This window comes from Alloalcanivorax sp. C16-2 (assembly GCF_046507615.1).
Taxonomy (GTDB): Bacteria; Pseudomonadota; Gammaproteobacteria; order Pseudomonadales; family Alcanivoracaceae; genus Alloalcanivorax; species Alloalcanivorax marinus_A.
On the sequence record NZ_JBKFTL010000004.1, the window covers coordinates 283,731 to 340,850 of the forward strand.

Genomic DNA, 57,120 nt, shown 5'->3' on the forward strand with positions numbered 1-57,120 from the left:
CCGCCTCGCTGAGCCCCAGGTAACGGACCTTGCCCTCGCGCACCAGGTCGGCCATGGCGCCCACCGTGTCCTCGATGGGTACCGCCGGATCGATGCGGTGCTGGTAGTACAGATCGATGTGGTCCACGCCCAGGCGGCGCAGACTGCCTTCCACCGCCCGTCGCACGTACTCCGGGCGGCCATCCACGCCCCGGGCGTGGGGGTCCGAGGGATCCAGCACCACGCCGAACTTGGTGGCCAGGAAGACCCGGTCGCGGCGATCGGCGATGGCCCGGCCCACCAGCTCCTCGTTGGTGTGCGGGCCGTACATATCGGCGGTGTCGATCAGATTGACGCCGGCGTCCAGGGCGGCGTGCAGGGTGGCGATGGACTCCCGGTCGTCGCGGTGGCCATAAAAGGCGCTCATGCCCATGCAGCCCAGGCCCAGGGCGGAAACCAGAGGGCCATCCTGTCCCAGTTGACGTTGTTGCATCTCGGTTCTCCGTTCGCCGTGAAAGAAGGGAACAGTCTCGCCGTTCGTATTCCCCCGATAAACCGGTGATGATCGGTTACTCTATTCATGAATCTGAACAATCGAGCCCGCCATGGACCGTTTTAAAGCCATGCTGGTATTCACCCGGGTGGTGGAAGCCGGCAGTTTCACCCGCGCCGCCGACACCCTGGAGATGCCCCGCGCCACGGTCACCACGGCGGTGCAACAACTGGAGGCCCACCTGGGTACCCGGCTGCTGCACCGCACGACCCGGCGAGTGTCTCCAACCCTGGACGGTGGCGCCTATTATGAGCGCTGCCTGCACGTGCTGGAGGCCCTGACCGATGCCGAGGCACCGCTCACCGAACAGCAGCGCCCTAGCGGCCGGGTGCGGGTGAACCTGCCCGGCCACCCGGCGCGGCGGCTGATCATCCCGTCCCTGCCCGCCTTCCAGGAACGTTACCCGGACATCGAACTGGAGATCGGTATCAGCGACCGCCCGGTGGACCTGATCGAGGAACGGGTGGACTGCGCCCTGCGGGTAGGCCCGCTGCCTGACTCCGGGCTGGTGGCGCGCCGCGTCGGCGAAGTGGAGGAAGTGAACTGCGCCTCGCCGGCCTACCTGGAACGCCACGGCGTGCCGCGCGTGCCGGAAGATCTGGCCCACCACCGGGTGGTGCGCTATCACGCCGCCCGCACCGGCCGGCCACTGCGCTGGGAATATTGCGACGTGGAAGGCCGGGCCCATTACCTGGACCCGCCCGGCTCGATCACCGTGGACAACACCGAAGCCTATGTAGCTGCCGCCCTGGCCGGCCTGGGCCTGGTGCAGATTCCGCTGCACGGCTGCCACGGCTACCTGGCCGGCGGCGAGCTGGTGGAAGTGATGCCCGAGTACCGGCCCCACCCCTCGCTGGTGTCCGTGGTTTACCCCCACAATCGCCATCTCTCCGCCAAGGTGAAGGTGTTCGTTGACTGGCTCATCGAGCTGCTGCGCACCCAGCCCGGCGTGCACGCCTGAGCGCCGTCGAACTGGACGCGCCCCCTCCGGGTACCCTAGGGTTTTGAACGTCGACAGGAACGAGCAGGGAGACCGTCATGCGCTACGAACTGTTCTACTGGCCGGGCATTCAGGGGCGCGGCGAATACATCCGGCTGGCCCTTGAGGACGCTGGCGCCGACTACCTGGACGTGGGCCGCGGCGCCCCGGACCAGGAGCTGGGCGTGCCGGCCCTGGACACCTACCTGAGCGGCGACGCCACCCCGCGCCCGCCGTTCGCGCCGCCGTTTCTCAAGGCCGGCGACCTGGTACTTTCTCACACCGCCAATATTCTGCGGTTCCTGGCCCCGCGCCTGGATCTGGTCCCGGAGGAGGAGAATCAGCGCGACTGGGCCCACGGGCTGCAGCTGACGCTGATGGATTTCGTCGCCGAGATCCATGATACCCACCATCCGCTGTCGTCGGCGCTGTACTACGAGGAACAGCGCGACGAAGCGCTAAGGCGCGCCGCCCTGTTCCGGGAACACCGGCTGCCGCGCTTCCTGGAATATTTCGAGCAGGTGCTGGAGCAGAACCCGGTCGGCGACGACGTGCTGGTGGGCGACCGGCACGGCTACGTGGATCTGTCCCTGTTCCAGACCATCAGCGGCCTGCGCTACGCGCTGCCCAGGGCCATGCGCCAAGCGGAGGACGACCTGCCCAGGATCGGCGCTCTGGTTGAGCGGGTGGCGGCGCGGCCACGGCTGCGCGACTATCTGGACTCGAACCGCCGCCTGCCGTTCAATGAAAACGGCATCTTCCGCCATTACCCGGAACTGGACGGCGAACTTTAAGGAGAGCCTTGATGGCCCATATCGACTGGGACGACCCGGGCGCGCAAAGCGTCACCGCCTATTACCGGAACGACCCCAACATCGACCCGGAGCCCCACGCCGGCAGCGTGCTGTCGGCCCGCTATCGGGGCCGGGTGGTGCGCGTCACCGTGGATGCCTACGACCGCAAGGCGGGCATCAGCCATGGCAAGGTAGCGGCGATCATGGACACGGAAAGCGGCAAACGCCTGGACCAGCACGCCGGCCTGTCGGTGGGCGACCCGGTGGCGCTGCCCGACGACAAGCGCGCGTTCGAGCCTTCGGTGAAGGACGACGACGAAGACGCACCAGACAACCGTTAGCGGGCCAGGGCAAAAAAGCATCGTGGCGGCACGATCCAGGGCGGGAAGGCCCGGGAAGGAGAGAACAGCCAACCGTCCGCCACGATGAAGGAAAGACGAGGCCGCGGGAGTGGCGGCCTCGCTGGCACCTTGCGTGGAGAGCCCCGCGGCTCAGAACTTCAGGTTCACGCCCACCGCGTAGTTGGAGGGGGTTTCGTCATACTGGCCGGTTTCCAGGAAGAGGTAGGCCTGGGAGCCGAAGTGACGACGCACCTGAGCGATCACGGCCTTGTTGTCCAGGTCGTCCTGCTCGTGGTCCTTATCGGCGTACGTGAGCGCCGTGGACCAGTTATCATTGAATTGATAGCGGCCGCCCACCGCGTAGGTGGTGAAATCATTGACGCTACCATCGGGCACGTCATTCTGCTCCACGATGGCGGACAGACTCAGGTCCTTCCAGCTATAGCCGATGTTGGCGGCGTTACGTTCCTCGTCCTCTCCGCTGGCGGACTGATCGTCGGAGATGAATACCTGACCGATTCCGAACTTAAAACCACCATTGCTGTACAGCGCCCGATAGCTCGTGGCGTCGATGTCGCGATCGTTGTACTTGTTGAAGGTAAAGGAGCCAACAATCAACTTCCAGCCGGCGAAGGTCGGCGTGGCATAAGCAAGCAGGTTGTTGGTGATATCACCCTGAGTGAACATCTTGTTGATGCCAGTGCGCGCGTGCAGCTCGTTATATTCAAAGTCCGTGGCCGCCCCATACAGGTCGGCGTATTGGCCACTCGACGAACGGGGAGCGATCACGAAGGCACCGTACCGGGTGGGCATCACTATCTTGGCGTCACGAATGTAGATGGTGTCATCATCGCCGCCGCGGGTGTAAACCAGAGGATCGATGTTGTTGACCGGCCCGGTGAAATCAGCCCGGAACGTATAAGCGATCTTCAACCCCTGAGCCTGATACAGCCCCTTGAAACCGGCGGTCAGGTCAAACGCCCAGGCATCCAGATCGCGGCCTTCCACCTTGAGCCCGCCCATGCCCATCTCACCATAAAAACGGGGCATGCCATTGCCGGTCTCGGCGAACGCACCGGAACAGGAAAGCAGTGCGGAACACAGCAGGGTTGTTTTCAATGTTGTTTTTTTCATGGTTCTCACCTTTTGAGTTATCGGTTTGGTTTTCTCCGGGCAAAGGGCGCCCGTGGAAGGCATGCCTTCCGTTTTGGAATTCGCGGTTAGCCGCTCGGCGCCGGGATGGCCGTCCCCGTTTCGGTGGGCCCGGCGCGGCTCAGATCATCGCCCCAGGGCTTCGGCGGTCTCGCCGGCGATTCCCCAGTGCGATTTCGGTACCTCCTGCAACACCACGCGCACCGCTTCGCGGCGCGCGTCAATGCTGGAACAGATAGCGTCCGTGACTTCCTTGATCAGGCGTTCCTTGGCCGCTTTGTCACGGCCCTCCATGATTTGAATGGTGGCGATGGGCATGTGCTGACTCCGATCAGATGAAACGGGTGGAAAAGGAACCCAGGCCCTGGGCCCGCAAGGAAACGTTGTCGCCCTTGTCCACCGACACGGCGGCGGTAATCGCTCCCGACAAAAGCAGGCTGCCGGCGGGAATCTCCTCGCCCCGTTCGCCGAGCATATTCGCGAGCATGGCGATACTGACCGCCGGATGGCCCAGCACCGCCGCGCCCGCGCCGGTGGCCACGACTTCGCCGTTCTTCTCCAGCACTACCCCAAGGTTGCGCAGATCCAGACCGTCCACCGCGCGGGCCTGGCCGCCGGTGACGAAACGGGAGGAGGAGGCGTTATCGGCGATCACGCTGGGCAGATCGAATTTGAAGTCACGGTAGCGGGAATCGATGATCTCCACCGCCGGCAGCACGAAATCGGTGGCTGCCAGAACCGCGCCCACATGGCAGCCCGGGCCGCGCAGCGGTGCCTTGGTGAAGAACGCCAGTTCCGCTTCCACCTTGGGGTGGATCAGCCGGTCCACCTCGATGGCAGCGGATTCAGGCGATTCGAAGTAGTCGGCCAGAAAACCGTATATCGGTGTGTCCACGCCCATTTGTTCCATCTTGGAACGGGAAGTAAGGCCCATCTTCATACCGATGACACGGACGCCTCGCTTGATCTTGCGGCGCCGAATCTCCCACTGCACGTCGTAAGCGGAGGCGATATCCAGATTCGGGTAATCGTCGGTCACCTTGGTCACGTCATGGGCGTTGAGCTCCGCGTTTTCCAGGTGCTCGGCGAGTTTCGCGATGCTGTCTTTGCTCAGGCTCATCAAACGGGTTCCTTCTTCAACATATCCAGGGCAACGTCGACGATCATGTCTTCCTGGCCGCCAACCATGCGGCGGCGGCCGAGTTCAACCAGGATGTCGACGGTTTTCAGTCCATATTTTTCAGCGGCGTTCTCCGCGTGACGGAGAAAACTGGAATAGACGCCGGCATAGCCCAGGGCCAGGGTTTCCCTGTCCACGCGCACCGGCCTGTCCTGGAGAGGCCGCACGATGTCATCGGCGGCGTCCATCAGGGTGTACAGGTCGGTGCCGTGATCCCATCCCAGACGATCGGCGGCGGCGATGAACACCTCCAACGGCGCGTTGCCCGCACCGGCGCCCATGCCCGCCAGGCTGGCGTCAATGCGGTCACAGCCCTCCTCCACCGCGACGATGGAGTTGGCCACGCCCAGGCCCAGGTTGTGATGGGCGTGCATGCCGGTGCCAGTGTCCGGCTTGAGCACATCCTTGAAGGCACGAAAACGCTCGCGGATGTCATTCATGTTGAGCGCGCCACCGGAGTCCACCACATACACCGTGGTGGCACCGTAGCTCTCCATCAGTTTCGCCTGCCCGGCCAGCTCCTTCGGGCTGGTCATGTGGCTCATCATCAGAAAACCCACCGTGTCCATCCCCAACTCCCGGGCCAACTCGATGTGCTGTCTGGACACATCCGCTTCGGTGCAGTGGGTCGCTACCCGCACCACCGAGGCCCCGGCGGCGTGGGCGTCGCGCAGATCCCTGACCGTGCCGATACCGGGCAGCAAAAGCGTCGCCACCTTGGCGTGACTGACCGTCTCCGCCACCGCCTCGATCCATTCCAGGTCGGTATGCGCGCCGAAGCCGTAGTTGAAGGACGAGCCTTGCAAGCCGTCGCCATGGGCCACCTCGATGGAATCCACCTTCGCTTTATCCAGAGCGGCCGCGATCCGCTTCACGTTATCCACGCTGTACTGGTGGCGGATGGCATGAGAGCCATCGCGCAGCGTGACGTCGGAGATATAGAGTTTCTTTTCCAGAGTGTTCATGGTCCGCTCCTTACTGGGTGGCCGCCGGAACCAGCAGCCCTTCGGCCAGCTTTTCGGCGGTGGCCGCGGCGGCCGAGGTCATGATGTCCAGATTGCCGGCATAGGCGGGCAAGTAGTGGGCGGCGCCCTCCACCTCCAGGAACACCGAGGTTTTCAGGCCGCTGAAGCGCCCCAGCCCGGTGATGTGCAACGGGTTATCCTGGTCGTAATGATCAAACTGGACGCGCTGTTTGAGCCGATAGCCGGGCACATAGGCGTTGACGCGCTCGACCATGGCATTGATGGCGCCTTCGACCCTCGCCTCGTCGGCGTCTTCGGAAAACACGTAGACGGTGTCGCGCATAAGCAGCGGCGGCTCCGCCGGGTTCAGCACGATGATGGCCTTGCCTTTCTTCGCGCCACCGACCTGTTCCAGGGCCAGGGACGTGGTCTCGGTGAATTCATCGATATTGGCCCGGGTACCGGGGCCCGCGGACTTGCTGGCAATGGAAGCGATGATCTCGGCGTAGTGCACCGGTGCCACGGACGACACCGCCGCCACGATGGGAATGGTGGCCTGGCCTCCGCAGGTCACCATGTTCACGTTGGGGGCCTTCAGGTTGGCCTCCAGGTTGACCACCGGCACGCAATAGGGGCCGAGGGCCGCCGGGGTCAGATCCACCAGCCGGATATCCGGCCGTGCCGCGCGCAACACCTTTTCGTTATGGTGGTGTGCCCCGGCGGAGGTAGCGTCAAAGACGATACCGATGTCCTGGAACGCCGGTAGCTTGAGCAGGCCTTCCACGCCTTCGTGGGTCGTCGCCACGCCCAGCCGCTTGGCACGGGCCAGGCCATCGGATTGCGGATCGATACCCACCATGGCGACGACCTCCACGTGCTCGCCATGACGTAACAGCTTGATCATCAGATCGGTTCCGATATTGCCCGAGCCGATGATCGCGGCCTTGATCTTCATACTCTTCTCCCGTTATGTCGCCGCGCTCATCCGAAACGCAGCGAGCAGCTTCCCAGATTGCCCACGGTGACCTGGATATGATCACCTGGCGCCACCGGCACCAGCGGTACCAGGGAACCGGACAGAATTACTTCCCCGGCTTTGAGCGGCACGCCCAACCGTCCCAGGGTGTTGGCCAGCCAGGCCACGCAATTCAGCGGAGAACCCAGGGCGGCGGCACCGGCGCCGCTAGCGACGATTTCGCCGTTCTTTTCCATCACCATCCCGCAGGTGGAGAGGTCCAGATCCGATGGCCGCAGGCCGGTATCGCCGAGCGCGAAAACGCCGCAGGACGCGTTGTCGGCCACCGTGTCCTGGATACGTATGCGCCAGTCCTCGATCCGCGAATCGACGATCTCGAAACACGGAAAGACATAATCAGTGGCCGCCAGGACCTCCGCGCTGGTCACGCCCGGGCCCTGCAAATCACGCTTGAGCACGAAAGCGATCTCACCTTCCGCCCGTGGTGCGATCAGGTTGCCTTTCACCGGGATGGTGTCGCCGTCCGCGTGCACCATGCGGTCCGTGAGATAGCCGAAGTCCGGCTGATGCACGTTGAGCATGTCCTGCACCGCCTTGCTGGTAACACCGATTTTCTTGCCGATGACGTGCTCGCCGTCATCCAGGCGGCGTTGCAGAAAATGCAGGGATATCCGGTAGGCGGCATTGATACTCAGATCCTCATGCTGTTCAGTCAGCGGTGGCACCGTGGTGTTGCCGCGCAGCGCTTCGAACAAGGCGTCGCCGTGGCGTTGAATGATTTCGGAATTCATGGATCCGGCCCTCACAGCTTGATGCAGACGTTGGACAGTTCGGCGTAGAACTCCAGCCCGTGCACGCCACCCTCACGGCCGATTCCGCTCTTCTTGCTGCCGCCGAACGGCGTGCGCAGATCGCGCAGGAACCAGCTGTTCACCCAGCACAAGCCCACCTCCATTCGCGGCGCCACGCGGTGAGCCTGGGTCAGATTCTCGGTCCACAGCGACGTTGCCAGCCCATAGGGCGTATCGTTGGCCAGCGCGATGGCTTCATCCTCATCTTCGAAGGGCCGGATATGACAGCAGGGGCCGAATATCTCTTCGCGGATCACCGCGGAATGCTCCGCCAGACCGGTCCAGATGGTCGGTTGAATCCAGTTACCGTCGCGCAGTGTTTCCGGCATATCCGGCACGCCGCCACCGGTAATGATCTCGGCGCCCTCGGCACGGGCCTTGTCGTAATAGGAAAGCACCTTGTCCTGATGCACACGGCTGATCAGCGGACCAAAGCTGACAGCGTCGTCCTGCCACCAGCCCATGGTCAGTTGCTCCGCGCCCTTCTTGAGCCGATCGACGAATTCCTCGAAACGGGAGCGATGCACGTACATCCGCTCGGTACCCAGACAGACCTGGCCACAATTGGCGAATGCCGATCGCAAAGTACCTTCGATGGCCTTGTCCATGTCCGCCTCGGCGAACACGATGCCGGCGTTTTTGCCGCCCATCTCGAAAGACAGCGGCGTCAAACCATGGGACGCGGCCTTCATGATCTGGCTGCCGGTGGCGGTTTCCCCGGTAAACGTAATGCCATCCACGCCCTCGTGGCGGGTCAGCATCTCGCCCACGGAATCACCACCGAAGCCATGTACCACGTTGTAGACCCCCCGGGGGATGCCCACTTCGTTCATGACTTCGCCAAGCAGCGCGGCGGTATGCGGGGTCTCTTCGGAAGGTTTGACCACCACCGTGTTCCCGCAGGCAAGCGCCGGGCCGACCTTCCAGGTCATCAACAACAGCGGCAGGTTCCAGGGCGCGATCACCGCGATCACCCCACGCGGTTTGCGCACCGCGTAGTTGACCGCGCCGGCGCCATCCGGCGTATCCATATGGAAGGATTCGGTGGGTACGTTACGTACCAGGTCGGCGAACACCTTGAAGTTGGCGGCGCCGCGCGGGATATCGATGTGCGATGCCATCGACTTGGGTTTGCCGGTATCCAGGCACTCCGCTTCCAGGAAATCATCGAATCGTTCGTTGATGCGATCCGCCACCCGGTGCAACAACGCCATGCGACGCTCCACCGGCATGCTGGCCCACTCACCGCGCAGTGCCGCGTTAGCCGCCGCGACGGCGTCGTCCACCTCCTGACGGCCGCCTTCGCAGACCATGGCGATCAACTCTCCATTGGCCGGGTTGCGATCCTCGAAAGTCCTGCCGCTGGCGGACGTGACGTACTCGCCGTTGATGAAATGCTTGATCTGTTTCATAAGTTCCTCAATCTCACTTAGGGGCGCGCCTGAGCGCTTCCCTGATACAAAGTCCGCCCCTCAGCGGCGTATAGCCTGTGTATCCATTGAACAAAGCGAATATCTGGATAATGCGAACAAATATCGATTTTTTATTTTTGGACAAAAAAAAGGCTCGCGGCGCACCCGGGTACGCCGCCTGGTCCGCCGGATCATTTGAATTCCTTGATGTTGGGTTTGGCTCCCCACATGCAAAAGCCCAACGGTTCAGCCGGAAACTGACGCGGTCGGTAATCCTCATCCTCGATGCTGCGCACGCCGCTGGAGTATTCGTAGACCATTCCTTCCGGGCCTTCGAAATAGAGGAACATGGCGCTTGAAGTCGGGTGCCTTCCAGGTCCGAAAGTGATGGGAATATCTCTCTCGGAAAGGAAGTACCAACTGCGCATGATGTCATCGACGCTTTCCACCTGATGGTTTATGTGTTGAACCCCGGGCCGGTCGGACGGGAATAGCGCGATTTTGTGATGAATCTCATCGATACGCAGTAACGGCGAGTCACCAATCCAGTCCGATACCCTGGCCCCCATGATGCGGGTCCAGAATTTTTCATCACGGGCCGGGTCCCGGGAGCGCAGACCGATGTGAGAGAAACCGGAGATGCCGGCATCCCGCGAAGGGAAATAGCGCCAACCGGAATGAAAGGGACGGTGCACGAGTTCGATACGATTACCGGACGGATCGTGGAACACCAGCAAATCACGAACAAACCGGGCTTCGCACTCGGAATCACTTCCCCAATACGTCGACACTCCGGCTTCTTCCAAATCGCGCTTGGCCTGTTCCATCTCCTCCATGCTGCTGATTTCGAAGCCGGTGGCATGGTCATTCGGATCGCCATCAAAATAAACCAGGGTGTGATCGCGATCGTCGGACCGGAAATAGACAGCCCCATCGAGGGCACGCACCTTCTGCAAGCCCAGAATATCAACACAGTAACGGGTTGCCTGATCCAGGTCGGCGGTGCCCAATCTTACGTAACGAATATCGTGCAGGTTGATCATGATGCTCTCCTCGTTGTTCTATTTTTCCGAGGGCAGGAATTTCTCGGCGAAGATCCGGTTCTCTGGCAGTCCCAGCTCGACCAACGCATGGCGTGCCGCTTCGATCATCGGCGGCGGGCCACACAGATAGGCATCCGCCAGGGAAGGGTCGTCGAGGTTCTGTTGCGCGATCAGATCAGTGACAAAGCCGACTTTGCCAAGCCAGTCGCCATCGCCCGCCACCACCGCGGTCTCCACCGCGACCCAATCACCGTAGTCGGCCAACCGGCGCAGCGCGAACAGCTCGCCCGGATGGTTTGCTCCATACAGAACACGCACCTTAGGTGGTCGAGCCTGGTCGGCGCGCAGCTTCTCCAGCATGCTCAGGATCGGAGCGAGGCCGGTACCGCCGGCCACCATAAGCAGCTCTCCACCGCGCGGCGAGCGGAGGAAGAACTGTCCGTAAGGACCTTCCACCCGTACGCTGTCACCAACCCGGGCCTGGTGCCGTAACCAGTCGCTCATCGAGCCGCTGTCCAACAGGCGCACGAAGAACTCCATGGCCCCCGGCTTCAATGGCGAGTTGGCGAAGGAATAGCTGCGTGACGCCACTTTCCCCGGCACGGACAGATTGACGTACTGACCGGGCAGAAACGGGAGCGGTTCTCCATCGCCCTCCAACACCAACCGCATGACGTTGTCGGCCACCGCTTCCAGAGCCGTCACACTCGCCGTCAAACAGGCCATTTCCTTATTCAGCAGCGACATCGGGTAGCCGAATTGGAGCACCAGGTCGCCGCGCGGTCGCGCCTGGCAGGACAAGACATAGCCCTGTTCCTCTTCATCCTCGCTAAGCGCCTCGTCGCTGAAATCACCGAGATCGCATTCGCCATCGCTGAGGTAGGCCTTGCACACACCGCAAGCACCTTCACGACAGTCGGTTTCCAGGGTCAGGCCACTGCGCAAGGCGGCCTGGTACACGGTTTCGAACGACGACGAAGTGAATCGCGAGGTGCCGCCGTCCTCGAACACGCAAGTGATATGGTGTTTGCTCGACATACCATGGCTCCTTATGTATCCATCGCCAGCAACGGTTTCACCGCCTGCCCCCGCAGCACCAGGTCAAAGGCACTGGCGCCGTCCTTGAGCGGCACCACATGCGAAACCAGTGGCGCCAGATCGACACGGCCATCGAGCACCAGATCACCGGCCTGCTGCCAGCTACGCCAGATACGACGACCATGGATGTTGTGAATGGTGGGGCCGGTGCGCAGCCAGGTGGTCAGATCAATGGCCACCGGATTCGCCGGCGCGCCGATCAGCCGGTAATCCCCTCCCCTGCGCAGGGCATCCAGCGAAGCGAACAACCCCGCTTCGGCGCCGGTCAGTTCGATCGCCACGTCGACGCCCTCATTACGAGTCACCGCCCGCGTGGTTTGCACCAGATCCCGCTCAGCCGGATTCACGCAGAGATCCGCTCCCAACGCTTCGGCGGTGGCCAGCCGCAACGGATTAAGATCCGCGGCGATCACCTGACGGGCGCCCAGCGCCTTGGCCACCGCCACCGCCATCAGACCAATCGGGCCACAGCCATTGACCAGCACCCGTTGACCGGCCACCCCGGTGCCTTCGTTACAGGCATGCACGGCGATACCAAAGGGTTCCATCATCGCCGACAGACGCGGGGAAAAATCCGGCGGGTTGACCCACACAATGCTCGCGGGCACCACCAACCATTCGGCGAAACCACCATCCACATCAATGCCCGGGTAACGGGTGTGCGCGCACAGATGTTTTTGATCCATCAGGCACTGCCGGCACTGGCCACAATAGATATGGCTTTCCAGGCTGACCTGGTCGCCGGGGCGCATTCCCTGAACCCCTTCCCCCAGAGTCTCCACCACCGCGCATACCTCGTGCCCGAGCACTCTTGGCAGGACCATGCGCCGGGCCATCCTCGGCGCCCAGTGATAGATATGCATATCCGTGCCACACAGACCCGCGTAGCGTACCCGCAGCAGCACTTCACCGGGCCCGGGTTCGGGCACGTCCATTTCCCGTAGTTCGATGCCGTTCACCGTTGCCTCGGTCTTACACAGCGCAAGCATGCTTCTCTCCAAACCCTCAAGGGTCACACGTTGTAGACATCCACGGTGCCGTCGATGACCGTTTCCAACAGCGTCGCCGTCTTCGCGGCAATCAGCAGTCGGCCGTCGCGTTCCAGCAAGCGATAGTCGTACCAGACACCGCGCGTCGTAACGCCGGTACGCGGGTCCATGGTCACGACGGTCGCCTTGGCGAGCACTCTTAGCTCGCTCCCCTGGTCCTCGACGACGCGCACGCTGCCGACCGTGTGGCAGGTGGTAGGCAACGGGGTGGAGGCATAGGAATCGCCGGAGCTGAACCGGAACACACGGTCTTCAATGCCACGTTGCGGCAAGTAGATCAGACTGATCTCGCGTTTCGGGTCCTGGGTGGTTTCATCCTCGTTGCGCCAGGCCGGTACCCAGAACACGGAGTCCTCGGTGTACATATCCACCCATTCCCGCCAACGGCGGCGGTCAATGTGATCGGCCTCTTCGGCGAGCAGTGCATTGACCTGGAGAAACCGTTGATACTGCTGTTCGATGGTCGCGGTCATCAGTGCTTCTCCTCGTCGTTCATACGCTCCAGCCATTTGCGATAGAAACTGTAATAGAGCGTCTCGAAATCCCAATCCTGATTACTGGTGACCGGATTCAGACCGATCTTCCTGGCCCCCTCGTCCGGCCCGTGCTGCATCGTCTCGATCCCGCGAGTGACCTCGGTCCAGGGCGACAATTCGCCGTGCGCGCCTTTCTGGCAATCTTCCAGAGCGGCAAGGTCATCGGGTGTGGCCATGCCGGTAACCATGTAGAAATCCTCGAATTTTCGGATTCTCGCTTCCCGGGCTTCGTCACTTTCGCCACGTGGCGCGATGCAATACACGGTCACCAGGGTGCGATCCACCGACAACGGGCGGAACACGCGAATCTGGGTGGACGGCTGGTCCATCAACAGCACGTTGGGGAACAGCAGCAAGTTACGGCCGCGGCCGATCATCCAGTTGACATTTTCTTCCGGCAGGCGGCTGAGCAGTTCCTCACGGGCCTCCCAAAGTGGCCCGACTTCGGGCGTGGCGCGCTCCGCCCAAATCAACATGTGGCCATTGTCCAGGTCGTAGCATCCGGTTGGCACCACACCCGCGATACGCCCCGCTTCGGTCTTCGCCATTCCCTCTCGGCCCTGGCGCTCCTCGCGCTGTGCCACGGTGGAGGCGAACACCCGATGCACGGTGCTCACGTGGTAGCCGTCCACGCCATTTTCGGCTTGCATCTTCCAGTTGCCGCGAATCACATAATCAGAGGCACCACCAATCACCTCGATACCCTGGGGCGACTGGTCGGCCAGCATGTCGATGAACACCTTCGCCTCGCCCAGATGATCTTCCAATTCAGGAACCTCGGCCTCCAGGCTACCGAATACGAAGCCACGATAGGCGGCGATACGCCCGATCTTCTTGAGACTGGCACGGGTCTTGTCGAAACCTTCCGGCCATCCGGTCTTCTCGTTCTTGACCCGGGTGCAACGGCCTTCGGTGTTGTAGCACCAGCCATGAAAGCGGCAACGCAGGGTTCGGGCATTGCCCTGGCGGCGATCAGTAAGAAGCGCGCCACGATGAGCACAGGCATTGATGAAGCCGTTCACCGAACCATCCTTGTCACGAATCACCAGCACCGGCTGGCGGCCGATGTGGGTGGAAAAGTAATCACCATGGTTCTCGATCTGGCTTTCATGGCACAGGAACACCCAGTCCTTTTCGAAAACATTTTCGATCTCTTTTTCGAAAAGTCCTTGATCGGTGTAGAAGCGGCGATCAACACGATAGACACCTTCCTCCACGCGATTGTCGATCATCGCATTGGGGTCCAGGATTTCGTTTTCCGGGCCATTGTCCTGCCGGACTTCCAGCTTATGAACTTTGGAATTCATGACATTCACTCTCTTTTTTTCTAATCGGTTATGACCACCGTTCGCGATGCCTGTCCGCGCGAACGGCTCCAACAAAACACCACCAGAATGGCGGCCAGTACCAATCCAATAGTATCGGTGGGCACCTGCTGGAAAATCTTCAGGGCACCGTCCTCGGGTACGATGAGCATCAAACCGGCGAGCCCGGAAAGCACTCTTATCTGCCACCGGATTGCACGGAACAGGTAACCTTCGATGGCCGCGGCGATCATCAGAAAACCGAGCATGGCGGTAATAAAGGCAACACCCGCCGTTACCCATTCCGCACCGCTCATGTTTCCATGCAGCAGCAAGGGCGGGCACGCCACGAACACGAACGGCACCAGAAAGGCAGTCGCGCCGAAACGTATCGATTGCCAGCCGGAACGCATGAACGGCGCGCCGGCCATGGAGGCGGCGGCGAATGACGCCAGACAGACCGGCGGCGTGATCATCGACAACACACCGAAATAGAGCACGAACAAATGGCTGGCGAGGGGATCGAAGCCGGCGGCGGCCAGTGAAGGCGCGATCAGCGTCGCCATCAACACGTATACCGCGGTGGTTGGCATGCCCATGCCAAAGAGAATGGCGGTGATCGCCGCCACCAGCAGCAGAACGATCGGTAGCGGTCCGGCGAGGTCGGCTATGCTCAAGCCCAGGGAAAAACTCAGACCGGTGATCGAGAGGACACCGACGATGATGCCCGCGGCCGCGGTAATCGCGATGATCTCCAGCAGACTTTTCCCGGCAGCCTCGAAAATGCCGACGATGACGCCTGGAGTGACTTTATGCTCGCCGACCATGGCGGCGGCCACGAACGTGACCACCAGGCTCGCGAAAGCGGCTTTTTCCGGTGTCCAGCGCAGCGCGAACAGGATCACCATGAGCAAAGCAATGGGCAGAAGAAAGGGCCAATAGCGGCGGAGAGTACGCTTCGCGTCAGGTCGTTCCTCGGCCGTCATCGGCCGAATCCCGGAGCGGGCGGCATGCAGGTGCACCTGCACCAGCAATGCCATGTAAAACAGAATCGCGGGAATCAGGGCCGCCAGGGCCACATCCACGTAGGAGATACCCAGGAACTCAGCCATGATGAAGGCGGCGGCGCCCATGATCGGCGGTAACAACTGCCCGCCGGTGGAACTCACCGCCTCGACCGCGGCGGCCTGGTCCGCGCGATAGCCGCACCTCTTCATCAGCGGAATGGTGACAATGCCGGTGGTGGCCACGTTCGCCACCGCACTGCCGGAGATCGAGCCGAACAGCGACGACGCCAGCACCGACGCCTTGGCCGGCCCGCCCCGAAATCGGCCCATGGCCGCCAGCGGCAGATCCAGGAACAGCTGCCCGCCACCGAGCCGGAACAACGCATTACCCAACAGCACGTAGGCAATCACCGTGGACACCACCACCGACAGCGGTGTACCAAGAATCCCGGCCGAGTCCAGCTGCAGATAACCGACCAGGAAGTCGAGGTCCGGGGTCTGCCCGTTGAAGGCACCGGGCATGCTTCCGGCGAACACCGCGTACAAAAGGCTTACCAGCACAAGGATCACCATCGCCCAGCCAGTGAGACGGCGCAGGGCTTCCAGTACCAGCAACAGCGTCAGAGCGGCCACCGCGATGTTGATGTAATAATCCGTGCCGCTCCCGAGAAAGCCGATCGATACCAGCCACTCATAGCGCACCGCCGTCCACAGACACAGCAATAACGACAACGCCATGCACAGGATGTCGTACCAGGCCGGGCGGGTACGCCCCGCGAATCGGGCCAGTAGCGGCTTAAGCAGGAAGGTCGCGCCCAGCCCCAGCCCCAGCACCGCCAGGGCCGCCTGCTCGCCCCATAAGGCGTAACCGAAATACGAGGGTACGCTGAAGGCATACAGCAACCCCGCCAGCGGGATCGCCGCCAGTAGCCAGCGCGCCAGACCGGCCCAGAAGCCCTGGAGCCCGGACATGGACTCCCCGGTATCTTCCGCGATGCGCTGCTCGATATCGCTTTCTGTTTTCACGTCATCGTCCTCCAGCGTGCCTGTCGGCGATCAGCGGGCGTCGCGCAGCAGCTTCTGGTCGGCGGCTTCGACGCCGTCGTTCCACAAACCCGCTTCCTGGTAGAACCGCTTGGCGCCTTCATGGACCGGCAAGGTGATATCGACACCGATCATCTTTTCCGGCACCCAGCGATTGAACACGCCACTGATGCCTCGCAGGTCCTGAACGTGCTCGCTGATGGTCTTGACCACGGTGTAGACCTCGTCGTCCGGCACGTCCTTGTTGACGGCGAGATAAAACGGGTAGCTCCAGATGTAGGCGTCGTCGATCAACCCCACGCTGTCACCGGCCTTGTAGCCCCGGATCTCACCCGCGGGGAATTTCGCGCGTGTGCGCGCCACCGCTTGCGGATCATTATTGAGACTGATGAAGCGCACCGGAGTCTGGGCATTGATTTCCTGCACGATGGCCTGCCCCAGAGGGACGCACAGCGCCGCGTCCACGCGACCGTCACCCAAGGCCTGAACGGCGGTACGCGAGTGAGTCACGGGCACCACGGTAACGTCGTCCCAGGACACGTCGAAGTTGGCCATCTGCGCGGAGGCCAGTTGCTCGCAGGTCTTGTGAGCGGAAAAGACACCGGAGACACGCTTGCCCTTCAGATCCTTGCCGGTCTTGATGTCGGAATCCGCCGGTACGATCACGCCAAGCTCGTTGGTGAAACCGACCGCCGCCAACCGCAGGTTCTTGTAAGCCTGACGATAGCCGGCCCCGCCACTGAAAGCCTCGTGGGCATCGGCGGCGTTGAGCAGGGCAAATTCAGCACGACCGCCGTCCAGTTGTGGCACATAGATCTGGGGGCCGGACATGGGCGCGGCGAGCATGGTGTAGTCGGTGTTCTTGGAAACCACGCTGGAGATGGCTGAGCCCGTGGTGTGCACGATGGAGCCGGTGGGGGCGGTGAGGATACGAATATTGCCGTCGGCCAGGGCGGCGCCACAGGTAAGACCGAGGAAGGTGGCGATGGCGGCGGCCACCAGCCGTTTCAGGTGTCGCATTACAGTTCTCCGCTTTTCTTCTAGGTATTTTCAGTAGCCCGCCAACGGACGGGCGAAATCGAACCATGAGTTCACTATAGCAGCGGAAAACGATATTTCAATAAAAATATATATTACAAGAAATATAGATAAACAGGTAAATATATATAGAATTTTTGTCTACGCGGGGCCATCCAAGGCGATAACGGCATCCTTGTCGTCACAGGGGATAGGTTGCGTGCGCGGCGGATGCCGCGCTGGTCAGTCGGCGGTGGAGGTTGGGGTTTCTTCCGCCTTGCGGAACACATCCAGGGTTACTTCCATGGTACGCATCACGTGTACCCGGGTAGCTTCACAAGCCCGTTGCGCGTCACGTTCCAGGGCGGCGTCGTAGATCGCCCGGTGCTCTTCATGAACATCCCTTGGTACCGCCGGGTTCATCAACGAGATATTGCGGTAGCGTTTGTGCTGATCATACAAAGTATGGTGCAAGCGGCGCAGCAACGGTGAGGTACAACCGGCAAGCAAGGCGTCGTGAAACGCTTCGTTCGCGCGCTCGCGCTGTTCGTAGTCCTGCTCTTCCTGGGCTTCGAGCTTGGAGAGGCGGTAATAGGCCGCCACCAGCCTCGCCTCCCAGGCATCATCACCATTCTCGATGCTATCACGCAGCGCTTCGGTCTCGATCAGGATACGTACCCGGGTGATGTCCTGCAGATCATCATAACTTATGGGAACCACCCGGAAGCCCCGTTGCCCCTCGGAGATCACGAAGCCATCGGCGCTGAGCCGGCTGAGCGCTTCCCGTAACGGCGTGGCGCCTATGTCGTAATCGGCGCGCAGCTGTTCCACTCGCAACTTGGTACCGGGCTTGAGGCGGCCAGCGATGATATCGCCACGCAACAACGCATAAGCATGGTCGGTGCGAGTCCTTGGCTTGGGGGCCGATCCCGCGACGGGCCTTCCCGATAAATTCATACATTCCCTCAATTCGGTCCGTTGGTTGGTGAGCTCAGCAGCCCAAGGGAACATGATAGAGAATTTACCGCCCGCAAAACATCGAGAATTTCCTAAAGTGTGGAGATTATGGCCCTTTGCGGAAGGACGTCATGTTGAGGTCTCACCACCCGCGTCCTTGTCCTTCACCTGGCCCATTGCTTCGCGGAATACCTTGGGCTTGAGCACGAAAGCGCCGCGCGCCCGCTTTTCGCAATCGTTGACCAGCGCGGATTCACGGCGACCGATCAACTGGCGGGCGTGGCCGAAGGGCTCCTTGTCATCGGTCTTCTTCCTGGCCTGGCGCAGGAATTCGTCGAGCACATGCAAATCGTGCAGGTCCCCCAGCTTCTTGCCCAGTTTTCTTAATTCCTTGAGGGGGATGTCGCTGTTCTCCAGCGGCCCGGCGATCGGTTCCAGTTGATAGAGCAGGTATTTCACCCACTTGCGGAAGCCGTGCCAGGTCTCCGGCTGATCCTCGGCGATGGCCTCGAAGCCCAGCCGGCGGGTGTGCGCATAGACACGGCCGACACCCTTCTTGATCAGGGTGCCGTCATCGCCCTCCACCTTAAGGTCGGTCCAGCGATCGCGGTCTTCCAGGAAGGTCTTCTCCAGGTCGGCGGGCTTCTCCGGCGTCACCGCCGGGTCACCCCCCGCGGGCAGGGCCAGCTCGCGGACCCGGTCCAGGGCCTCTTTTTCGTAATCACGGCGGGAGGTGGCGCGCAGGGCGGCGAGGGTTTCGCCCATGACCTGCAGATCGCGGGCGCCGGACAGGCTGGCGGCGGCGGCACGCAGCCGCTTGTCCTGTTTATCGGCCAGCTTGCGCGGACCCTGGGTGCCCATCAGACGCCACAGGGCGCGCAGCCGCTTCACGGTGACACGGAGGTCATGAACCCGGTCCGGGTCGAGGGTGGCCCGGTCCTTTAGCAGGGCCAGCGCGGCCTCGTCGTGAGCACGCGCGGCTTCAATGAGACGCGCCATCAACGGCGATTCGTCGCCCGGTCTATGGCTCATGCAGGACTCCCCCGGAGCAGAAAAATGGGAGCCCGATTATGAGACCTTCACGGAAAAATTACCGTGACAACTAAATGACAGGCGCGGCGTTTAGCCTCTCAGCAGGGCGGCCACGCCACGGCGCTTACGGCTCTCGTCCTTGACGAATTCCAGGCTGCCATCGTCTATGCGCCCGTAGCGCAGGCGCGGCAAATCATAGAAGTAGTTGCTGAGCACCTTCCAGGGCGCCTTGCTGCCCTGACGAGGCAGGGTATGGGCGGCGCGCTGCACATAGCCGGACTGCAGCTCCAGGAAGGAATCGTCGGTGTCGCAGCCCTCCGGGTCCCGGGGCGTCACCTGGCGCAGGCCCTTGCGGGACATGTGGTTGAGCAGCCGGCCCACATACTCCGCCACCAGATCCGCCTTCAGGGTCCAGGAGGAGTTGGTGTAGCCGAACACCATCGCCATGTTGGGCACATCGCGCAGCATCAGGCCCTTGTAGACCAGCATGTCGTTGGGCTCGCGGGTCTCGCCGTCCACGGTCAGGTCGGCGCCGCCCAGCAACTGCACGTTGAGACCGGTGGCGGAAACGATGATGTCCGCCTCCAGTTCCTCGCCGGACTTCAGGCGGATGCCGCTCTCGGTGAAGGTGTCGATGTGGTCGGTGACGATGGACGCCTCGCCTTTCTTCAGCACCTTGAACAGATCGCCGTTGGGCACCGCGCACAGGCGCTCGTCCCAGGGGTTGTAGCTGGGTTTGAAGTGCTTCATATCGACCTGGTCGCCGAGCTGGCGACGGGCCGCGGCGAGCAGGGCCCGTCGTACCAGACCCGGGCGCTGCTTGGAAAGCTTGAAGATGAAACGCTGCAGGCTGATGTTGCGCGCCCGCGCCATACGGTAGACCACCATCTCCGGCAGGAAGCGGCGCAGGCCCACGGAAATTTCGTCGCGTTCGGGCACCGTGGCGATGTAGGTGGGCGAGCGCTGTAGCATGGTCACGTGGGCGGCTTCGCCGGCCATGGCCGGCACCAGAGTGACGGCGGTGGCGCCACTGCCGATCACCACCACCTTCTTGCCCTTGTAGTCCAGATCCTCCGGCCAGTGCTGGGGATGGATCACCTGGCCCTTGAAATCGTCCTCGCCGGGGAAGGTGGGCTTATAGCCCTGGTCGTAGTTGTAGTAGCCGGTGCAGCAGAGCAGGAACTGGCAGGTGTAGGTTTCCCGCTCGCCGGTTTCCTCACGCTCCACCCGCACGGTCCAAAGACTGGTCTCGGTGGAGAAATCAGCACCGATCATGCGCAGGCCATAATGGATCTTGTCCTCGATCCTGTACTGGCGGGCGGTGTCGACGATGTACTGGCGGATGGACGGGCCGTCGGCCAGCACCTTGGGGTCGGTCCAGGGACGGAAATTGTAGCCCAGGGTGTACATGTCCGAGTCGGAGCGGATGCCCGGATAGCGGAACAGATCCCAGGTGCCGCCCATGCGCTGGCGACGCTCGATCAGGGCCACGCTGCGGTCGGGGCAGTCCCGGCTAAGGTGACAGGCGGCGCCCACGCCGGACAGGCCGGCGCCGATGATCAGTACGTCGAAATGATTCCCGGCCATGCTTTACCTCCAGCCCGGGCGCCGATTGGCGCCGAGGCTTACATTACTCAATGTAAACTTCAAAGGCCGCCATGATGCCCCCGGCCCGACGCCGGGGAAAGGGCAAAACGGGCCGTTCCGACGGCGCTACGGCCAATCCGCTGGCCCCTTCGCCAGCCCTTGATGTGGGTCAACGGCGGCCCGGCCCGGGCGCCCTACCCTGGCCGGATCATGCCACCGTCTTGCCGATGATCCGGAGTCGCCATGGATTTCAGTTTTTCCGAGTACGCCGTTCAGGTCCAGGACCTGATGCGCCGCTTCATGGACAAGGAGGTACTGCCCCGCAACGCCGACTGGCACCGCGTGGCGGGCGAGGGCCGCTACCCCCTGGCGGTGCTGGAACCGCTCAAGGCCCGCGCCCGGGAGCTGGGCCTGTGGAACCTGTTCCTGCCGGAGCTGCGCGAGAACGAACCGGGCACCGCCATGAGCAACCTGGACTACGCGCCCCTGGCGGAAATCATGGGCCGGCTGCCCTGGGCCTCCGAGGTGTTCAACTGCAGCGCCCCGGACACCGGCAACATGGAATTGCTGCACCGCTTCGCCGACGAGCACCAGTACCGCCAGTGGTTGGCGCCACAGTTGGATGGCGAGATCCGTTCCTGCTTCGCCATGAGCGAGCCGGACGTGGCCTCCTCCGACGCCACCAACATCGGCACCACCTTCCGCCGCGACGGCGACCACTACGTGATCGACGGCCGCAAATGGTTCATCACCGGCGCCAACCACCCGCACTGCGCCTTCGCCGTGGTGCTGGGCCGCTGCGACGACGCCCCCGGCGGTGAATCGCACCGCCAGCATTCCATGCTGATCGTGCCCATGGACGCCCCCGGCCTCACCGTGGAACGCAACATCCCGATCTTTCAGCACCACTCCCCGGAAGGACACTGCGAGTTGGTGTTCCGTGGCGTGCGGGTGCCGGTGAGCCACCGCCTGGGCGCCCCCGGCGAAGGCTTCGCCATGGCCCAGGCGCGGCTCGGCCCGGGCCGAGTGCACCACTGCATGCGCACCATCGGCCAGTGCGAGCTGGCCCTGGAAATGATGTGCGAACGGGCCCTGGAACGGCGCGTGTTCGGCAAGAGCCTGAGCGAGCATGAGAACGTGAGGGACTGGATCGCCGAATCCCGGCTGGAGATCGATCAGGCGCGCCTGCTGGTGCTGCACGCCGCCTGGCTCATGGACCGCCACGGCAACGCCGCCGCCCGCACCCAGGTGTCCGCCATCAAACTGGTGGCGGCGCGCCTGCAGACCCGCGTGGTGGACCGGGCGATCCAGGTGTTCGGCGCCATGGGCCTGTCCCCGGACACGCCGCTGGCCTACCTCTACACCTGGGGCCGGGCGCTGCGCTTCATGGACGGCCCGGACGAGGTGCACCTGCGCACCGTGGCCCGCGCCGAACTCAAAAAAGCCCGCGAACACCGAGGCGACACCGCCGCCTATTTCACCCTCCAGGCTCCCCGCCTTTGATGAAATCGATGAACGCCCGCAACGGCGCCGGCACCAGCCGGTGCCCGGGGTAGTACAAATAGAGGCCGGAGAAACTCTGCCACCAGGGCTCCAGCACCGGCTCCAGCGCGCCGCTTTCCAGATACGGACGCAGCCATTCCTCGAACAGCGTGATCACCCCGAGGCCGGCCACCGCCGCTTGCACCGACAATTCCACCGCGCCACCAATACTGACGGTCAAGGGACCGGTCGGCTCGATCTTGATAACCTGCCCGTCCCGCTCGAATTCCCAGACCGCCGGGCGGCCTCCGGCATAGCGCCCTCCGAGACAGGGAAAATCCAGCAAGTCGCCAGGGTGGCGTGGCTGGCCCAGACGCTCGAGCAGTGCCGGAGCCGCGGCGGTGGCGAAGCGCTGGATGCGCGGCCCGATGGGCACCGCGATCATGTCCTGCTCCAGCCGTTCCTCATAGCGAATACCGGCATCGCAACCGGCTTCGATCACATCGACCACGTTGCTTTCCGCGACAATCTCCAAGGCAATGTCCGGATAGGTCGCCAGGAACGCCGGCACGATCGAGGGCAGCACCAGTTGCGCCGCGCTCACCGGCACATTCAGTCGCAGCGTCCCCGCCGGCGTGTCGCGGAACCGGTTGAGTGAATCCAGGGCCGTTTCGATCTCCTTCAAGGCCGGATTCAGGCGAGCCAGAAGCAACTTCCCCGCCTCCGTGGGGACCACGCTTCGCGTGGTACGGTGAAACAGACGCACGCCCAGGGACGCCTCCATACGCCGCACCGCCTCACTCAGCCGCGACGCGCTACAACCGAGAGTACGCGCCGCTTCCCGAAAGCCCCCGGCGCGCGCCACGGCGGCCACCGCGTTCAGGTCACTCAGCTCCATTGTTCATAATTCCGTACAGCTTGTTCCAATTAATCCGTATTGTCGCACAAGCGCCGTCTCTCTACATTGGAACCTCCTTGAACAGGAGAGCGAACCATGACCACCAGGACATTCAAACTCGGCGACCGCGAGGTGAACCGGCTCGGTTACGGGGCCATGCAACTGGCCGGCCCGGGCGTGTTCGGCCCGCCCCGGGACGAGGCGGCGGCGCGAGCGGTGCTGCGCGAGGTGATCGACAGCGGCATCAATCACATCGATACCTCCGACTTTTACGGCCCCCATGTCACCAACCGTCTGATCCGCGACACCTTGTCGCCGTACCACCAGGATCTCACTCTGGTCACCAAGGTCGGGGCACGCCGCGACGACCAGGGCGCCTGGCTGCCCGCCTTTTCCAGGGACGAGTTGATCCGCGCGGTCCACGACAACCTGGACAACCTGGGACTGGAGAGACTGGAAGTGGTCAACCTGCGCGCCATGTTCTCAGCGCACGAGCCCGCCGAAGGCTCCCTGGAGGGCCCGTTCACGGTGTTGGCGGAATTACGGGAGCAGGGCCTGATACGGCACCTGGGGCTGAGCAATGTCACCGCCGGGCAGGTGGAAGAAGCGCGCCGCATCGCCCCCGTGGCGTGCGTGCAGAATCAATACAATCTGGCCCACCGCGACGACGACGCCCTGATCGATCAGTTGGCGGCGGATGGCATCGCCTATGTCCCCTTCTTCCCGCTTGGCGGGTTCTCGCCGCTGCAATCGACCACCCTGGATCAGGTGGCCGCCGACCTCGGCGCCCATCCCATGCAGGTGGCGCTGGCCTGGCTGTTGCAACGCGCGCCGAACATCCTGCTGATTCCCGGCACCTCATCCGTGGCCCATCTTCACGAGAACCTGACCGCGGCGACACTGAATCTGCCCGATCACGCCCTGGCGGCGCTGGAACGGATCGCCGGGGTCCAGCCGTAAACCGGCCGCCCGGGAGCCGCCGTCAGCGGGGCTCGCTGTCGTAGTCCCCGTCCTCGAAGGTGGCCATTTGCGCCCGATACTGGGTGGCGAAGCCGGGGAACATGGTGGCGTTGAAACCGTCCTCGGTGAGGTACCAGCTCTTGCAGCCGGAATTCCAGTTGGTCCGCGCCAGGCGCTTCTGAAGCTGTTTATTGTGTCGCGCCTGCACCGTCGGCTTCACGTCGAGCAGTTTGAGGTTGTCGTCCAGCAGCCGGTGCACGCCGCGCAGGGCGTAATCGAGCTGGGCTTCCATGTAGACCAGGGCGGAGTTGTGGCCCGGCCCGCTGTTGGGCCCGAACAGGAAGAACAGGTTCGGGTAACCGGCCACGTTGATGCTTTTGTAGGCCTGGGCGCCACGCGCCCACTCCTCGCCCAGCTCGCGGCCGGCACGGCCGCGCACCGGAAACGGCGTGCCGCTTTTGGGCACGTCGAAACCGGTGGCGAACACCACGCAATCCAGTTCGTGCTCCACGCCATCGGCGGTGCGAATGCCGTTCTCCGAGAGCTTGGCGATGGGCCAGGTAATCAGTTGGGTGTTGTCCTTCCGCAGCGCTGGATAATAGTCATTGGACACCAGCACCCGCTTGCAGCCGATGCGGAAGTCCGGCGTCAGTTGCCGGCGCATCCAGTCGTCCGTCACCTGGCGGCGCAGGTGACGGCGGGCCAGGCGCTCCGCCAGCCGGGTCAGCGGCGAGTTCCAGATCACCGCCATGGCCATGGTTTCGTGGGTCCAGTAAAGCGCTTCGCGCACCGCCCTCTGGCTGGCGGGCAAAGCCCGGAACAGGGTCTTGTTCCAGTCCGGGGTACGGAAATCCGGACGTGGAATCACCCAGGCCGGGGTGCGCTGGAACACCTTGAGGCTACGCACCTTTTCCACCAGCTCTGGAATGATCTGCACGGCGCTGGCGCCGGTGCCGATCACCGCCACGCGCTTGCCGGTGAAGTCGTAGTCATGGTCCCAGCGGGCACTGTGGATCTTCTTGCCCTGGTAATCCTCGACACCGTCGATGTCCGGGAAGCTGGCATTGGACAGCGGCCCCTGGGCCATCACGGCGGCGCGGGCACGCAGGGGTTCGCGGCCTTCCAGCTCGGCGGTCCACAGGCCCCGGCGGGCATCGAAGTCCAGCGCCGTTACGTTGTGCTGGAAGCGAATATGCTCTCGCAGCCCGAAGGCGGACACCAGGTAGTGGATGTAGTCGAGAATCTCGGCGCCACCGGAATAGCTGTGCGACCAGTTCGGGTTGGGCGCGAAGGAAAACGAATACAGGTTGGACGGAATATCGCAGGCGGCGCCGGGATAGGTATTGTCCCGCCAGGTACCGCCGACGTCGTCGCCGCGTTCCAGGATCACGAAATCCTCTATGCCTGCCTTCTTGAGGCGGATGGCCATGCCCAGGCCGGCGAAACCGGCGCCGACGATCAGCACCGAGGCCGGTTTGGCGGCTGGTTTTCGGGTAGCGGCCTTACGCGGGGCTTTTTTGCTCGCGGTTTTTTTACTGGCGGCTTTCTTCGCGGCCGTCTTTTTCGGCGCCGCCTTTTTCACCGCTCGCTTTCCTGGCGCCGCCTTCCTGGCGGCGGCCTTGGGCGGAGTGGCGGCGGGGGCTTCGTTCGTTGTGATCCGGGATTCGTCGGTTTCGCTCATGTTATTTTCCGCTTTGCTCGGGGATCGCGGCTAAAGCGGTATGCCGCCCAGCCGCGCCTACGGGTGGTTACACGACGGGTTTGTAGGTGATGCCCTTGACCCAGGTCGGCACCCGGGAAGGCATGACCCGGTCCGGGATCAGGTCGGTGAGACGCACCATGGCGTCCACCGGCCCATGGTAAAACCGCTGACGCCGGTTGACGACGATGCGCCCATGGCGGCTGATGATCTGATACCAGGGGTTGCGACGACCGTCGGCGGTACGTCCACCAATGCGTTCGAATTTTTTCATCGCCGCGTACAGCCGCTCCTCGCCCAGCCCCATGGCGATCACGTTGTCGCGCATGCGATTGAGCAGCGGCGCGTAGGAAGCGATACCCAGGATCAGGCGCGGGTCCAGAATCGTGCCCAGGGTCTTGAGCACCTTCATATAAAGATCGCCGTGACCCTGCATTTCCAGTACGTGGAACCCCACACCCAGGTGCCGGGATTCATCGTCATTGATGCGCGCGAACGCCTGGTGGCATACCGGGTCGTCCACGGTATCAAGCAGGAAAGTACACAGCGCCCCGTCCAGCGCGATCTCCAGCATCGGGATCACCGAACCCAGCACTTCCAGAGGCATGTCGTCGCTGTAGCGATCCAGCCACTGGATCACCAGGCGCAGGTTCTTGTTGGGCTCCGGTACCCGGTCGCCATCCAGCATGCCCCAGCGCTTCATCAGCGCCATCTCGGCATTGGCGTGACGCTGCTCCTCGGCGTGGAAGTAGGTGTAGATTTCCTTGAGGGTGTCGTTGGGAGCCTTCCTGGCCATGGCCGCGAAGCCCCGGGCACCGACGTGCTCGATCCACATCAGATCGGCCATGAACGCCTTGAGCTTGGGCCACTGCTCCTCGGTGACCAGCTCGGCGCCCGGCGCGTCCCAGTCGATGTCCGCCAGCGCCCACTGGCTGGCCTTGACCTTGGCGAGCATTTTTTCGAGATCGATGGAAGCCATGTTGTTCTCCCTTTTTTGAAGGATTCAGGAAGCCAGGGTGAAGCGGCTGAGCAGACCGGCGCCACGCGCGTACAGCGCTGGCACGTAACGCTTGGCGCGCCAGATCAGTCGCGCGTCGATCTGCGGAAGGACATAGAGCCGGCCCTTGTCCAGGGCCTTGAGCGTGGTGCGGACGACGCCCTCGGCGGAAACGCCGGTGAGCGACACCCAGCGGTTCATCAGCGGCGTTACCGAGTCGTCGATGCGACCACTGGTGAAAATGTTGGTTTTCACCACCGTCGGGCACAGGGCGGTGACTTTGAGACCGCTGCCCGCGCTTTCCGCCGCCAGCGTCTCGGACACCGCCAGCACCGCCGCCTTGCTGGCGTTGTAGGGGCCCATGCTCGGTGCCGCCGCGAAGCTGGCGGTGGAACAAACGTTGATGATGCCGGCACGGGACAGGCCACGCAGACGAGGCGCGAACACATGGCAGCCATGGATCACGCCCCACATATTGACGCCCATCACCCAGTGCCAGTCTTCCATGGGGATATCGCCGATGCGCTTGCCGCCGGCACCCACGCCGGCATTGTTGATGACCAGATCCGGCTCCTCGCCGAACCACTCGGCGGCGCGCTCCGCCAGGGCCTCCACCTGCTCCAGGCGGGACACGTCGCAGGCCACCATCAGCGCCTCGCCGCCCTGATCACGGATGGCGGCGGCGGTGGCCTCAGCGGCGTCGGCATCAAGATCGGCGCACACTACCCGACCACCACGGCGCGCCAGTTGCAGAGCGAAAGCGCGGCCGATGCCGCTACCGGCGCCGGTGACCACGGCGCGGGCGTTGCGTGAAATGCTGTCCGTCATGTTCAGAGTCCTCGCCAGCACGATGTCAAATTGACCGTGACATTCATCAATGGCAAGGTAGTCCGATCATTTGTTCGGATTCAACTCGGATATGCGGACTTCATCGCGTCAACGCCGGCCCACCCAGAAACGGGCCAAAGCCACCGTCAACGCCATCGTCGAGGCCGGTTTTATTTCCCTGTCCCGCCATGGCCTGGAAGGCACCACTACCCGCCACATCGCCGAAATCGCCGGCGTCGGCGTCGGCTCTCTCTATGAATACTTCGCCAACAAGGAAGAGGTGTTCGACGCCATGCACCAGCACGTGGTGAGGGAGGTGGTGGCCCTGGTGCAACCGCGCATTCCGGAACTGGTGCGCCTGGACATCCGCGAACTGGTCGCCGAATTGCTGTACCGCTATCGTGACCTGCTGGAACGGGACGATGGCCGCTACCTGCGCTACATGAGCTACGCTGCCTACTTCGCCCCGCGCAATCAGTTGGAACCGATCACCCAGTTACTGATGAATCTGTTGGTGCAATACGTCATGCACCATCCCCAACTGACCCGGCTGGGCAACCTGCCGGCCATGGGCTTCATCATGATCAATGGCGGGATATTCACGGTGATCCGCTATCTCACCGACCCCAATCCGGCGGTGGATTTCGACGACCTGGTGCGCGGCCTGGGCGACATGGTCGCCCACTTCGTGGATGGAGAACTGGGGAAATCAGTTAACCGTTAATAGCTTCAGCCGCGGCGGTCTTTTACTTGAGAAGGTCCTTGTGCAGGTGCGGCGCGTCGGCACCGACCCGCTGCCAGGTCTGGCTGCGACCGAGCAGGCTGACGCCGATGTAGCCGCGCGCTTCCAGGGTGTCCGGGTCGGCCAGAGTGGCCTTGGCGCTGTAGGTCTTGCCGTTGTCGGGAGAGTAGATGTTGCCGTCCTCCCATTTGTTGCCGCCGGCGTAGTGCAGGTCCTTGAGTACCTCCACGCCGAGCAGACGGCGGCCGCGCTTCTCCTCATCCGGGTTGTTCTCGTCGTAGCGGGCCTCGCCACTGCTTGAACCCACTACCCGGCCATTCCAGGTGTCCTCGTCCACCTGGTAAATCTGCACATAACCGCCACTGTCGGTTTCCCATACACCCTCGATGGCGTGGCTGTCGTCGGCGGCCCAGGCGGCGGCGCCGGCGGTAAGCAGCGGAGCGGCGACCAGGGCGGAAATCAGGGATCGGATCATGGTGGATTCCTCTTCGGTTGAAGGCAGTGAGCGACGTGAAGGGTATACAACTCCCGGGAAGTTGTCTGCCAATCCGTCGTCGCTTCGTTCCCCCTATTAGAAGGGCAATCCGGTGGATGGGTTTATAAAAAACCGTGAAAACGCGCCGGGCGCCGGTGGGCACCCGGCGGCGCGGTCAACCCAGAATGTGCTTCAGAGCGTTTTCCAGGGTCTCCACGGTACGCTCCACATGGTTGAGCTTATCAAGACCGAACAGCCCCACGCGGAAGGTCTTGAAGTCCGCCGGTTCGTCGCACATCAGCGGCACGCCACCGGCGGTCTGCAGGCCCTCGGCGATGAACTTGCTGGCATTGTGCAGGCCGTCATCGTCGGTGTAGCAGACCACCACTCCCGGGGCCTCGAAGCCCGGCGCCGCCACGCTGCGGATGCCATGGCGGGCGAACAGCGCACGCACCCGGCCACCCAGCTCTTCCTGCAGGGCCCGCACCACCGGGAAGCCCTGGGCACGGGTCTCCTCCATGAAGTCGCGGAAGCGCGCCAGACTGTCCGTGGGCAGCGTGGCATGGTAAGCGTGGCCGCCGTTTTCGTAGGCGCGCATGATGTCCAGCCAGCGCTTCAGATCGGCGGCGAAGCTGGTGCTGCGGGTCTCTTCAAGACGGGCCAGGGCGGTGTCGTTGAACATCACCAGGCCGGCGCAGGGCGACGAGCTCCAGCCCTTCTGCGGCGCGCTGATCAGCACGTCCACGCCGGTGTCCCGCATGTCCACCCAGATCGCCCCGGAGGCGATGCAGTCGAGCACGAACAGGCCGCCCACCTCGTGCACCGCCTCGGCCACCGCCTTGATGTAATCGTCCGGCAGGATCATGCCGGCGGCGGTTTCCACATGGGGCGCGAACACCATCTCCGGCTTTTCCCGGCGAATGGTGTCCAGCACCTGGTCCAGCGGCGCCGGCGCGAACGGCGCCGGCTCGCCCTCGCCGCTCACCGGCCGTGCCTTGAGCACGGTTTCATCGGCGGGGATGCCGCCCATCTCGAAGATCTGGCTCCAGCGGTAGCTGAACCAGCCGTTGCGGATCACCAGACAACGCTTGCCGGTAGCGAACTGGCGGGCCACCGCTTCCATGGCGAAAGTGCCGCCACCGGGCACCACCGCCACCGCTTCGGCGCCATAAGCCTGCTTCAAGGTGGTGGAGATATCCCGCATCACCTGCTGAAAGGCCTGGGACATATGATTCAGGGAGCGATCCGTGAACACCACGGAATATTCCAGCAGACCGTCCGGGTCCACCTCGGGCACCAGTTGAGACACAAGCATTCTCCCGCTTCAAAACCTTGAATAATGACAGGCTCCCGTTATAGAGACGCCGGCGGCGCGCTGCAAGCATGGCGGCCTTCCCGTCTCGTGAGGCCCACCGCGCGCTGTATCCTGTATCCTGCATCCTGTATCGCGGCCGCAAGGCCGCCTCGACCACCCGGGAGAACACCGTGACCACTCTCAACATCCGCACCCTTACCCTGCCCACCCAATGGCACCTGGACACCGTCAAGGACCAGGCTGGGGATCTGAGGTTGGGCGTCTGGGATCTGAAAGGCGCGCCCGAAGGGCTGAGCGAGGCGGAGGTGGAGGCGGTGGTGTTCCACCATCCGGCCGGCGAGGCGGGCAAACAGCGCCTGTCCACCCTGCCCAACCTGAAGCTGATCCAGACCCAGTCCACCGGTTACGACGGCTTTATCGAAGCGGGGCGCGGCGCCGCCGTGGCCAGCGCCTACGGGCTGCACGCCGGCCCCACCGCCGAGCTCACCCTGGGGCTGATTCTCACCGCCCAGCGTGGCCTGGACCATTTCGCCCGGGACCAGGCGGACCATGCCTGGCGACCGTTCACCACGCCGGGGCTACTGGACCGCAAGGTGCTGATGATCGGCACCGGCGGCGTGGGCGCCGCCATCGCCGAGCGACTGGCGCCGTTCGGCGTCGAGCTGACCCGGGTCGGCACCCGCGCCCGGGACGATGAGCACGGGCATGTGCATGGCGTGGACGAGTTACCGGCCCTGCTGCCGGCGGCGGAGATCGTGATTCTGATCACGCCGCTCAACGACGCCACCCGGGGCATGGTGGACGCGGACTTCCTGTCCCGCCTGCCAGACGGTGCCCTGGTGGTGAACGTGGCCCGTGGCCCGGTGGTGAACACCGACGCCCTGCTCGCCGAACTGCGAAGCGGCCGCCTGCGCGCCGCCCTGGACGTGGTGGACCCGGAGCCTCTGCCCGCCGACCATCCCCTGTGGGACGCGCCGGGACTTTGTCTGGTCCCCCATGTGGGTGGTCGCTCGGAAGCCCTCAAACCACGCCTGGCCACCTACCTGCGCGAACAGGTACGCCGCATTGCCAACGGGGAACCGCTTCAGAATCTGGTCCACGCGGGGAATCGCGGCTGAAGCCGCTCCTACGCGCCCGCCAGGCCGCCGCTCACCAAGTGTCGATCATCGGCCGGCGCTTCCCAGCAATGGGTTCCAGCCCGCCCGGCGGGGTGGCGCGCAGGCCGCGCAGAATCCAGGCGCGGGAATCCGCCGGGTCGATGACCGCGTCGATTTCCAGAGCGGCGGCCATGCTCAGCGCCTCGCCACGCTCATAGAGCTTGTCCACCAGTTGCTGAAACAGGGCCTGTCTTTTCTCCGGCGTTTCCTGGGCGTCCAGCTCCTTCTTGTAGGCCAGGTTCACGGCCCCTTCCAGGCCCATGCCGCCGAACTCACCACTGGGCCAGGACGCGCAGAACATGGGCGCGTGGAAAGAACCGCCGGTCATGCCCTGGGCCCCCAACCCATAGCCCTTGCGCGTCACCAGCGAGAGCAGCGGCACGGTGAGGCTGGCGGCGGTGACGAACATACGGCAGGTGCGGCGCACCATGGCGGTCTTCTCCTCGTCCGGCCCGACCATGAAACCGGGGGTGTCGCACAGGCTGACCATGGGAATGCCGAAGGCGTCGCACAGCTGCATGAAGCGCGCCGCCTTGTCGGCGCCGGCGGCGTCGATGGCGCCGCCCAGCACCTTGGGATCATTGGCGATCAGGCCCAGCGGCCGGCCCTCGATGCGTACGAAGGCGGTGATCATGCCCGGCGCGAAATCCCGACGCAGTTCCACCGTGGAGTCGGTGTCCACCAGCAGGCGGATCAACTCGCGCATGTCGTAGGCGTGCAGCCGGTTCTCCGGCACCGCCCGGCGCAGCCAGCGCTGGTCCTCGCAGTCCCAGCCGGTGACCGTGCCCTGGAAATAACCCATCAGTTTTTTCGCCAGGGCGGCGCCTTCCTGTTCGTCCTTCACCACGCAGTCAATCACGCCATTGGCGCGCTGCACGGCCACCGGCCCCACTTCCTCGGGCTTGAACACGCCCAGGCCACCGCCTTCGATCATGGCCGGCCCGGCCATGCCGATGCAGGCATTTTCGGTGGCGATGATCAGATCACTGGAGCCGGCGAACACCGCGTTGCCGGCGAAGCAGCGGCCGGACACCACGGCGATGCGCGGCACCAGGCCGCTGAGGCGCGCGTACTGCAGGAAACTGGGGCCGTCCAGGCCGGCCACCTTGGTGGCATTGTCGGTGTCGCCGGGGCGGCCGCCGCCACCTTCGGCGAAGAAGATCACCGGCAGCTTCTGCTGCTCGGCCACCTGCAGAATACGGTCGGTTTTCTTGTGGTTCATGGTGCCCTGGGTGCCGGCCAGCACGGTGTAGTCGTAGGCCAGCACCGCGCAACGGCTTTTGCTTTCGTCGAACAGCCCGCCGTTCACCGCGCCGATGCCGACCACCATGCCGTCCGCCGGGGTGTTGGTGATCAGGTCGTCCAGGTCGCGGCGAGCGCGCTGGGCGGCGAAGGTGAAGGCGCCGTATTCGATGAAACTGCCCTCATCGATGATCGCCGCCACGTTTTCCCGGACGGTACGCTGGCCAGTCTTGCGCCGCCGCGCCACCGCGTCCGGCCGGTTCTCATCGAGCAACAGGGCTTCCCGGGCCCGCAGTTTCGCCAGGTCCGGACGGATGCGGTCCAGATCGATCTCTTCTTCCTCCGCGTCGGCGTCGACGGCCACCTCGCCCGGTTCGATGAACAACAGTGGATCGCCGGCGGCCACCGCGTCACCCACCGCGAAGGCGAGCTGGCATACGGTGCCGCTGGTGGTCGCTTCCACCCGGTGCTGCATCTTCATGGCCTCGACGAAGGCCACTGGCTGGCCTTCGCGGACGCTGTCGCCCTCGGCAACCAGCAGCTCCACCACCACGCCCTGCATCGGCGTGGCCACGCCTGCGGTACCCGGCGGCGCCTGGATCGACGGGCCCTGTGATTCCACCTCGCCACCGGCCTCGCCGAAGTGCAGGGACGGGTGCTCACCGCCGTTCACCAGCTCGGCCATGTGGTCGTCCACGAAGCGGGTGTAAACGGTGTTGTCGGTGACTTCGTCGCGCCGCAGCAGGTTCTGCAGGAAGCCGACATTGGTGTCCACGCCCTCGATACGGAACTGGCACAACGCCCGGTAGGCGCGCCGCACGGCGGTGGCGAAGTCGCCGCGGCCGTGCACGATCAGCTTGGCCAGCAGGGAATCGTAGTGGGGGCTGGTGCGATAGCCGCGATAGCCGAAGGTGTCCACGCGGATGCCCGGGCCGGACGGCGGCTCGAAGGTGGCCAGGGTGCCGCCGGCGGGACGCGCCTCGCCGCTGGCGTCCATGGTTTCCATGTTGACCCGCAGTTGCACGGCGAACCCGGAAGGCGCCGGCACCGTGTCACGGCTCAGGCCCAGATCCGCCAGGGAAGCGCCGCCAGCGATTTTCAGCTGGGTCTGCACCAGGTCCACGCCGGTGACTTCCTCGGTGACGGTGTGCTCCACCTGCAGGCGCGGGTTGGCTTCGATAAAGGCGAAGCGGTTTTCATCCGCGTCCACCAGGAATTCAAAGGTGCCCAGGCCGCGATAGCCGACCCGGCCCGCCAGCCGCAAGGCGGCGTCCAGCAGCTTGTGCCGGGTCGCGTCGGAAAGCGTCGGCGCCGGCGCGATTTCCACCAGCTTCTGGTTACGGCGCTGCAGGCTGCATTCCCGTTCCCACAGGTGCACCGGCGCGTCGCCGCCGTCACCCACCACCTGCACCTCGATGTGCCGGGCGCGATCGATAAAACGCTCCACGTACAGGGCACCGTTGCCGAACGCGGCCTGCGCCTCCGCCTGGCAGCGCTTGAATGCCTCGGCCAGGTCGTCGCCGGGACGCACGATGCGCATGCCTCGCCCGCCGCCGCCGGCGATCGCCTTGACGATCACGGTGGCGTCGGCGCCCAGTCCGTCGCGGAACGCCCGCGCCTGCTCAAGGGTAGTGTCGGCACCGGTGCCGGGCACCACCGGTACCTCGCACTCCTCCGCCAGCACCCGGGCGCGGGCCTTGTCGCCCAACAGCGCCAGCACCTCCGGGGTCGGCCCCACGAAGGTGAGGCCGGCCCGCTGGCAGCGCTCGGCGAAGTCACGGCTTTCGCTGAGAAAGCCATAGCCGGGATGCACCGCGTCGCAGCCGGCCTCCACGGCCACCCGCACCAACTGTTCGGCGTCCAGGTAGGCGGCGGCGCCGCGCCCCTCCAGCCGCACCGACTGGTCGGCCACCCGGGTATGCAGCGACCGCTCATCGTCGGCGGGATGGACCGCCACAGTGGCGATGTTCAGGTCGGCGGCGGCGCGGGCGATGCGCACGGCGATTTCGCCACGGTTGGCGATCAGAAGCTTACGGGTCATGGCGGCAGTCCGGTTTTTTATCAGTCGATTCACAGATCGTTTGGCGGCAAGATAGCGAGATACTGACTTGCACGTCAATTAGTATTGACTCAGGTTTTATTTACTTGCAGATTAGTCAACACTCGCAGCGTTCCACCCAACCATGAGGAGGCCGGCGTGGCCCGACCGGAAAAAAAATCCCAGCTAGGCCAGCCACCCATGAAGGCCCAGATCAAGGCCGCCGCCCGGGCCCTGTTCATCGAGCGCGGGCTCAGCGACGTCAGCTACGGCGACATCGCCGAGGTGGTCAACACCACCCGCGCCAACCTGCATTACCACTTCGGTAACAAGGCGGCACTGATCGAGGCGGTGTTCCAGGAAACCTTCGATGACCTGGAGCAGCAGTTCCAGAATGTGTGGGCGCGTCCGGGGCTGACCCTGGCGGAACGCATCGGCCTGGTGGCCGCGGATTGCGAACGCCGTTTTTACGAATTCAACGACAGCGAAAAGGGCCGTAACCCCTGGAGCCTTTCGGCACGGGCGCGGTTCGAGCGACACCTGATTCCGGAGCGCATCCAGGAAGGCATCTCCGAGATGTCGCGACATTTCGAGGACTATGTGTCCCATGCCGTGAAGCTGGCCATTGGCAGCGGCGAATTGCGCCCCGACACACCGGTGCGCCAGGTGGTGATGCTGATTACCCCACTCTGGTATTTCGGCTCCCTGCTCACCCAACACAGCGGCCTGAACAAACTGCTCGACCATTATCAGGCGGTGATCGACACCGTCACCGCCGCTTACGGCAACCGATAACAACAATCCCCTTCGGCCTCGGAAGAGGCCGACCGTGGATGTGCCCGCACGGAGATAAACCATGGCACACGATGACCACACCGGGCAGCCCCTGCTGGCGGTGAACAATCTGAACATCGCATTCGCGAACGACGCCGGCGAGACCGCCATCACCCGCGATGTGTCGTTCACGGTGGGCCACGGCGAGCGAGTCGGCGTGGTGGGCGAAAGCGGCTGCGGCAAGACCGTCACCGGGCTGGCCTTGCTTGGCCTGCTGCCGGAGCGCACCGCCCGGGTGCGCGGCGAGATTCTGTTCCAGGGCCGCGACCTGCTGAACATGCCAGCCCGCGAGCTGCGCCGTCTTCGCGGCCGCGATATCAGCATGATTTTCCAGGAACCGATGAGTGCCCTGGACCCGGTCTTCACCATCGGTGAGCAGCTCACCGAAACCCTGCGCGCCCATGAAAAGGTGGGCCGCCGGGAAGCCCGCGAACGGGCCGTGGCCGCTCTTGAGGAGGTGGGCATCCCCTCGCCGCACCTGCGCCTCGACGACTACCCCTACCAGTTCTCCGGGGGCATGCGGCAACGGGTGATGATTGCCATGGCACTGATCTGCCGGCCCCGGCTGGTGATCGCCGACGAACCCACCACCGCCCTGGATGTGACCGTGCAGGCGCAGATCATCGATCTGCTACGTGAACTCAGCGACACCACCGGCACCGCCCTGTTGTTCATTACCCACGATTTGGGGGTGGTGGCGGAGACCTGCTCGCGGCTGCTCACCATGTACGCCGGCGAGGTGGTGGAAAGCGCGCCGGTGGACACCGTGCTGCGCCGTCCGGCGCATCCGTATTCCTCCGGGCTGCTGCGCTCGCTACCCGGGCTCAGCGAGCGGGGCGGCCGTCTGCCGTCGATCCCGGGACGCGTGCCCGCGCCCGGCCAGATGCCCGCCGGCTGCCGGTTCCAGGCACGCTGCCCGCATTCCGCCGACGGCTGTGAACAGGGCCAGCCCCTGCGCGAGCTCGATAACGGGCGGCTGGCGCGCTGCTGGCGTGGCGCCGAACTCACCCTGCCGGGAGCGGTGACATGAATGCCCGCCTGACACCCCGCCCTTCCACCCAGGCCGCCGGCGTGCGCGCCGACCGGGTGCGCGTGCACTTCCCCACCCGCGCCGGCACCGTCAAGGCGGTGGACGACGTGAGCTTCGATATCCGCCCCGGAGAAACCTTCGGCCTGATCGGCGAATCCGGCTCCGGGAAGACCACCCTGGGCCGGGCACTGGCCGGCCTGCAGCCGCTCAGCGACGGGCGCCTGTTCTACGACGGCCGCGAGCCGTCATCGCTGAACCGGGCCGAGCGCCGGCGACAACGGCGCGATCATCAGATTATCTTCCAGGACCCTCACGCCGCCCTGAACCCGCGCATGACCATCGCCCAGTCGGTGATGGAGCCACTCGACATTCTGCGCGACGGCGACCGTGCCCAGCGCCGCCGGGTGGCCGACGAGGCCCTGGAGCGGGTGGGCCTGGCACCGGAGGTCGGCCGCCGCTACCCCCATGAGTTGTCCGGCGGGCAGAAGCAGCGGGTCAATATCGCCCGGACCCTCACCCTGCGCCCGCGCTTCATTGTCTGCGACGAGGTGGTGGCGGCCCTGGACGTATCGATTCGCGGCGCCATTCTGAATCTGTTCGCCGATCTGCAGGACGAGTTCGGCATCACCTACGCCTTCATCACCCACGACATCTCCGTGGTCTCCCACGTCAGCGACCGGGTGGGCGTGCTCTATCTGGGCCGGCTCATGGAGCAAGGGCCGGCGGGCGCGGTCTGCGAACAGCCGCTGCATCCCTATACCCAGGCGCTGCTGTCGGCGGAGCCATTGCCGCTGCCCAGCGACCAGCGCGACCACCGGCGCCGCATCCGCTTGCAAGGCGAGATTCCCAGCCCGCTGAATCCACCCTCCGGCTGCCCGTTCCGCACCCGCTGCCCGCGCGCCGAAACACGCTGCGCGGAACAGGTGCCGGAATGGCGGGAGGTGGCACCGGACCATCGCGTGGCCTGCCATTTCGCCGGCCCTGCCTGAACAACCCGTTTTTCCGAACAAAACAACAAAATTCCAGGAGAGCCCCATGAACATGAAAGCGCCCCACCATCACGAACACCCGGACCATGACACCCTGGACGTGGGCGGCCACGCCGTCTCCCGCCGGGCCTTTCTCGGTTACCTGTCCGGCGCCCTGGCGGTCGGCACCCTGGGCGCGCCAGGCCGGCTCTGGGCCCAGGGCGGCGGCGCCGTATTGCGCGTGGGCGCCAACGCCAACCCGTCCAGTCTGGACCCGGCCACCGGCGGCTCCGGCTCCGACCATGTGTTCCTGTTCCCGATTTACGACACCCTGGTTACCTGGGACTTCGCCAGCCTCAAGGCGGAGCCGGGCCTGGCGGAACGCTGGGAATTCACCGACCCGAAAACCCTGGTACTGCATCTGCGCCAGGGCGTCACCTTCCACGATGGCACGCCATTCAACGCCGAGGCGGTGAAAACCAATCTGGATCGCAGCCGCGCGGCGGAATTTTCCAACATCCGCTCCGATCTCGGTTCGGTGGACCAGGTGACGGTGAACGCCGAGCACACCGTCACCCTGCACCTGAAGAATCCGGACACCGCCCTGCCGCTGATCCTCTCCGACCGGGCCGGGATGATGGTGTCGCCCAAGGCGCTCGAGGCCAACGGCAACCGGGTGGACCGCAAGCCGGTGGGCACCGGCTTCATGACATTCCAGAAATGGAACGACGGCAGCGAAATCACCCTCACCGCGTTCGACGGCTACCGTCGTGACGACAAACCGGCCCTGGCCGGCATCACTTTCTCGATCATCACCGACAGCGCCACCCGGCTGCGCGCGGTGATGTCCGGGCAGGCGGATCTCGCCTATCACCTGGACGGTCGCCAGAAGCCGCTGGTGGAAAAGATGCCCACCCTGAACGGTGTGGTCGGCTCCACGGTGTATTGCTTCCAGCTCTATCTGAACATGTCCCGGGACACCCTGGCGGACCGCCGGGTGCGCCAGGCGCTGAATTACGCGGTCGACCGGGATGCTTTTATTCGCGGCGCCATGGCCGGTTCCGGCGAGCCCGCCTATATGAACCTGCCGAAATCTCACTGGGCCTACGACGCGCCCACCGCCGAGCTCTATCCCCACGATCCCGACAAGGCCCGCGCCCTGCTCAAGGAAGCCGGCTACGCCGACGGCGTGACCCTGGACATGCGCGGCTACAACGACCAGTCCTCGGTGCAGATGCAGGAACTGCTGCTGGCGCAGTTCGCCCGCGCCAACATCAAGGGCCGCTTCCGCACCGGCACCATCGCCGATATGTCGGCGGAGTACTTCGCCAAGAAACAGGGCGACCTGCTGCTGTCCGCCTGGACCGGTCGGCCCGACCCCAGCCTCAGCTACTCGCTGATGTACAACCAGGATTCCTACTTCAACGCCGGCGACAAGGCTCCGCCGGAGGGCTTCACCGAGGCGCTGCTGGCATCGCGCGGTAGCGACGACCTGGCCATCCGCCGGGAGGCGCTGGCCAAGGTCCAGCGGCTGGTGATGGAAGACGCCCTGGTGGTGCCGCTGGCGTTCCGGGAGAGCATCGTCGCCGTCAACGGCAAGGTGAAGAACCTGCGCAACAACCTGCTTGGCAAGCCCAAGTTCAATGACGTAACCATCGAGGGCTGATCCCGTGGCCAACCGCGTCAAACAGCGCATGGTGGCTGCCCGGCTGCTGCAGGCATTGCCGATTCTGGTGCTGGCCACCTTCATCGTGTTCTGCCTGATGCAGCTTATTCCCGGTGACGTGGCCGTGACCCTGGCCGGCGAAAACGCCTCCATGGAACGCATCCAACAAATCCGCGAGGCCTACGGCCTGAACCAGCCGTTCCTGGTGCAGTACGGCCAGTGGCTGGCGCACGCCGCCCAGGGCGAGCTGGGCACCTCGCTACTGTCCGGTGAACCGGTGGCGCACACTATCGCGCGCACCTTCCCCAATACCCTGCTGATCGCCGTCTACGCGGTGCTGGTGTCGGTGCTGGTGGGAGTGCCGCTGGGTATTCTCGCCGCCACCCGCGCCGGCTCGCCGTTGGACAGCACCATCATGGGGGCCGCCTCCCTGGGCGTGGCGGTGCCGAATTTCTGGTTTGGCATGATCCTGGTGCTGTTCCTGGCCCTGGGGCTGCAGTGGTTTCCGGCCACCGGCTTCGTGTCGCCGCTGGAGGATTTCAGCGGCGCGCTCTGGTACGCCACCCTGCCGGCGCTGGCGCTGTGCACCAACGGCATCGCCGAGGTGGCCCGGCAGCTGCGCGGTTCGCTGGTGGAGATCCAGTCTTCCCAGCATGTGCGTACGCTGCACGCCAAGGGGCTGAGCCCGGCTCGTATTCTCTGGAAGCACGGCCTCAAGAACGTGAGCGTCAATCTGCTCACCGTGGTGGGGCTGCTGTTCAACAAGATTCTCGCCGCCACCGTGGTGGTGGAAGCGGTGTTCGCCATTCCCGGTATTGGCAGTTCCATCGTCAACGCGGTGCTGCAGGGCGACTTTCCGGTGGTGCAGGGCGCCGTGCTCGCCATGGTGGTGACGGTGATTCTGGTGAACCTGTGCACCGACCTGGCCTGCACCGTGCTCGACCCGAGGATTCACGCATGACCACCGCCTCCGTTTCTTCTTCGTCCAGCCACGCCGCCGACGAGCCGGGCCTGGCCCGGCGCGTGCTGAGCTGGCTGCGCGGCGATCCGCGCGCCGCTTTGAGTTTGCTGGTGCTGGTGCTGATTCTCGGCACCGCCTTGCTGGCGCCCTGGGTAGCGCCTTACGACCCGGCCCACCAGGATCTGGAGCATATGCTGGAGGGGCCGTCGGCGGCCCACTGGCTGGGCACCGACGATCTCGGCCGGGACGTGCTCAGCCGGCTGATCCACGGTGGCGCCAATTCCCTGTACGCGGCCCTGCTGGCGGTGTCGGTGGCGTTGCTGATCGGCATTCCCCTGGGCCTGATCGCCGGCTTCGTGGGTGGTTGGACCGATGTGGCCATCAGTCGCCTGATCGATACCTTTCTGTCGTTCCCGGCGATCATCCTGGCGGTGGCGGTGACCGGTGCCATGGGCATCGGCCTGACCAACGCCATGTTTTCCGTGGGGCTGGTATTCGCGCCGCAGATCGCCCGGCTGATTCGCGCCCGTACGCTGGTGGTGCGTCAGGAGCTGTACGTGGACGCGGCGCGTTGCTTCGGGGCGTCACCGTTGCGGCTGCTGGGGCGCCATGTGCTGCCTAACGCGATCCAGCCGGTGATCGTGCAGAGCACTCTGCTGCTGGCGGTGGCGTTGCTGGCCGAGGCCAGCCTCAGCTTCCTGGGTCTGGGGGTGCAGCCGCCGGACGTGAGCTGGGGCGCCATGATCGCTCGTGGCTATCTGTATATGTCGCTGGTGCCGGAGCAGATGTACGCGCCGGGGCTGATCATCATGATCACGGCCGTGGCCTTCAATGCGCTGGGGGAATCCCTGCGTACCGCTCTGGACCCGACGGCGCGGGGGCATGGGTGATTTCGGCTTCGTTGGTCGTTTGGACCCTCCAGCGGGGACGCGTCTCGGCGTGGCTTCGTGGATTGGATGGGGTTGTAGGAGCGGCTTCAGCCGCGATCAACGGCGGTGCCAACCGCATCGCGACTGAAGTCGCTCCTACGAGGCGGTGCACTTTCCGGTAGGAGCGACTGGGCGGCATTCCGCTTCAGTCGCGATGCCGCTGGCGCTACCGGTCATTCGGCGTTCGGCTTCCTGCGCGCGCCAAAGGTTTTTGAGAGTTTAAGGAGAACAAAGATGTCCACCGTTTCCGCAACCGGGTTCGAGCCGGTGCCGGTGCCCGGTTCCGTCTGGGCCGGCGACAGCGTGTCCTATCTTCGTGGTGAAAAGCCGCTGCACGATTATCTGTTCCAGCACGCCGAGGAGGTGCCGGAGCGGATCGCCTACATTTACTACGGTACCGAGATTACCTGGGCCGAGGCCGGGGACGCGGTGCGGCGGCTGGCGGCGCATTTGCGTGAGCACGGGGTGGGGCCCGGTGATCGGGTGGCGTTGTTCATGCAGAACTGCCCGCAGTACATTTTCGCCCATTACGCGGTGCAGGCGCTGGGCGCCATGGTCACGCCGGTGAATCCGCAGTACAAGGCCGCCGAGGTGGCCTATCAGTTGAGCAACGCGGAGACCAAGGCGTTGGTGGTGGCGCGGGATCTGTATCCGATCGTCGCCGAGGTGCGCGACCAGGTACCGACCCTGGCCACGGTGGTGAGCACCGCCTATGGTGATTATCTGCCGGCCACGCCCAGCCTCGCCGTGCCCAAGGAATTGCTCGGCGAACCGGAAAACTGCCCGGCGGGAACCGACGACCTGAGCACGATTCTGACCCACACCGCGCCGCTGCGACACTTCGAACCGGTGGACCTGTGGGAAGGCGTGGGGCTGATGACCTTCACCTCCGGCACCACCGGCCGTCCCAAGGGCGCCATGCTCAGTTACGGGTCCAGCCTGTTCAAGATGGCGGCCTCCTTCCGTGCCAACCGCATGGCCGAGGACACCATGAGCCTGGGCATCGCGCCGCTGTGCCATATCGCCGGCATGAACTTCGGCGTCTACCAGCCGGTGTACACCCGTCAGACCCTGGTGATCCTGGCGCGCTTCGATCCGGCCACCACCATCGATGCCATCGAGCACTATCGGGTAAACAACTGGTACAGCATCGCGCCGATGCTGCGCGCGATTCTGGATTTCCCCGGCGTGGAAAAGCGCGACCTGACGTCGCTGACCAATAACCCCTGCACCAGCTTTGGTATTCCCCTGACCGAGCCGCTGGCCGCTGAATGGAAGGCGCTCACCGGCTGCCAGACCCACGAGGCCGCCTACGGGTTGAGCGAGACCCACACCTCGGACACCTTCATGCCCAAGGACCGCATCAAGTGGGGCAGCTGCGGCGTGCCGATGGCGGAGAACGAGATCCGCATTGTCGATACCGCCACCGGCGCGGAGTGCGCGCCGAACCAGAGCGGCGAGATCGTGGTGCGCAACAAGGCGGTGTTCAAGGGCTACTGGAAGCGTGACGAGGCTACCGCGGAAACCCTGCGCGACGGCGCGGTGTACACCGGCGACGTGGGCTACTTCGATGAGGAGGGCTACCTGTTCTTCACCGGCCGCATCAAGGAAATGATCAAGTGCTCCGGCTACAGTGTGTTCCCGGAGGACGTGGAAGCCTTGATGCTGGATCATCCGGCCATTGCTCAGTCCGCCGCCATCGGCATACCCGACGATCAGCGTGGCGAAACGGTGAAACTGTTCGTGGTACTCAAGCCCGGGCACCAGGGCAAGGTCAGCGAGAGCGAGCTGATCGACTGGGCCAGGGAACATATGGCCGCGTATAAGTACCCGCGCCAGATTGCCTTTATCGACAAGCTGCCGGCCACGCCGGCGGGCAAGGTGTTGCGCCGGTTGCTGAAGGACGATTGAGGGGGCGCTGGACGCTGGACGCTGGACGCTGGACGCTGGACGCTGGACGCTGGACGCGAAAAAATCGGGGGCTCCGCCAGGCTTGTCAAGTTCGCAAAAGCGTTTCTGCGAACCCGCAAACACTGCCGTACCGGGTTTTGACTTGGCGTCTGGCGTCTGGCGTCTGGCGTCCGGCGCCTATTCGTCTTTCTTTTTCTTGCCTTTGTCGTAATGCCACTTGATGGCGAAGAACATGCCCGTGCCGAGCACGACGACCTTGAAGGTAATGAAAACTACCGGGATCCATTCCATTCCGACCCTTTCCAGGCGTGAAATATCAGCCCAAGTCTAGGTCAGGCAAACCGCCATTCACATTGGACATAATGTCCCGGAACTTTTCAGCCCCGCCGTTGGCGATCCGCCGTTCTTCAAAAAATCGTCATCCCCTTGTCATGGGTTTGCGGCCCACTACCCGGGTATCCGTGAACGAATAATGACGAGGTGTTTTCATGAAACCCTGGCTTGCCCTTGGCGCCGGCACCGTGCTGGCCACTACCCTTCTGGCCGGTTGCGGCGGCGACAGCGATCACGACGACGGCGCCAACCCGCCGGCGGCGGAGCCCACGCCCTCCAGCTTGAAGCTCAGCTTCCTGGGCCGTCACGGCAGTGGCCAGTTCGACCAATCAGCGGCGGAGATCCCCGCCTACCACGCCGCTTCCCAGCGTCTGTTCGTGGTCAACGCCAACAAGGGTGCCCTGGACATCATGAGCTTGGCGGACCCCGCCAACCCGACCCTGGAAGACACCCTGCTCACCGGCGACATCTCCGCCGGCTCGGAAGTGAACAGCGTGGCGGTGCAGGGTGACCTGGTGGCGATCGCCGTGCAGGCCGGCACCAAAACCGACACCGGTTTCCTGGCCCTGTACGACGCCAACACCCTGGAGCGTATCAGCTTCGTGCCGGTGGGGGCTTTGCCGGACATGGTGGCGTTCACCCCGGACGGCCACTATGTGCTCACCGCCAACGAAGGCGAGCCTAACGACGATTACAGTGTCGACCCGGAAGGCTCGATCAGCGTCATCGACATCAGCACCCCGGAGAAGCCGGTGGAAAACCGCGCCACCTTCACCGCCTTCGACGGCCAGGAAGCGGACCTGAAAGCCGCCGGCGTGCGCATCTACGGCCCCGGCGCCAGCGTCGCCGAGGACCTGGAACCGGAATACATCGCGGTGTCCGCCGACAGCGCCACCGCCTGGGTGACCCTGCAGGAAAACAATGCCCTGGCCAAACTGGACATCGCCAGCGCCACGGTCACCGACATCCTGCCCCTGGGCGAGAAGGATCTGGGCCAGGAAGGCAACGGCATCGACGCCAGCGATGAGGATGACGCCATCAATATCCGCGCCTACCCCGGCGTGGTCGGCCTGTATCAGCCGGACGCCATTTATGCCTACCAGGCCGGCGGCCGGACTTACCTGGTCACCGCCAACGAAGGCGACGCCCGTGCCTGGGGCGAGGACAACGACGCCTACTGGGGCACCGAGGGAGACGGCTGCGCCGGCGACGCCAGCCAGGGCTTCGTGGAGGAATTCCGCGTCAAGCACCTGGTCCACGCCAGCGGCTTCGACCGCCGCTGTGGCGACGACCTGCCACCGCAACTGCGTGCCCTGGGCGCCGGTGGCCTGCTCAACCCGGACACCTTCGCCTACTGTGGCGCCAGCGCCGGCGACCCGGGCGAGTGCCGCGATGACGAGGTGCTGGGCCGCCTGAACATCACCTGGACCGAGGGCTACCGCAAGCACGAAAACGGCGACCCGATGTTGTTCACCGCCGCCGGCGTCCAGGATGACGCCAACGGCGACCGGCTCATGTACGATCAACTGTACGCCTACGGTGGCCGCTCCTTCTCGATCTGGAGCGAGGACGGGGAGCTGGTGTTCGACTCCGGCGACGCCATCGAACGGTTCCTGGCCAGCGACGAGTGCAAGCTGGGCACCCAGCGCACCCTGGACTGCAAGGATTACTTCAACTCCGGCCACGACGAAGGCGACGCCTTCGACAGCCGCAGCGACGCCAAGGGCCCGGAGCCGGAGGGCCTGACCCTCGCCCATCTCGGCGACAAGACCTTCCTGTTCCTGGGGCTGGAGCGCATGGGTGGCGTGCTGGTCTACGATATCACCGACCCCGCCGCGCCGGTGCGCGTGGACTACCTGAACACCCGCGACGATTGGGCCACCGAGGACACCGAATCGGTGCTGGCCGCCGCCGGGGATCTGGGCCCCGAAGGCCTGGTGTTCATCCCCGCCAAGGACGCGCCGGGGGACACCCCGCTGCTGGTGGTGGGCTACGAGGTCAGCGGCACCACCGCCGTGTACCAGGTGAACCTGCAATACCCGTGATCAGCCGCCGGGCGGGCGCCTTGGCGCCCGCCCCTTTCCTGCCGTCGCACCGTCCGACAGCGCGATACATTTTCGCCGCCCCCGTTCACGCCTTCAGACCATGAATCCGGTACACTGCGCTGTTTTGGATAGGGGAAAAATCCGTTGATGGTGTCACCGTCGAGGACATTCCCCGCGCGCCCATGCTCGCCAAACCGCCAGGCACTCGGTTAAATAAGGCTTGCATGGGGCAAGTTTGAAGGTCAACCTCGGTGACCTATAGCGATAACTTAGGGGTGGTGAAACTATTATGACCGACGACGCTTCGCGGGAGAGCCTGAATCAGAATCTGGTAACCCTGCACTTCGCCTTCCGGGGACTTGTCGCCGAACCCGACAGCATCCTCAAGACCCAGGGCCTGTCCCGCATTCACCACCGTCTGCTGTTCTTCATCGGCCACAATGACCAACTCAGCGTCAATGAACTGGTGGACACCATGCGCCTGACCAAACAGGCCATCCACAAGCCGCTCAAGACCCTGGTGGAAAAGGAGCTGGTGGCGGTGACCCGGGATGCCACCGACAAGCGCGTCAAACGCCTGTCCCTCACCGAAACCGGCAGCGAGCTGGAGCAGCGTCTGACCGGTATCCAGCACGATCTGCTGATCCACGCCTTCGAGGAAGTGGGCCCGGAAGGGGCCGCCGCCTGGCGCCGGGTGATGGAAACCATGGCCCGCCGCCTGGGCATCTGAGCTTTCCCCGGCGTGGCCACCAATCTCATTCTGGGCGGTGTTCGCTCCGGCAAGAGCGCCCTGGCGGAACGGCTTGCCGCCGCTCACCCCACCGTGTTGTACCTGGCCACCGCCGAACCCGGCGACGGCGAAATGCGCGAGCGCATCCGGCGCCACCGACAACGGCGACCGGCGCACTGGGATCTGCTTGAGGAACCCCTGGCGCTGGGCAACGCCCTGACCGGCCGGGCGGGCAGTGCCTCCTGCATCCTGATCGACTGCATGAGCCTGTGGGTGAGCAACCTGCTGCACGCCGGCGACGCCGTGTTTGAACAACAGCGGCGGGCGTTTCTGGACGCGCTGGCGGACTGGCCCGGCACGGTGATCATCGTCAGCAACGAGGTAGGACTGGGGCTGGTGGGCATGGACCCGCTCAGTCGCCGCTTCGCCGACGAGCTGGGCTGGCTGAATCAGGATCTGGCGGCTCGCGCGGAGCGGGTCATCCTCACCGCCGCCGGCCTGCCGTTGGTGCTTAAGGGGGCCGCGCTGTCCCAATAGGCCGCGCCGGGTGATCGCGACTGAAGTCGCTCCTACAACGTACCCCTCCTCGTAGGAGCGACTTCAGTCGCGATCCTCTCCTCAAAGCATTAACGCCGCCACCAACAACACCAAGGCCTCCACCGTCTCCACCAAAGCCCCGGCGGTATCACCGGTGAAACCACCCAGCCGGCGGCGCATCAGCGCCACTGCAGCGGCGAACATCGCGCCGGCCACCAGCACCACCAGCCACTGCCCGAGCAGCACCGCCAGCAGCGCCGCCGCCACCATGGCGAGGCTCACCGCGCGCCGCGCCGGATGCCGGGCGGCGCCGCTGCCCAGACCCTGCTCGCGCACATAGGGCAACGCCAGGAACAGGCCGGCGCAGGCGGCCCGGCCCAGCACCGGCGCCACCAGCAACGCCAGCGGCGCCACCGGGATCAACACCGCCAGCGCCGCCGCCTTGGCCAGCAGCACCAGCACCACCGCCACCACCCCGGCGGGGCCGCAGTAGGGGTCCTTCATGATCGCCAGGGTACGGACCCGGTCGCCGTAGCCGCCCAGCCAGGCGTCGGCACTGTCCGCCAGGCCATCCAAATGCAGGGCGCCGGTGAGGCCCACCCAGACCGCCAGCACCAGCACCGCCACCGGCCACGCCGGCGCCGACGCCAGCAGCGACGCCAGGCCCCACAGCAGCAGGCCGATCAACAGGCCCACCGCCGGGTACCAGGCCACCGAGCGGCCCTGGTCACGCTCGTCCACCGGCGTCGCCACCCGCACCGGCAGCCGGGTGAGCAGGGACAGGGCCAGCCGTGCCGGCTCCCGGTTCATAACGCCGGCTCCAGGGTGCCGTGCTGCACCAGACAGGCCAGCGGGCCGTGCTCGGTATCGTCCAGGCGCACCCGGGAGCGGTTGGCGTAGGGCACCATGAAGGCGCCCAGGGCGCGGCCCGGGGTGAGCCCGGTGACGTGGGCCAGCACCATGCGGATCACACCGCCGTGGCACACCAGCAGCACACGCTGGCCGGCCAGTGCCTGGCGCCAGTGATGCCAGGCGGCACCCACCCGCTCATGGAACCCCTGGATCGGCTCGCCGCCGTCCGGGGAATGGCGCTCCGCGTCCCGCCAGAAACGGTCCTGGCTGTCGCCGAAACGCTCATCCACCTGTGCCGGCGTCAGGCCTTCCCAGGCGCCGAAGGAGATTTCCTTGAAGCCCGGTTCCACGGTGCAGGGCAGGCCGCGCTCGGCGGCCAGGGTCTCGGCGAAGGCCCGGCAGCGGGCCAGGGGGGAGGTGAGAATATGGTCCCAGTGATCGTTGTCGCGGACGGCGGCCCCCATCTGTTCCCAGCCCAGTTCGCTGAGCGGGTCGTCCCGGTGGCCCCGATAGCGGGGGCCACCGTCCGGCTCGCCATGGCGCAGCAGATCGAACCAGGTGGTGGTCATGAACCGGCCTCGACGCCAGCGTCCTCGAAGGTGGCCATCTCGTTATGCAGGGCGCAGGCCTGACGCAGCAAGGGTACCGCGGCGGCGGCACCACTGCCCTCGCCCAGTCGCAGTTCCAGATCCAGCAGCGGCTCCGCCTCCAGGGCCTGCAGCAGGCGGGCGTGGCCCGGCTCCCGGGAACGGTGGCCGAACAGCAGCCAGGGGCGCAGCTCCGGGCGCAGGCGCACCGCCGCCAGGGCGGCCACGGTGACGATGAAACCGTCCACCAGTACCACCAGCCCCCGGGTAGCGGCACCGATGAAGGCACCGGCCAGGGCGGCGATCTCGAAACCGCCCACCGAGGCCAGCGCCTGCAATGGATCACGAGGGTCCGCGTGGCGGCGCAGGGCACGTTCAATCACCGCCACCTTGCGGCCCACGCCATAGCGATCCAGGCCGGTACCGGGCCCGGTCAGCGAGCGCGCCGGCTTGCCCAGCAGGGCACAGGCCACGGCGCTGGCGCTGGTGGTATTGCCGATGCCCATCTCGCCGCCGATAAACAGGCGCGCACCCTGGTCGGCGGCGCGGGCGGCGGCCCGGTCACCGGCGGCCAGGGCCGCGTCCAGCTGTTCCATGCTCATCGCCGGGCGCACCGCCAGGTTGTCGGTGCCGGCCGCGATGGTCTCGTCCACCACGCCGTCGCCCGCCGGCGGCGGCGCCACGGTACCGAGATTGACCACCTCCAGACGGGCATTCAGTTGCCGGGCCAGCACCGAAATGGCGGCGCCACCGGCCACGAAGTTGGCGATCATCTGCCCGGTCACCGCCTGGGGAAAGGCGGACACGCCCTCGGCGCACACCCCATGGTCGGCGGCGAACACGGTGATCGCCACCGGGTCCACATCGGGCCGGTCGGCGCCCTGCAACGCGGCCAGTTCCACCGCCACGGTCTCCAGCCTGCCCAAGGAGCCCGGCGGCTTGGTGAGGCGGGCCTGGCGGGTCAGGGCCCGGTCACGGTGGGCCTCGCTGGGGGCGGCAATGGGCGCTTGCCAGGCGGCGGTATCGGTCACTCGGGCTCCTCTCTGGGTGATGACGAAAGCGGGCCAATCCTCTTCCCGGCTCCCGGCACTGTCAAGGTGCCTTCGGTAACCGCTTGCCGCTACACTGCGCCTCTTTTCATTGCCCGGATGCCGCCTCATGTGGAGCCTGACCCTCGCCGCCCTCGCCGCCGTGGCCCTCGACCGGGCCCTGGGCGAGCCCCGTCGCGGGCACCCGCTGGTGGCGCTGGGGCGGGCCGCCGGCGGGTTGGAACGCCACCTCAACCGCCAGGCCAACGGCGACCTGGCCCGGGGCGTCCTGGCGGTGGCTCTGCTGGCCCTGCCGCCGGTACTGATCGCCCTGGCGTTGACCCTGTGGCTGCCGGCGTGGCTGCTGTGGCCGCTGCAGGTGCTGGGGCTGTGGCTGGCCCTGGGCACGCGCAGCCTGGCGGAGCATGCCCGGGCGGTGGCCGCGCCCCTGGCCAACGGCGACCTGCCGGCGGCGCGCCGCGCCGTGGGCCTGCTGGTGAGCCGCGACACCGACGCCCTGGACACCGAAGGCGTGGCCCGGGCGGCCACGGAATCGGTGCTGGAGAACGGCGCCGACGCGGTGTTCGCCAGCCTGTTCTGGTTTCTGGTGGCGGGCCTGCCCGGCGTCATCCTGCACCGGGTGGTGAACACCCTGGACGCCCTCTGGGGCTACCGCACGCCCCGCTATGAGCGCTTCGGCAAGGCCGCTGCCCGCCTCGACGACCTGCTCAACTGGGCGCCGGCCCGGCTCACCGCCCTGAGCTACGGCCTGTGCGGCCACCTGACCCCGGCGCTGCGTTGCTGGCGGGTCCAGGCGCCGCCCTGGGACAGCCCCAACGCCGGCCCGGTAATGGCCGCCGGCGCCGGCGCCCTGGGCGTGACCCTGGGCGGCCCGGCACCCTACCACGGCGCGCTCAAAAACCGCCCCTGGCTGGGCCAGGGCCCGGCGCCGGACGCCGCCGCCATCGACGCGGCCCTGACCCTGGTGCGGCGCACCCTGATCCTGTGGCTGGGGCTGGCGTTGCTGCTTGCCTTGCTATTGGGAGCCGGCCCATGACCGACCCGCGACCGGAGCACGGCGGCCGTCTCAACCAGGCCGCGCGCCAATGGGGCATTCCCCCCGCGGACTGGCTGGATCTCTCCACCGGCATCAACCCCCATGGTTACCCGGTGCCGGCGATCCCGACCCGGGTCTGGCGGCGGCTTCCGGAGGAGGACGACGGCCTGGAGGACATCGCCCGCGCCTGGCTCGGCCTGCCCGACCCCGCCGGCTGCCTGCCGGTGGCGGGCAGCCAGGCCGCCCTGCAGACCCTGCCCCTGCTGCGCGCCCCGGGCCGGGTAGGCGTGCCCGCACCCGGCTACCGGGAACACGCCGCCGCCTGGCACCGGGCCGGCCACCAGGTGATCCCGCTGACGGCGGAACAGGTGCCCGCCGCCCTGCCGGACCTGGACGCCCTGGTGTGGATTCACCCCAACAACCCCACCGGCGCCGGCCTGGACACGGACACCCTGCTCCGCTGGCACCGGGCGCTGGCGAAGCGGGACGGCTTGCTGGTGGTGGACGAGGCCTTTATCGAGGCGAGCCCGTTCGCCTCCCTGGCGCCGGCGCTGGGCGCGCCGGGCCTGGTGGTGCTGCGCTCCCTGGGCAAGTTCTTCGGCCTGGCCGGCCTGCGCGCCGGCTTGATGGCCGGGCCACCGGCCCTATGCCGGGCGCTGGCGGAGCGACTGGGCCCCTGGGCGCTGAGCCACCCGGCCCGACATGTGATGGCCACGGCGCTGGCTGACACCGCCTGGCAAGACGCCACCCGGCAACGGCTGCACGCCGACCGCCAACGGCTGGACGCCCTGCTCCGCGACCACGGCCTGACCCCACAAGGCGACAGCGACCTGTTCGCCTGGTGCCCCGCCGCCGACGCCGCCCACCACCACGACGCCCTGGCCCGCCGGGCGGTGCTCACCCGCCTCTGGGACACCCCCGCCGGCCTGCGCCTGGGCCTGCCCGGCGACGAGGCCGGCTGGCGCCGCCTGGCGGCGGCACTGGCCGAAGCTTTGATTGTGCGGTAGGAGCGGCTTCAGCCGCGATGGGGTGACCCGGATGCCTCAGTCTTCCTTGGCGAAGGCGATGTCGATGGGCAGCAGGCTGGTGGCGATGAAATCCAGCTCATCCCCGGAGTCCACGTCCAGCACGCGCAGGCCCGGATCGCTGCTGGTGGCATCGCCGATCCACAGATTGCCCTGGGGGCCCAGCGCCATGGTACGAAGATCCATGCCGCTCAGGCCGCCAATGGTGTCGCCCACATCGCCGGTGCCGGGGTTGAAGGCTTTCAGGGTGATGTCCTGCCAGCCGTTGTACGCCAGGTAGAAACCGGTGTCCTGGTTCACCACCACCACGCTGCCGACCAATCCGGTCTGGGCGGTGTCGTCCAGGCGCTGTTCGATGGCGTAGGTGTCCGGGTCGATGACGTCGATGCCGCCGGTGTAATCCGGTGCGTAGGAACCCTGATTCTGGACCAGCAGGCCCAGATCCGGGTGATGAATCAGCGCCATGGGGTTATGGCCGATCAACGGGATACCCTTGAGGCCGTTCTGCCCCATGCCAGTGTCGATTTCCTGGTCGGTTTCGGTATCGAACACCGCCACGTAACCGGTGTTGGTGGGCTGATACGCCGAGTCCAGACGCTGCATGGCGATAAAGAGCTCGCCGTCCACCACCGCTCCTGCGGCCATGTTCGGCACCCCGGTGGTATCCGCCGGGGTGTACGCGGACAGATCCAGTTCCCCAATCTTGAAGTCCTGCTCGGAATCAGCGGTGGGGTCCACGATCCAGGCGGTCTCGCTGCCATAACGGATCAGGTAGGCCTTGTCGTCGGCGGCGAAGACCAGGGTGTAAGGGTTGCTGGAATTGGAGTCATTGCCGTCCACGGCGGAATAATCCCACTCGAACACGCCCGGGTTGGAGAGGTCGACCTTTTTTACCGTGTCCGACTGATAACGCTCATAAAGATAGTAGTGCTGCCCACGGGCGGAAACGGCGATGTCGGAAATAGTCGGGTGGTAACTGCCCGAGCTGGTGCCCTCCTGCACATCGATCAGTTCCACCGCGCCGGAGGAATAATCGGACGCCGCCGTGGCGATCACCGCCACGTCGCCGGAAGTGTCGATCACCGAGGGGCCATCGCTGCCGCCCCCGCCGCCACACCCGGCCAGGGCCAGGCCGGCCAGAATCGTCAGACACAGGGTTTTGGCGGGCATCGCCGCCGACATTTTTTTCAGCAAGGGCATGGCTGTCACCTCGTTATGGCGCACGATCGTTAGAAGCTGTGCTGCAGATTGAGAAAGAAGGTCCGGCCCGGGCTCGGGAACCGGTTGAAGTCCTGGTACAACTGGTCGGTCAGGTTGCGCACTTCCAGATTGACCCGGGTCTCCTGTCGAGGGCCCCAGGCGTGGCGCCAACCCAGGCTGGCGTCCACGGTTTTGCTGGTGTCCGCCTCCAGCAGATTGGCGGCGTCGTAGTACAGCTCATCGCGGTAATTCCAGCTCAGGCGGGCGGTGAAGGGAGCAAACCGCCAGGCGCTTTCCAGGCGCGCGGTACGGTGATAAATACCTGGAAGGTACTTGTCCCGCTGGTCCGCCAGGGTATCGGAGCGGTTCTCGGAATCCTGCCCGGTGGCGCTGGCGGTCAGGGTCCAGTTATCGAGCAGGTCGTAGGCGGCCTCCACTTCCACGCCGCGAATCCGCGCCGCCACGTTGATGTAACGGCCCACGCCACGGGCGTCGTAAATGGCGGTGATGGCCGGGTCCAGGTCGCGCACGAAGCCGGTGACTTCCAGGTAGCCTCTCGGAAACAGCAGGCGCGCGCTGGTATCCGCGTTGAGCGCTTCCTCGGCTTCCAGATCCGGGTTGCCGACGAACAGCCCCTGCTGGCCGAAACGCTCCAGCAGGGTGGGAATACGAACCTGACGCGCCACATTGGCGAACAGCCAGAGATGATCGTTGACCGCGTAGCGCGCCCCTAATTGCCAGGCGTGGTAGTGGCGCCGGGTATCGCCGTCGTCGCGGCTGTTGTCGGTGCGCACGTCGTCGGATTCGTCGAACACATCGAAGCGGCGCAGTACCGCCTGGGTGCGCCAGCGTTCATTGCCACTGTGCCATTCATGGCTGAGCGCCGAGGTCAGCTGGCGCCGCTCGCGTTCGGTTTTCGGGTCCGCCTGCAGGCGGTCTTCCTGATCGAGCCGGTACAGGCTGGCGTCCAACCCCACCGTGAGCCGGTGCCGGCCCAGCAGCCAGGTCAGTGAATTATTGATCCCAAGCTGCTCGGTGTCCGTGCGACTGTCATGGGTACCGGTACCGACGCGACCGACGCGGTCCACATAGGTTTGTTCCCGCTTGCCCACCACCAGGCGGTGACTGCTTTGCAGGCGCCCGTCCCACCAGCCGCTGTCCTGGTAATGCAGTTGCAGCCGTTTGCGTTCCGTTTGCAGCCGCGCTTCATTGATCGCCCAATTCTGGATCGAGGGGATACCCTGGTCCTTGTCGGTCCACTGCAACAGGGCATCGACGCGGCGGGACGGGGACAACCGGTAACCAAGCCGGGCACTGGCATCGTTCTGTTCCATGTCGGCGTTGCGCCGGCGGCTTTCCGCGCCGTCATTGGGGTTGAACCATTCACGGCGGTTTTCGTACTCGAAATCGTTGTCCGCCTGCTGCCGGTTCAACGAGATCCAGTAATCGAAGCGCCCCTCATGGCCGGCGCGGAACAAACCGGCGCGGCGCGCGCCCTGGGAACCGGCGCCCAGATTGATGCGCGTGGAAGACGGGGTATCCGCGCCCAGGGAGGTCATCGCTACCACGCCGCCGACGGCGGCCTGGGTGTAACGGGCCGGGGCGTTGCCCGGATAAATCTGGATCTCGCCAACGTCATGCAGGGAATACAGGCTGAGATCCACATCGCCGCTGACTGGATCATTGAGCAGCATGCCATCCAGGTAGACCTGCACCTGTTTGCTGCTGGAGCCACGAATGGACACCGCGGAATTACTGCCCAGCCCGCCGCTTTGCCGGATTTGCACGCCGGTCTGATCGCGCAGCGTATCCGCCAGGCTGGTGATGCGATTGGCGAAGGCATCGCGCTCCACCACCCTTACCAGGCCGGTTTCGTCCTCCGGCGTCAAACCGGCGGCGACATTGGAAGGCGCCTCGGACACCACCACCGGCGCCACCCGGTTCGTCTCCTCGGCATGAAGACGGAACGGTGCCGATACCAGGGCGGCAAGCGCCAGACAATACGTGGTTCTGAGTCCCATGATTCCCCGTTGCGCGCGCACGCGCGGCGGCGCCGTCACCTGGCGGTGGCGGCGCGTAACAAGCCGGATAGCTATCAAAGGGACGGGTTTGCCGTTTCGGCGTTATCCCACGTCACGGCCCACCGCGATGACGTTGATAGCCGGCGGCAGGCCGGTCTCCGGGCTGACGGCCGGGCGCGAAACGCGCCCAGGATTCAAGGCCTTCCCACGCGAGCGCAGTGGCTGGTCCGATGGACCCTTCGAATCCGAAACCGATCACCGTTGCGGGGGCAGCGTTGGCATGGCACCAAACTTCCCGTTTCATCCCGGCGCCTGAGCAGCCGGGACACCTGCCGCGGAATGTGATTACTGGCCGGCAATGCTAGGTCCTGGCCGGCAAAAGTCAACTCGCCGCCGGCCAAGGGGGCAGCACAAAGTCACCCCGCCAAGTATCATGCCCCGGCAGTCGAACCGAGCAAGGGGCCTTATGCCGCACTTCATGTTTCTCCGCCAACGGCACATGTTTCTCCGCCAACGGCACTGGCGCTCCCTGCCGACGTGCCTGTTCACGGTCCTGTTGCTGGCCGCCGGCGGCAACGCCTTCGCGGCCCGTTGCGTGGACGACGACGCGGGCCGGCGGGTGTGCCTGGAGCAACCGGCAGAGCGCATCGTGGCGCTGTCCCCCGGCGCCACCGAGCTGCTGTTCGACGCCGGCGCCGGCGAGCGGCTGGTGGGCGCGGTGAGCTTCAGCGACTTCCCGCCGGCGGCCAAGGCGCTGCCCCGGGTGGGCAGCTACAAGCGCCTGGACATGGAGGCGATTCTGGCCCTGAAACCGGACCTGGTGGTGGCCTGGATCAGCGGCAATCCGGACACCCAGGTTCAGCGGCTGGAGGAACTTGGGCTCACCGTCTACCGGGGTGAGCCGCTGCGCTTCGCCGACGTGGCCGACACCCTGGAACGTTTTTCCGTGCTGGCCGGCACCGAACGGGCCGGCCGCGCCGTCGCCGACCATTTCCGCGATGGCATCACCGATCTGCGCGAACGTTACGCCGACGCGGACCCGGTGACGGTGTTCTACGAGGTCTGGGAAGAGCCGCTGATGACGGTCAACGGCGAGCACCTGATCAGCGAGGCGATCCGTGTGTGCGGCGGCATCAATGTGTTCGCCGATCAGACCAGCCTGGCGCCGCGCATCGGCAAGGAAGCGGTGATCGCCAAGGACCCGGAGGCCATCGTCGCCGGCGGCATGGGCGAGGACAATCCGGAGTGGCTGGAACCCTGGAAGCGGTTCCCGGCGCTCACCGCCGTGCAGCGGGATAACCTGTTCTTCGTGCCGCCCTCCACCCTGCAGCGCCCCACTCCGCGGATGCTGAAGGGCACCCGGCTACTGTGCCGCCACCTGGAGACCGCCCGTGCCCGGCGTTAGCGGTCGGGGCCTGGCGGCCCTGATGGTGCTGGCCGGGCTCGGCCTGCTGGCGGTGGCCGCCGCCCTGGCGGTGGGCAGCGTGCCGATCACGGTGGGGCAACTGCTGGCGGTGCTCACCGGCGGCGGCGACCCGCTGCACCGGGAGCTGCTGCTGTCCCTGCGCCTGCCCCGGGCGCTAGCGGCGTTCGCCACCGGCGGCCTGCTGTCCCTGGCCGGTGCCCTGATGCAGGTGCTGCTGCGCAACCCCCTGGCGGACCCCTACGTGCTGGGGCTGTCCGGCGGCGCGGCGGTGGGCGCCCTGGGCGCCATGCTGGTGGGGGCGGCGGCCTTCGGCGTGTCCGGCGCCGCCTTCGCCGGGGCGCTGCTGTCCACGCTGCTGGTGTTCGGCCTGGCCCAGGGCGTGGGCGGCTGGAGCCCGACCCGGCTGCTGCTCACCGGGGTGGTGGTGGCCGCCGGCTGGAGCGCCGTGGTCACCTTCCTGCTCACCCTGAGCCCCGCCGACCAGTTGCCTGGCATGCTCTATTGGTTGATGGGCGACCTCAGCTACGCCCGCTCGCCGCTGCCCGCCTGGCTGGTGCTGGTACCCGCGCTGCTGGCCACCCTGCCCCTGGGGCGCACGCTCAATGTGCTGGCCCGGGGCCCGCTGCAGGCGGCGGCCCTTGGGGTGGCGGTGCGGCCCCTGGAAATCACCGTCTACGTGCTGGCCAGCCTGCTCACCGCGGTGGCGGTGACCACCGCCGGCAGCGTTGGCTTCGTGGGCCTGGTGGTGCCGCACATGCTGCGCCTGCTACTGGGCAATGACCAGCGCCTGATCCTGCCGGCCAGCGTGCTGGCCGGCGGCGCCCTGCTGACCCTGGCGGACACCCTGGCTCGCACCCTGCTGGCCCCGGAGCAGTTGCCGGTGGGCGTGATCACCGCCCTGCTGGGGGTGCCCACCTTCCTGTTTCTGCTGTACCGGAGCCGCTGATGGCGATGCTGGAAACCCGGGACCTGGTGATCGACATTCCCGGCCGTGCCGATGGCCGGTCGCTGTCGCTGTGCCTGGCGCCGGGCCAGCGCTGGGGCATTCTGGGCCCCAACGGCGCCGGCAAGACCACCCTGCTGCACACCCTGGCCGGGCTGCACCCGCCCCGCGCCGGCCGGGTTTACCTGGACGGCGCGCCTCTGGCCACCCTCAAACGCAAGATGGTGGCCCGGCGCCTGGCCCTGGTGTTCCAGGAGCGCCAGGACGGCTTCCCGGCCACGGTGCTGGAAACCGCTCTGATCGGCCGCCACCCGTTCCTGGCCCCCTGGCAACGGGAAGGGGCCGAGG

52 protein-coding genes and 1 riboswitch (2 of these 53 running past the window's edge) are annotated in these 57,120 nt (G+C 65.3%); of the genes, 22 read left to right on the forward strand and 30 right to left on the reverse strand.

The genetic code is table 11. The features are described 5' to 3' along the window. Positions 1–472 carry the beginning of an aldo/keto reductase gene (locus ACLD02_RS16610; RefSeq protein WP_203106008.1) on the reverse strand. It extends 518 nt beyond the left edge of the window, so only the first 472 of its 990 coding nucleotides appear in the window; its start codon is at positions 470–472; its stop codon lies off the left edge, out of view. Positions 473–584: 112 nt separating this feature from the next. On the opposite strand from ACLD02_RS16610, the gene ACLD02_RS16615 reads away from it, so the two are divergent. The 3 genes from ACLD02_RS16615 (at position 585) to ACLD02_RS16625 (ending at position 2,646) form a co-directional block, all read left to right on the forward strand. Further along, on the forward strand, positions 585–1,493 hold the full coding sequence (locus ACLD02_RS16615; RefSeq protein WP_203106009.1) for a LysR family transcriptional regulator: 909 nt from the start codon (positions 585–587) through the stop codon (positions 1,491–1,493). 77 nt (positions 1,494–1,570) lie between these two features. After that, entirely contained in the window at positions 1,571–2,305 is a 735-nt protein-coding gene (locus ACLD02_RS16620; protein WP_410299215.1) for a glutathione S-transferase, read from the forward strand. A gap of 11 nt (positions 2,306–2,316) precedes the next feature. Continuing rightward, the gene (locus ACLD02_RS16625) at positions 2,317–2,646 is read left to right on the forward strand and encodes a hypothetical protein (RefSeq protein WP_338015255.1); all 330 of its coding nucleotides are present in this window, start codon (positions 2,317–2,319) and stop codon (positions 2,644–2,646) included. Between the two features lie 150 nt (positions 2,647–2,796). Here ACLD02_RS16625 and ACLD02_RS16630 read toward each other — a convergent pair whose 3' ends face one another. The 17 genes from ACLD02_RS16630 to ACLD02_RS16710 form a co-directional block, all read right to left on the reverse strand. Further along, positions 2,797–3,780: a porin gene (locus ACLD02_RS16630; protein ID WP_203106012.1), complete on the reverse strand. Its 984-nt coding sequence runs from the start codon at positions 3,778–3,780 to the stop codon at positions 2,797–2,799. A 144-nt stretch (positions 3,781–3,924) separates the two neighbouring features. Beyond that, a complete protein-coding gene (locus tag ACLD02_RS16635; RefSeq protein ID WP_203106013.1) occupies positions 3,925–4,116 on the reverse strand; it encodes a tautomerase family protein in 192 nt (63 codons plus the stop codon). 13 nt (positions 4,117–4,129) lie between these two features. Next, positions 4,130–4,918, reverse strand: a complete 789-nt coding sequence (dmpH, locus tag ACLD02_RS16640; RefSeq protein ID WP_203106014.1) for a 2-oxo-3-hexenedioate decarboxylase — start codon at positions 4,916–4,918, stop codon at positions 4,130–4,132. After that, positions 4,918–5,943: a 4-hydroxy-2-oxovalerate aldolase gene (dmpG, locus tag ACLD02_RS16645; protein ID WP_203106015.1), complete on the reverse strand. Its 1,026-nt coding sequence runs from the start codon at positions 5,941–5,943 to the stop codon at positions 4,918–4,920. The genes dmpH and dmpG overlap by 1 nt, the downstream gene beginning before the upstream one ends. Positions 5,944–5,953: 10 nt before the next feature. Further along, positions 5,954–6,898 (reverse strand): acetaldehyde dehydrogenase (acetylating), encoded by a 945-nt coding sequence (locus tag ACLD02_RS16650; protein ID WP_203106016.1) that lies wholly within the window; start codon positions 6,896–6,898, stop codon positions 5,954–5,956. 26 nt (positions 6,899–6,924) lie between these two features. Then, positions 6,925–7,710 (reverse strand): 2-oxopent-4-enoate hydratase, encoded by a 786-nt coding sequence (dmpE, locus tag ACLD02_RS16655; RefSeq protein WP_410299216.1) that lies wholly within the window; start codon positions 7,708–7,710, stop codon positions 6,925–6,927. An 11-nt stretch (positions 7,711–7,721) separates the two neighbouring features. Continuing rightward, entirely contained in the window at positions 7,722–9,182 is a 1,461-nt protein-coding gene (locus ACLD02_RS16660) for a 2-hydroxymuconic semialdehyde dehydrogenase (RefSeq protein WP_203106018.1), read from the reverse strand. Positions 9,183–9,373: 191 nt separating this feature from the next. Then, complete coding sequence (locus ACLD02_RS16665) at positions 9,374–10,225, reverse strand: VOC family protein (RefSeq protein ID WP_410299217.1); 852 nt, start codon at positions 10,223–10,225, stop codon at positions 9,374–9,376. Positions 10,226–10,243: 18 nt separating this feature from the next. Beyond that, a complete protein-coding gene (locus ACLD02_RS16670; RefSeq protein WP_203106020.1) occupies positions 10,244–11,263 on the reverse strand; it encodes a 2Fe-2S iron-sulfur cluster binding domain-containing protein in 1,020 nt (339 codons plus the stop codon). A gap of 11 nt (positions 11,264–11,274) precedes the next feature. Beyond that, positions 11,275–12,312: a zinc-binding dehydrogenase gene (locus ACLD02_RS16675; RefSeq protein WP_410299218.1), complete on the reverse strand. Its 1,038-nt coding sequence runs from the start codon at positions 12,310–12,312 to the stop codon at positions 11,275–11,277. Between the two features lie 23 nt (positions 12,313–12,335). After that, entirely contained in the window at positions 12,336–12,845 is a 510-nt protein-coding gene (locus tag ACLD02_RS16680) for an aromatic-ring-hydroxylating dioxygenase subunit beta (protein ID WP_410299219.1), read from the reverse strand. Beyond that, positions 12,845–14,215 carry an aromatic ring-hydroxylating oxygenase subunit alpha gene (locus ACLD02_RS16685; protein WP_203106023.1) on the reverse strand — a complete coding sequence of 457 codons (1,371 nt, stop codon included), beginning with the start codon at positions 14,213–14,215 and terminating at the stop codon, positions 12,845–12,847. Before ACLD02_RS16685 ends, ACLD02_RS16680 begins: the two co-directional genes overlap by 1 nt. A 20-nt stretch (positions 14,216–14,235) precedes the next feature. Then, positions 14,236–16,245 carry a TRAP transporter permease gene (locus tag ACLD02_RS16690; protein WP_410299220.1) on the reverse strand — a complete coding sequence of 670 codons (2,010 nt, stop codon included), beginning with the start codon at positions 16,243–16,245 and terminating at the stop codon, positions 14,236–14,238. 30 nt (positions 16,246–16,275) lie between these two features. Continuing rightward, entirely contained in the window at positions 16,276–17,283 is a 1,008-nt protein-coding gene (locus ACLD02_RS16695; protein ID WP_203106025.1) for a TAXI family TRAP transporter solute-binding subunit, read from the reverse strand. Positions 17,284–17,523: 240 nt separating this feature from the next. Next, positions 17,524–18,291 carry a GntR family transcriptional regulator gene (locus ACLD02_RS16700; RefSeq protein WP_338015256.1) on the reverse strand — a complete coding sequence of 256 codons (768 nt, stop codon included), beginning with the start codon at positions 18,289–18,291 and terminating at the stop codon, positions 17,524–17,526. Positions 18,292–18,366: 75 nt separating this feature from the next. Then, complete coding sequence (locus tag ACLD02_RS16705; RefSeq protein ID WP_203106027.1) at positions 18,367–19,269, reverse strand: CHAD domain-containing protein; 903 nt, start codon at positions 19,267–19,269, stop codon at positions 18,367–18,369. Positions 19,270–19,359: 90 nt separating this feature from the next. Beyond that, entirely contained in the window at positions 19,360–20,856 is a 1,497-nt protein-coding gene (locus tag ACLD02_RS16710) for a flavin-containing monooxygenase (protein WP_203106028.1), read from the reverse strand. A 243-nt stretch (positions 20,857–21,099) separates the two neighbouring features. Here ACLD02_RS16710 and ACLD02_RS16715 point away from each other — a divergent pair, with 243 nt between their 5' ends. Beyond that, a complete protein-coding gene (locus ACLD02_RS16715) occupies positions 21,100–22,359 on the forward strand; it encodes an acyl-CoA dehydrogenase family protein (protein WP_410299221.1) in 1,260 nt (419 codons plus the stop codon). Here the strand turns inward: ACLD02_RS16715 and ACLD02_RS16720 are convergent. Further along, a complete protein-coding gene (locus ACLD02_RS16720; RefSeq protein ID WP_203106030.1) occupies positions 22,334–23,236 on the reverse strand; it encodes a LysR family transcriptional regulator in 903 nt (300 codons plus the stop codon). The two genes, ACLD02_RS16715 and ACLD02_RS16720, sit on opposite strands and share 26 nt — an antisense overlap. 96 nt (positions 23,237–23,332) lie before the next feature. Here ACLD02_RS16720 and ACLD02_RS16725 point away from each other — a divergent pair, with 96 nt between their 5' ends. After that, a complete protein-coding gene (locus ACLD02_RS16725; RefSeq protein WP_203106031.1) occupies positions 23,333–24,196 on the forward strand; it encodes an aldo/keto reductase family oxidoreductase in 864 nt (287 codons plus the stop codon). A 22-nt stretch (positions 24,197–24,218) separates the two neighbouring features. On the opposite strand, the gene ACLD02_RS16730 is transcribed toward ACLD02_RS16725, so the two are convergent. From ACLD02_RS16730 to ACLD02_RS16740, 3 genes are all read right to left on the reverse strand, one after another. Next, positions 24,219–25,877 carry a flavin-containing monooxygenase gene (locus tag ACLD02_RS16730; RefSeq protein ID WP_410299222.1) on the reverse strand — a complete coding sequence of 553 codons (1,659 nt, stop codon included), beginning with the start codon at positions 25,875–25,877 and terminating at the stop codon, positions 24,219–24,221. A 67-nt stretch (positions 25,878–25,944) separates the two neighbouring features. Beyond that, the gene (locus ACLD02_RS16735) at positions 25,945–26,874 is read right to left on the reverse strand and encodes a ferritin-like domain-containing protein (protein WP_203106033.1); all 930 of its coding nucleotides are present in this window, start codon (positions 26,872–26,874) and stop codon (positions 25,945–25,947) included. Positions 26,875–26,898: 24 nt separating this feature from the next. Further along, positions 26,899–27,720 carry an SDR family NAD(P)-dependent oxidoreductase gene (locus ACLD02_RS16740; protein ID WP_203106034.1) on the reverse strand — a complete coding sequence of 274 codons (822 nt, stop codon included), beginning with the start codon at positions 27,718–27,720 and terminating at the stop codon, positions 26,899–26,901. 91 nt (positions 27,721–27,811) lie between these two features. Between ACLD02_RS16740 and ACLD02_RS16745 the strand changes: the two genes are divergently transcribed. Continuing rightward, on the forward strand, positions 27,812–28,444 hold the full coding sequence (locus ACLD02_RS16745) for a TetR/AcrR family transcriptional regulator (RefSeq protein WP_410299223.1): 633 nt from the start codon (positions 27,812–27,814) through the stop codon (positions 28,442–28,444). Between the two features lie 22 nt (positions 28,445–28,466). Here ACLD02_RS16745 and ACLD02_RS16750 read toward each other — a convergent pair whose 3' ends face one another. Continuing rightward, positions 28,467–28,937: a DUF2147 domain-containing protein gene (locus ACLD02_RS16750; RefSeq protein ID WP_410299224.1), complete on the reverse strand. Its 471-nt coding sequence runs from the start codon at positions 28,935–28,937 to the stop codon at positions 28,467–28,469. A 175-nt stretch (positions 28,938–29,112) separates the two neighbouring features. Further along, positions 29,113–30,246, reverse strand: a complete 1,134-nt coding sequence (locus tag ACLD02_RS16755; protein WP_410299225.1) for an aminotransferase class V-fold PLP-dependent enzyme — start codon at positions 30,244–30,246, stop codon at positions 29,113–29,115. Positions 30,247–30,422: 176 nt separating this feature from the next. Here ACLD02_RS16755 and ACLD02_RS16760 point away from each other — a divergent pair, with 176 nt between their 5' ends. After that, positions 30,423–31,370: a 2-hydroxyacid dehydrogenase gene (locus ACLD02_RS16760; protein WP_338015257.1), complete on the forward strand. Its 948-nt coding sequence runs from the start codon at positions 30,423–30,425 to the stop codon at positions 31,368–31,370. A 31-nt stretch (positions 31,371–31,401) separates the two neighbouring features. On the opposite strand, the gene ACLD02_RS16765 is transcribed toward ACLD02_RS16760, so the two are convergent. Then, entirely contained in the window at positions 31,402–34,692 is a 3,291-nt protein-coding gene (locus ACLD02_RS16765; RefSeq protein ID WP_410299226.1) for a carboxyl transferase domain-containing protein, read from the reverse strand. 156 nt (positions 34,693–34,848) lie between these two features. Between ACLD02_RS16765 and ACLD02_RS16770 the strand changes: the two genes are divergently transcribed. The 10 genes from ACLD02_RS16770 to cobU all read left to right on the forward strand — a co-directional run bounded on the left by ACLD02_RS16770 (position 34,849) and on the right by cobU (position 46,633). Beyond that, positions 34,849–35,484, forward strand: a complete 636-nt coding sequence (locus ACLD02_RS16770) for a TetR family transcriptional regulator (protein ID WP_203106040.1) — start codon at positions 34,849–34,851, stop codon at positions 35,482–35,484. Positions 35,485–35,545: 61 nt separating this feature from the next. Beyond that, positions 35,546–36,553 carry an ABC transporter ATP-binding protein gene (locus ACLD02_RS16775; protein ID WP_203106041.1) on the forward strand — a complete coding sequence of 336 codons (1,008 nt, stop codon included), beginning with the start codon at positions 35,546–35,548 and terminating at the stop codon, positions 36,551–36,553. Further along, on the forward strand, positions 36,550–37,542 hold the full coding sequence (locus ACLD02_RS16780) for an ABC transporter ATP-binding protein (RefSeq protein ID WP_203106042.1): 993 nt from the start codon (positions 36,550–36,552) through the stop codon (positions 37,540–37,542). The genes ACLD02_RS16775 and ACLD02_RS16780 overlap by 4 nt, the downstream gene beginning before the upstream one ends. A gap of 46 nt (positions 37,543–37,588) precedes the next feature. Beyond that, positions 37,589–39,187: an ABC transporter substrate-binding protein gene (locus tag ACLD02_RS16785; protein WP_410299227.1), complete on the forward strand. Its 1,599-nt coding sequence runs from the start codon at positions 37,589–37,591 to the stop codon at positions 39,185–39,187. Positions 39,188–39,191: 4 nt separating this feature from the next. Then, positions 39,192–40,148, forward strand: coding sequence for an ABC transporter permease subunit (locus ACLD02_RS16790; protein WP_203106050.1), 957 nt, complete (start codon positions 39,192–39,194; stop codon positions 40,146–40,148). Next, positions 40,145–41,038: an ABC transporter permease gene (locus tag ACLD02_RS16795; protein ID WP_203106052.1), complete on the forward strand. Its 894-nt coding sequence runs from the start codon at positions 40,145–40,147 to the stop codon at positions 41,036–41,038. The genes ACLD02_RS16790 and ACLD02_RS16795 overlap by 4 nt, the downstream gene beginning before the upstream one ends. Positions 41,039–41,311: 273 nt before the next feature. Then, positions 41,312–42,988, forward strand: a complete 1,677-nt coding sequence (locus ACLD02_RS16800) for an AMP-binding protein (protein ID WP_410299228.1) — start codon at positions 41,312–41,314, stop codon at positions 42,986–42,988. 488 nt (positions 42,989–43,476) lie between these two features. Further along, a complete protein-coding gene (locus ACLD02_RS16805) occupies positions 43,477–45,366 on the forward strand; it encodes a choice-of-anchor I family protein (protein ID WP_410299229.1) in 1,890 nt (629 codons plus the stop codon). Between the two features lie 289 nt (positions 45,367–45,655). Further along, the gene (locus ACLD02_RS16810; RefSeq protein ID WP_203106056.1) at positions 45,656–46,096 is read left to right on the forward strand and encodes a MarR family winged helix-turn-helix transcriptional regulator; all 441 of its coding nucleotides are present in this window, start codon (positions 45,656–45,658) and stop codon (positions 46,094–46,096) included. A 12-nt stretch (positions 46,097–46,108) separates the two neighbouring features. Further along, positions 46,109–46,633, forward strand: a complete 525-nt coding sequence (cobU, locus tag ACLD02_RS16815) for a bifunctional adenosylcobinamide kinase/adenosylcobinamide-phosphate guanylyltransferase (RefSeq protein ID WP_410299230.1) — start codon at positions 46,109–46,111, stop codon at positions 46,631–46,633. A gap of 81 nt (positions 46,634–46,714) precedes the next feature. On the opposite strand, the gene ACLD02_RS16820 is transcribed toward cobU, so the two are convergent. Genes ACLD02_RS16820 through cobT form a run of 3 tightly spaced genes read right to left on the reverse strand, consistent with a single transcriptional unit; the run spans position 46,715 to position 49,103 of the window. Then, the gene (locus ACLD02_RS16820) at positions 46,715–47,443 is read right to left on the reverse strand and encodes an adenosylcobinamide-GDP ribazoletransferase (RefSeq protein ID WP_410299231.1); all 729 of its coding nucleotides are present in this window, start codon (positions 47,441–47,443) and stop codon (positions 46,715–46,717) included. After that, complete coding sequence (locus tag ACLD02_RS16825; protein ID WP_203106061.1) at positions 47,440–48,054, reverse strand: histidine phosphatase family protein; 615 nt, start codon at positions 48,052–48,054, stop codon at positions 47,440–47,442. The genes ACLD02_RS16820 and ACLD02_RS16825 overlap by 4 nt, the downstream gene beginning before the upstream one ends. Further along, a complete protein-coding gene (cobT, locus tag ACLD02_RS16830; RefSeq protein WP_338015258.1) occupies positions 48,051–49,103 on the reverse strand; it encodes a nicotinate-nucleotide--dimethylbenzimidazole phosphoribosyltransferase in 1,053 nt (350 codons plus the stop codon). Before cobT ends, ACLD02_RS16825 begins: the two co-directional genes overlap by 4 nt. Positions 49,104–49,230: 127 nt before the next feature. Between cobT and cbiB the strand changes: the two genes are divergently transcribed. Then, positions 49,231–50,157: an adenosylcobinamide-phosphate synthase CbiB gene (gene cbiB, locus ACLD02_RS16835; protein ID WP_410299232.1), complete on the forward strand. Its 927-nt coding sequence runs from the start codon at positions 49,231–49,233 to the stop codon at positions 50,155–50,157. Next, positions 50,154–51,164, forward strand: a complete 1,011-nt coding sequence (gene cobD / locus ACLD02_RS16840) for a threonine-phosphate decarboxylase CobD (RefSeq protein WP_410299233.1) — start codon at positions 50,154–50,156, stop codon at positions 51,162–51,164. The genes cbiB and cobD overlap by 4 nt, the downstream gene beginning before the upstream one ends. A 36-nt stretch (positions 51,165–51,200) precedes the next feature. Here the strand turns inward: cobD and ACLD02_RS16845 are convergent, their stop codons facing one another. Both ACLD02_RS16845 and ACLD02_RS16850 read right to left on the reverse strand, forming a co-directional pair. Beyond that, the gene (locus tag ACLD02_RS16845; protein ID WP_410299234.1) at positions 51,201–52,382 is read right to left on the reverse strand and encodes a hypothetical protein; all 1,182 of its coding nucleotides are present in this window, start codon (positions 52,380–52,382) and stop codon (positions 51,201–51,203) included. A gap of 29 nt (positions 52,383–52,411) precedes the next feature. Further along, the gene (locus ACLD02_RS16850) at positions 52,412–54,403 is read right to left on the reverse strand and encodes a TonB-dependent receptor (protein WP_410299235.1); all 1,992 of its coding nucleotides are present in this window, start codon (positions 54,401–54,403) and stop codon (positions 52,412–52,414) included. 131 nt (positions 54,404–54,534) lie between these two features. After that, a riboswitch (cobalamin riboswitch) is annotated at positions 54,535–54,751 on the reverse strand. A gap of 151 nt (positions 54,752–54,902) precedes the next feature. Between ACLD02_RS16850 and ACLD02_RS16855 the strand changes: the two genes are divergently transcribed. The 3 genes in view from ACLD02_RS16855 to ACLD02_RS16865 are tightly spaced (at most 22 nt apart) and all read left to right on the forward strand, a layout consistent with a single transcriptional unit that may run on beyond the window. Further along, complete coding sequence (locus ACLD02_RS16855) at positions 54,903–55,808, forward strand: cobalamin-binding protein (RefSeq protein WP_410299236.1); 906 nt, start codon at positions 54,903–54,905, stop codon at positions 55,806–55,808. Between the two features lie 22 nt (positions 55,809–55,830). Beyond that, a complete protein-coding gene (locus tag ACLD02_RS16860) occupies positions 55,831–56,775 on the forward strand; it encodes a FecCD family ABC transporter permease (RefSeq protein ID WP_410299245.1) in 945 nt (314 codons plus the stop codon). After that, positions 56,775–57,120 carry the start of an ABC transporter ATP-binding protein gene (locus tag ACLD02_RS16865; RefSeq protein ID WP_410299237.1) on the forward strand. It continues 452 nt past the right edge of the window, so the window shows 346 of its 798 coding nt (coding positions 1–346); it begins with the start codon at positions 56,775–56,777; its stop codon lies beyond the right edge, outside the window. The genes ACLD02_RS16860 and ACLD02_RS16865 overlap by 1 nt, the downstream gene beginning before the upstream one ends.

Bases quoted from the DNA above. Each gene is read 5' to 3' on its own strand.
- ACLD02_RS16850 (WP_410299235.1), bottom strand. From the start codon at position 54,403: ATGGGACTCAGAACCACGTATTGTCTGGCGCTTGCCGCCCTGGTATCG.
- ACLD02_RS16780 (WP_203106042.1), top strand. From the start codon at position 36,550: ATGAATGCCCGCCTGACACCCCGCCCTTCCACCCAGGCCGCCGGCGTG.
- ACLD02_RS16765 (WP_410299226.1), bottom strand. From the start codon at position 34,692: ATGACCCGTAAGCTTCTGATCGCCAACCGTGGCGAAATCGCCGTGCGC.
- ACLD02_RS16710 (WP_203106028.1), bottom strand. From the start codon at position 20,856: ATGGCCGGGAATCATTTCGACGTACTGATCATCGGCGCCGGCCTGTCC.
- ACLD02_RS16720 (WP_203106030.1), bottom strand. From the start codon at position 23,236: ATGGAGCTGAGTGACCTGAACGCGGTGGCCGCCGTGGCGCGCGCCGGG.
- ACLD02_RS16805 (WP_410299229.1), top strand. From the start codon at position 43,477: ATGAAACCCTGGCTTGCCCTTGGCGCCGGCACCGTGCTGGCCACTACC.
- ACLD02_RS16845 (WP_410299234.1), bottom strand. From the start codon at position 52,382: ATGCCCTTGCTGAAAAAAATGTCGGCGGCGATGCCCGCCAAAACCCTG.
- ACLD02_RS16725 (WP_203106031.1), top strand. From the start codon at position 23,333: ATGACCACCAGGACATTCAAACTCGGCGACCGCGAGGTGAACCGGCTC.
- ACLD02_RS16785 (WP_410299227.1), top strand. From the start codon at position 37,589: ATGAACATGAAAGCGCCCCACCATCACGAACACCCGGACCATGACACC.
- ACLD02_RS16675 (WP_410299218.1), bottom strand. From the start codon at position 12,312: ATGCTTGCGCTGTGTAAGACCGAGGCAACGGTGAACGGCATCGAACTA.
- ACLD02_RS16705 (WP_203106027.1), bottom strand. From the start codon at position 19,269: ATGAGCCATAGACCGGGCGACGAATCGCCGTTGATGGCGCGTCTCATT.
- ACLD02_RS16735 (WP_203106033.1), bottom strand. From the start codon at position 26,874: ATGGCTTCCATCGATCTCGAAAAAATGCTCGCCAAGGTCAAGGCCAGC.
- ACLD02_RS16810 (WP_203106056.1), top strand. From the start codon at position 45,656: ATGACCGACGACGCTTCGCGGGAGAGCCTGAATCAGAATCTGGTAACC.
- ACLD02_RS16730 (WP_410299222.1), bottom strand. From the start codon at position 25,877: ATGAGCGAAACCGACGAATCCCGGATCACAACGAACGAAGCCCCCGCC.
- dmpH (WP_203106014.1), bottom strand. From the start codon at position 4,918: ATGAGCCTGAGCAAAGACAGCATCGCGAAACTCGCCGAGCACCTGGAA.
- ACLD02_RS16630 (WP_203106012.1), bottom strand. From the start codon at position 3,780: ATGAAAAAAACAACATTGAAAACAACCCTGCTGTGTTCCGCACTGCTT.
- ACLD02_RS16825 (WP_203106061.1), bottom strand. From the start codon at position 48,054: ATGACCACCACCTGGTTCGATCTGCTGCGCCATGGCGAGCCGGACGGT.
- ACLD02_RS16745 (WP_410299223.1), top strand. From the start codon at position 27,812: ATGCGGACTTCATCGCGTCAACGCCGGCCCACCCAGAAACGGGCCAAA.
- ACLD02_RS16750 (WP_410299224.1), bottom strand. From the start codon at position 28,937: ATGATCCGATCCCTGATTTCCGCCCTGGTCGCCGCTCCGCTGCTTACC.
- cbiB (WP_410299232.1), top strand. From the start codon at position 49,231: ATGTGGAGCCTGACCCTCGCCGCCCTCGCCGCCGTGGCCCTCGACCGG.
- ACLD02_RS16685 (WP_203106023.1), bottom strand. From the start codon at position 14,215: ATGAATTCCAAAGTTCATAAGCTGGAAGTCCGGCAGGACAATGGCCCG.
- ACLD02_RS16665 (WP_410299217.1), bottom strand. From the start codon at position 10,225: ATGATCAACCTGCACGATATTCGTTACGTAAGATTGGGCACCGCCGAC.
- ACLD02_RS16715 (WP_410299221.1), top strand. From the start codon at position 21,100: ATGGATTTCAGTTTTTCCGAGTACGCCGTTCAGGTCCAGGACCTGATG.
- ACLD02_RS16775 (WP_203106041.1), top strand. From the start codon at position 35,546: ATGGCACACGATGACCACACCGGGCAGCCCCTGCTGGCGGTGAACAAT.
- dmpE (WP_410299216.1), bottom strand. From the start codon at position 7,710: ATGAATTCCGAAATCATTCAACGCCACGGCGACGCCTTGTTCGAAGCG.
- ACLD02_RS16660 (WP_203106018.1), bottom strand. From the start codon at position 9,182: ATGAAACAGATCAAGCATTTCATCAACGGCGAGTACGTCACGTCCGCC.
- ACLD02_RS16700 (WP_338015256.1), bottom strand. From the start codon at position 18,291: ATGTTCCCTTGGGCTGCTGAGCTCACCAACCAACGGACCGAATTGAGG.
- ACLD02_RS16740 (WP_203106034.1), bottom strand. From the start codon at position 27,720: ATGACGGACAGCATTTCACGCAACGCCCGCGCCGTGGTCACCGGCGCC.
- ACLD02_RS16800 (WP_410299228.1), top strand. From the start codon at position 41,312: ATGTCCACCGTTTCCGCAACCGGGTTCGAGCCGGTGCCGGTGCCCGGT.
- ACLD02_RS16820 (WP_410299231.1), bottom strand. From the start codon at position 47,443: ATGAACCGGGAGCCGGCACGGCTGGCCCTGTCCCTGCTCACCCGGCTG.
- cobD (WP_410299233.1), top strand. From the start codon at position 50,154: ATGACCGACCCGCGACCGGAGCACGGCGGCCGTCTCAACCAGGCCGCG.
- ACLD02_RS16795 (WP_203106052.1), top strand. From the start codon at position 40,145: ATGACCACCGCCTCCGTTTCTTCTTCGTCCAGCCACGCCGCCGACGAG.
- ACLD02_RS16620 (WP_410299215.1), top strand. From the start codon at position 1,571: ATGCGCTACGAACTGTTCTACTGGCCGGGCATTCAGGGGCGCGGCGAA.
- ACLD02_RS16855 (WP_410299236.1), top strand. From the start codon at position 54,903: ATGTTTCTCCGCCAACGGCACTGGCGCTCCCTGCCGACGTGCCTGTTC.
- ACLD02_RS16680 (WP_410299219.1), bottom strand. From the start codon at position 12,845: ATGACCGCGACCATCGAACAGCAGTATCAACGGTTTCTCCAGGTCAAT.
- ACLD02_RS16695 (WP_203106025.1), bottom strand. From the start codon at position 17,283: ATGCGACACCTGAAACGGCTGGTGGCCGCCGCCATCGCCACCTTCCTC.
- ACLD02_RS16625 (WP_338015255.1), top strand. From the start codon at position 2,317: ATGGCCCATATCGACTGGGACGACCCGGGCGCGCAAAGCGTCACCGCC.
- ACLD02_RS16635 (WP_203106013.1), bottom strand. From the start codon at position 4,116: ATGCCCATCGCCACCATTCAAATCATGGAGGGCCGTGACAAAGCGGCC.
- ACLD02_RS16650 (WP_203106016.1), bottom strand. From the start codon at position 6,898: ATGAAGATCAAGGCCGCGATCATCGGCTCGGGCAATATCGGAACCGAT.
- ACLD02_RS16860 (WP_410299245.1), top strand. From the start codon at position 55,831: ATGGTGCTGGCCGGGCTCGGCCTGCTGGCGGTGGCCGCCGCCCTGGCG.
- ACLD02_RS16670 (WP_203106020.1), bottom strand. From the start codon at position 11,263: ATGTCGAGCAAACACCATATCACTTGCGTGTTCGAGGACGGCGGCACC.
- ACLD02_RS16615 (WP_203106009.1), top strand. From the start codon at position 585: ATGGACCGTTTTAAAGCCATGCTGGTATTCACCCGGGTGGTGGAAGCC.
- dmpG (WP_203106015.1), bottom strand. From the start codon at position 5,943: ATGAACACTCTGGAAAAGAAACTCTATATCTCCGACGTCACGCTGCGC.